46 protein-coding genes are annotated in these 50,446 nt (G+C 63.8%); 27 read left to right on the top strand and 19 right to left on the bottom strand.

What is annotated here, in order from left to right; translation table 11 throughout:
• Window positions 1–168: 168 nt before the first annotated feature.
• Genes V7N12_RS03455 through cysG form a run of 7 tightly spaced genes read left to right on the top strand, consistent with a single transcriptional unit; the run spans window position 169 to window position 10,727 of the window.
• A complete protein-coding gene (locus V7N12_RS03455) occupies window positions 169–1,239 on the top strand; it encodes an ABC transporter permease (protein WP_333712717.1) in 1,071 nt (356 codons plus the stop codon).
• A 10-nt stretch (window positions 1,240–1,249) separates the two neighbouring features.
• Entirely contained in the window at window positions 1,250–2,956 is a 1,707-nt protein-coding gene (locus V7N12_RS03460; RefSeq protein WP_333712719.1) for an ABC transporter ATP-binding protein, read from the top strand.
• Window positions 2,957–2,961: 5 nt separating this feature from the next.
• The gene (gene nirB, locus V7N12_RS03465; RefSeq protein WP_333712721.1) at window positions 2,962–5,403 is read left to right on the top strand and encodes a nitrite reductase large subunit NirB; all 2,442 of its coding nucleotides are present in this window, start codon (window positions 2,962–2,964) and stop codon (window positions 5,401–5,403) included.
• On the top strand, window positions 5,400–5,729 hold the full coding sequence (gene nirD, locus V7N12_RS03470; protein WP_333712723.1) for a nitrite reductase small subunit NirD: 330 nt from the start codon (window positions 5,400–5,402) through the stop codon (window positions 5,727–5,729). Before nirB ends, nirD begins: the two co-directional genes overlap by 4 nt.
• Window positions 5,729–8,356, top strand: a complete 2,628-nt coding sequence (locus V7N12_RS03475; RefSeq protein WP_333712724.1) for a molybdopterin-dependent oxidoreductase — start codon at window positions 5,729–5,731, stop codon at window positions 8,354–8,356. Before nirD ends, V7N12_RS03475 begins: the two co-directional genes overlap by 1 nt.
• The gene (locus V7N12_RS03480; RefSeq protein WP_333712725.1) at window positions 8,353–9,312 is read left to right on the top strand and encodes a glycosyl transferase family protein; all 960 of its coding nucleotides are present in this window, start codon (window positions 8,353–8,355) and stop codon (window positions 9,310–9,312) included. The genes V7N12_RS03475 and V7N12_RS03480 overlap by 4 nt, the downstream gene beginning before the upstream one ends.
• Complete coding sequence (gene cysG, locus V7N12_RS03485) at window positions 9,309–10,727, top strand: siroheme synthase CysG (RefSeq protein ID WP_333712727.1); 1,419 nt, start codon at window positions 9,309–9,311, stop codon at window positions 10,725–10,727. The genes V7N12_RS03480 and cysG overlap by 4 nt, the downstream gene beginning before the upstream one ends.
• 99 nt (window positions 10,728–10,826) lie before the next feature.
• Here cysG and V7N12_RS03490 read toward each other — a convergent pair whose 3' ends face one another.
• From V7N12_RS03490 to V7N12_RS03515, 6 genes are all read right to left on the bottom strand, one after another.
• Window positions 10,827–11,495: a class II aldolase/adducin family protein gene (locus V7N12_RS03490; RefSeq protein ID WP_333712729.1), complete on the bottom strand. Its 669-nt coding sequence runs from the start codon at window positions 11,493–11,495 to the stop codon at window positions 10,827–10,829.
• Complete coding sequence (locus V7N12_RS03495; RefSeq protein ID WP_333712731.1) at window positions 11,492–12,619, bottom strand: Tm-1-like ATP-binding domain-containing protein; 1,128 nt, start codon at window positions 12,617–12,619, stop codon at window positions 11,492–11,494. Before V7N12_RS03495 ends, V7N12_RS03490 begins: the two co-directional genes overlap by 4 nt.
• A 4-nt stretch (window positions 12,620–12,623) precedes the next feature.
• The gene (locus V7N12_RS03500) at window positions 12,624–13,559 is read right to left on the bottom strand and encodes a carbohydrate ABC transporter permease (RefSeq protein ID WP_333712733.1); all 936 of its coding nucleotides are present in this window, start codon (window positions 13,557–13,559) and stop codon (window positions 12,624–12,626) included.
• 3 nt (window positions 13,560–13,562) lie between these two features.
• Entirely contained in the window at window positions 13,563–14,477 is a 915-nt protein-coding gene (locus V7N12_RS03505; protein WP_333712734.1) for a carbohydrate ABC transporter permease, read from the bottom strand.
• A 96-nt stretch (window positions 14,478–14,573) separates the two neighbouring features.
• Window positions 14,574–15,896, bottom strand: coding sequence for an ABC transporter substrate-binding protein (locus V7N12_RS03510; protein ID WP_333712735.1), 1,323 nt, complete (start codon window positions 15,894–15,896; stop codon window positions 14,574–14,576).
• 33 nt (window positions 15,897–15,929) lie between these two features.
• Entirely contained in the window at window positions 15,930–17,018 is a 1,089-nt protein-coding gene (locus V7N12_RS03515; RefSeq protein WP_333712736.1) for an ABC transporter ATP-binding protein, read from the bottom strand.
• A 123-nt stretch (window positions 17,019–17,141) separates the two neighbouring features.
• Here V7N12_RS03515 and V7N12_RS03520 point away from each other — a divergent pair, with 123 nt between their 5' ends.
• The 6 genes from V7N12_RS03520 (at window position 17,142) to V7N12_RS03545 (ending at window position 23,110) form a co-directional block, all read left to right on the top strand.
• Window positions 17,142–17,801, top strand: a complete 660-nt coding sequence (locus tag V7N12_RS03520) for a GntR family transcriptional regulator (protein ID WP_333712737.1) — start codon at window positions 17,142–17,144, stop codon at window positions 17,799–17,801.
• Window positions 17,802–17,883: 82 nt separating this feature from the next.
• A complete protein-coding gene (locus tag V7N12_RS03525) occupies window positions 17,884–18,816 on the top strand; it encodes an N-acyl homoserine lactonase family protein (protein WP_333712738.1) in 933 nt (310 codons plus the stop codon).
• Window positions 18,817–19,686 carry a TIGR01459 family HAD-type hydrolase gene (locus tag V7N12_RS03530; RefSeq protein WP_333712739.1) on the top strand — a complete coding sequence of 290 codons (870 nt, stop codon included), beginning with the start codon at window positions 18,817–18,819 and terminating at the stop codon, window positions 19,684–19,686. It begins immediately after the preceding gene.
• A complete protein-coding gene (locus V7N12_RS03535) occupies window positions 19,670–20,635 on the top strand; it encodes a class II aldolase/adducin family protein (protein ID WP_333712741.1) in 966 nt (321 codons plus the stop codon). Before V7N12_RS03530 ends, V7N12_RS03535 begins: the two co-directional genes overlap by 17 nt.
• Window positions 20,632–21,918, top strand: a complete 1,287-nt coding sequence (locus V7N12_RS03540; RefSeq protein ID WP_333712742.1) for an FGGY-family carbohydrate kinase — start codon at window positions 20,632–20,634, stop codon at window positions 21,916–21,918. The genes V7N12_RS03535 and V7N12_RS03540 overlap by 4 nt, the downstream gene beginning before the upstream one ends.
• A gap of 274 nt (window positions 21,919–22,192) precedes the next feature.
• Window positions 22,193–23,110, top strand: a complete 918-nt coding sequence (locus V7N12_RS03545; protein ID WP_333712772.1) for a hypothetical protein — start codon at window positions 22,193–22,195, stop codon at window positions 23,108–23,110.
• A gap of 143 nt (window positions 23,111–23,253) precedes the next feature.
• Here the strand turns inward: V7N12_RS03545 and V7N12_RS03550 are convergent, their stop codons facing one another.
• The 7 genes from V7N12_RS03550 to V7N12_RS03580 all read right to left on the bottom strand — a co-directional run bounded on the left by V7N12_RS03550 (window position 23,254) and on the right by V7N12_RS03580 (window position 29,434).
• A complete protein-coding gene (locus V7N12_RS03550; RefSeq protein WP_333712744.1) occupies window positions 23,254–23,817 on the bottom strand; it encodes a hypothetical protein in 564 nt (187 codons plus the stop codon).
• A 30-nt stretch (window positions 23,818–23,847) separates the two neighbouring features.
• Entirely contained in the window at window positions 23,848–24,381 is a 534-nt protein-coding gene (locus V7N12_RS03555; RefSeq protein WP_333712745.1) for a hypothetical protein, read from the bottom strand.
• Between the two features lie 12 nt (window positions 24,382–24,393).
• Window positions 24,394–24,864 (bottom strand): hypothetical protein, encoded by a 471-nt coding sequence (locus V7N12_RS03560; protein WP_333712746.1) that lies wholly within the window; start codon window positions 24,862–24,864, stop codon window positions 24,394–24,396.
• Between the two features lie 54 nt (window positions 24,865–24,918).
• Window positions 24,919–25,676, bottom strand: a protein-coding gene (locus tag V7N12_RS03565; RefSeq protein WP_333712747.1) for an IS5 family transposase whose coding sequence is annotated in 2 segments (ribosomal slippage) — window positions 24,919–25,355 and window positions 25,355–25,676 — 759 coding nt in all. Because the reading frame shifts where the segments join, the coding sequence is not laid out codon by codon here.
• Between the two features lie 61 nt (window positions 25,677–25,737).
• Window positions 25,738–27,168, bottom strand: a complete 1,431-nt coding sequence (locus V7N12_RS03570; RefSeq protein WP_333712748.1) for an aldehyde dehydrogenase family protein — start codon at window positions 27,166–27,168, stop codon at window positions 25,738–25,740.
• Window positions 27,165–28,505 carry a nucleotide disphospho-sugar-binding domain-containing protein gene (locus tag V7N12_RS03575; RefSeq protein WP_333712749.1) on the bottom strand — a complete coding sequence of 447 codons (1,341 nt, stop codon included), beginning with the start codon at window positions 28,503–28,505 and terminating at the stop codon, window positions 27,165–27,167. The genes V7N12_RS03570 and V7N12_RS03575 overlap by 4 nt, the downstream gene beginning before the upstream one ends.
• Window positions 28,502–29,434, bottom strand: coding sequence for an FCD domain-containing protein (locus tag V7N12_RS03580; protein WP_333712750.1), 933 nt, complete (start codon window positions 29,432–29,434; stop codon window positions 28,502–28,504). The genes V7N12_RS03575 and V7N12_RS03580 overlap by 4 nt, the downstream gene beginning before the upstream one ends.
• A 338-nt stretch (window positions 29,435–29,772) precedes the next feature.
• On the opposite strand from V7N12_RS03580, the gene V7N12_RS03585 reads away from it, so the two are divergent.
• Genes V7N12_RS03585 through V7N12_RS03610 form a run of 6 tightly spaced genes read left to right on the top strand, consistent with a single transcriptional unit; the run spans window position 29,773 to window position 34,943 of the window.
• Window positions 29,773–30,294, top strand: coding sequence for a hypothetical protein (locus V7N12_RS03585; RefSeq protein ID WP_333712752.1), 522 nt, complete (start codon window positions 29,773–29,775; stop codon window positions 30,292–30,294).
• Complete coding sequence (locus V7N12_RS03590; RefSeq protein WP_333712773.1) at window positions 30,209–30,973, top strand: hypothetical protein; 765 nt, start codon at window positions 30,209–30,211, stop codon at window positions 30,971–30,973. The genes V7N12_RS03585 and V7N12_RS03590 overlap by 86 nt, the downstream gene beginning before the upstream one ends.
• 51 nt (window positions 30,974–31,024) lie before the next feature.
• Window positions 31,025–32,107 (top strand): extracellular solute-binding protein, encoded by a 1,083-nt coding sequence (locus V7N12_RS03595; RefSeq protein WP_333712753.1) that lies wholly within the window; start codon window positions 31,025–31,027, stop codon window positions 32,105–32,107.
• Between the two features lie 53 nt (window positions 32,108–32,160).
• On the top strand, window positions 32,161–33,249 hold the full coding sequence (locus V7N12_RS03600; protein ID WP_333712754.1) for an ABC transporter ATP-binding protein: 1,089 nt from the start codon (window positions 32,161–32,163) through the stop codon (window positions 33,247–33,249).
• The gene (locus V7N12_RS03605) at window positions 33,246–34,142 is read left to right on the top strand and encodes an ABC transporter permease subunit (protein ID WP_443089932.1); all 897 of its coding nucleotides are present in this window, start codon (window positions 33,246–33,248) and stop codon (window positions 34,140–34,142) included. Before V7N12_RS03600 ends, V7N12_RS03605 begins: the two co-directional genes overlap by 4 nt.
• Before the next feature lie 3 nt (window positions 34,143–34,145).
• Window positions 34,146–34,943 carry an ABC transporter permease subunit gene (locus tag V7N12_RS03610; RefSeq protein ID WP_333712755.1) on the top strand — a complete coding sequence of 266 codons (798 nt, stop codon included), beginning with the start codon at window positions 34,146–34,148 and terminating at the stop codon, window positions 34,941–34,943.
• 84 nt (window positions 34,944–35,027) lie between these two features.
• On the opposite strand, the gene V7N12_RS03615 is transcribed toward V7N12_RS03610, so the two are convergent.
• Entirely contained in the window at window positions 35,028–36,110 is a 1,083-nt protein-coding gene (locus V7N12_RS03615) for a Gfo/Idh/MocA family protein (protein WP_333712776.1), read from the bottom strand.
• A gap of 11 nt (window positions 36,111–36,121) precedes the next feature.
• Window positions 36,122–36,829 (bottom strand): GntR family transcriptional regulator, encoded by a 708-nt coding sequence (locus tag V7N12_RS03620; RefSeq protein WP_333712756.1) that lies wholly within the window; start codon window positions 36,827–36,829, stop codon window positions 36,122–36,124.
• Window positions 36,830–36,933: 104 nt separating this feature from the next.
• Here V7N12_RS03620 and V7N12_RS03625 point away from each other — a divergent pair, with 104 nt between their 5' ends.
• The 6 genes from V7N12_RS03625 to dctP all read left to right on the top strand — a co-directional run bounded on the left by V7N12_RS03625 (window position 36,934) and on the right by dctP (window position 42,848).
• A complete protein-coding gene (locus V7N12_RS03625) occupies window positions 36,934–38,091 on the top strand; it encodes an LLM class flavin-dependent oxidoreductase (protein WP_333712757.1) in 1,158 nt (385 codons plus the stop codon).
• Window positions 38,091–38,981 (top strand): aldo/keto reductase, encoded by an 891-nt coding sequence (locus tag V7N12_RS03630; protein ID WP_333712758.1) that lies wholly within the window; start codon window positions 38,091–38,093, stop codon window positions 38,979–38,981. The genes V7N12_RS03625 and V7N12_RS03630 overlap by 1 nt, the downstream gene beginning before the upstream one ends.
• Complete coding sequence (locus V7N12_RS03635) at window positions 38,981–39,484, top strand: flavin reductase family protein (protein ID WP_333712759.1); 504 nt, start codon at window positions 38,981–38,983, stop codon at window positions 39,482–39,484. The genes V7N12_RS03630 and V7N12_RS03635 overlap by 1 nt, the downstream gene beginning before the upstream one ends.
• 116 nt (window positions 39,485–39,600) lie before the next feature.
• Entirely contained in the window at window positions 39,601–40,197 is a 597-nt protein-coding gene (locus V7N12_RS03640) for a TRAP transporter small permease (RefSeq protein ID WP_333712761.1), read from the top strand.
• Complete coding sequence (locus V7N12_RS03645) at window positions 40,197–41,768, top strand: TRAP transporter large permease (RefSeq protein WP_333712762.1); 1,572 nt, start codon at window positions 40,197–40,199, stop codon at window positions 41,766–41,768. Before V7N12_RS03640 ends, V7N12_RS03645 begins: the two co-directional genes overlap by 1 nt.
• Window positions 41,769–41,792: 24 nt before the next feature.
• Window positions 41,793–42,848: a TRAP transporter substrate-binding protein DctP gene (dctP, locus tag V7N12_RS03650; protein ID WP_333712763.1), complete on the top strand. Its 1,056-nt coding sequence runs from the start codon at window positions 41,793–41,795 to the stop codon at window positions 42,846–42,848.
• 49 nt (window positions 42,849–42,897) lie between these two features.
• Here dctP and V7N12_RS03655 read toward each other — a convergent pair whose 3' ends face one another.
• Window positions 42,898–44,127 carry a PqqD family peptide modification chaperone gene (locus tag V7N12_RS03655; protein ID WP_333712764.1) on the bottom strand — a complete coding sequence of 410 codons (1,230 nt, stop codon included), beginning with the start codon at window positions 44,125–44,127 and terminating at the stop codon, window positions 42,898–42,900.
• A 713-nt stretch (window positions 44,128–44,840) separates the two neighbouring features.
• Between V7N12_RS03655 and V7N12_RS03660 the strand changes: the two genes are divergently transcribed.
• Window positions 44,841–45,650 (top strand): c-type cytochrome, encoded by an 810-nt coding sequence (locus V7N12_RS03660; RefSeq protein WP_333712766.1) that lies wholly within the window; start codon window positions 44,841–44,843, stop codon window positions 45,648–45,650.
• A gap of 103 nt (window positions 45,651–45,753) precedes the next feature.
• Here the strand turns inward: V7N12_RS03660 and V7N12_RS03665 are convergent, their stop codons facing one another.
• The 3 genes from V7N12_RS03665 to V7N12_RS03675 all read right to left on the bottom strand — a co-directional run bounded on the left by V7N12_RS03665 (window position 45,754) and on the right by V7N12_RS03675 (window position 49,593).
• Complete coding sequence (locus V7N12_RS03665; protein ID WP_333712767.1) at window positions 45,754–46,947, bottom strand: glycerate kinase type-2 family protein; 1,194 nt, start codon at window positions 46,945–46,947, stop codon at window positions 45,754–45,756.
• 66 nt (window positions 46,948–47,013) lie between these two features.
• Window positions 47,014–48,291: a DUF3422 family protein gene (locus V7N12_RS03670; RefSeq protein ID WP_333712768.1), complete on the bottom strand. Its 1,278-nt coding sequence runs from the start codon at window positions 48,289–48,291 to the stop codon at window positions 47,014–47,016.
• 129 nt (window positions 48,292–48,420) lie between these two features.
• Window positions 48,421–49,593 (bottom strand): type III PLP-dependent enzyme, encoded by a 1,173-nt coding sequence (locus V7N12_RS03675; RefSeq protein WP_333712769.1) that lies wholly within the window; start codon window positions 49,591–49,593, stop codon window positions 48,421–48,423.
• 245 nt (window positions 49,594–49,838) lie between these two features.
• Between V7N12_RS03675 and V7N12_RS03680 the strand changes: the two genes are divergently transcribed.
• Window positions 49,839–50,387 carry a pseudouridine synthase gene (locus V7N12_RS03680; protein ID WP_333712771.1) on the top strand — a complete coding sequence of 183 codons (549 nt, stop codon included), beginning with the start codon at window positions 49,839–49,841 and terminating at the stop codon, window positions 50,385–50,387.
• Window positions 50,388–50,446 lie beyond the last annotated feature (59 nt).

Here is a 50,446-nt window from a genome sequence, read left to right on the forward strand (position 1 = left end):
CTGATCCCCCACAAGACATGCTGCGGGCGCGAATGGCGCGCCGGCAGCACCTGCCAAAAATCAGGCACGGCACAGCGCGTACACAGCCCGTACACAGCCCGTACATACGCCTGTCCGCCTGCCCACCGAAATGCTGCCGATGCAGCGACGCAGAAAGGGATGCCGGAGATGACCGCCATCGATCCGAATTTCGACACCGACCGCGAGGCGCGCCGCGAGCGCCGCTTTGCCGCGATCACCAGGGCCGACACCTGGTTCCGGGTGCTGGGCCTTGCCTGGATCACCCCCCTGTTGCGCATCGGCGCAGGCGACAACCCCAAGGCCCAACTGGTCGAAGTCTGGCGTCTGCTTGGGGTGCCAGTGCTGGCGATCGTGGGCTTTCTTGCGCTCTGGGCTGCGCTGGCGCCGCAGGTGCAGACATCGCTGGGCGCCATCCCCGGCCCCGTGCAGGTCTGGGAGCAGGCCGTGGGCCTGAATGAAGATGCGGCCCGCACCCGGTCACGGGCCGCCGATTTCTACGCCCGCGAGGCCGAACGCAACGCCGAGCGCATCGCCGCAGGCGAAGAACCGCGTTACCGCGCGTTCACCGGCGCGCCGACCTTCTACCAACAGATCTGGACCTCGATCCGCACAGTCTTCTTCGGCTTCCTTCTGGCCACCTTGGTCGCGGTGCCGCTTGGAATCGCCGCGGGGCTTTCTGCCACCGCCAATGCCGCGCTGAACCCGCTGATCCAGATCTTCAAACCGGTCAGCCCGCTGGCCTGGCTTCCGATCGTCTCGATCGTGGTCTCTGCGGTCTATGTCACCGATGACGGCTGGTTCGAGAAAAGCTTCCTCGTCTCCGCGATCACGGTGACGCTCTGTTCGCTTTGGCCCACGCTGATCAATACCGCGCTGGGTGTGGCCAGCATCGACAAGGACCTGGTCAACGTCTCGAAGGTGCTGAAGATGGGCACCTGGACCAAGATCCAGAAGCTTGTCCTGCCCTCGGCCCTGCCGCTGATCTTCACCGGCCTGCGACTGTCCCTTGGGGTGGGCTGGATGGTGCTGATCGCCGCCGAGATGCTGGCGCAGAACCCGGGCCTCGGGAAATTCGTCTGGGACGAGTTCCAGAACGGCAGCGCAGACAGTCTCGGCCGGATCATGGTGGCGGTCTTCACGATCGGTATCATCGGCTTCCTTCTCGACCGGCTGATGTTCACGATCCAGTCGCTCTTCACCTTCACCAACAACCGCTGAGGTCAGGGTCATGGCATTTCTCGAACTGAAGTCCGTATCCAAGTCCTACGGCCAGACGCCGGTCCTGAAGGACATCGACCTTGCCGTCGAAGAGGGCGAGTTCCTCGTGCTCCTCGGCTTTTCGGGGACGGGCAAGACGACGCTGATCAACCTGATGGCGGGGCTGGAGATGCCGACGAAAGGCGAGGTCCTGTTCAAGGGTCAGCCGGTGACCGAGCCCGGCCCCGAGCGCGGCGTGATCTTCCAGAACTATTCGCTGATGCCGTGGCTGACGGTGACCGGCAATGTCGGCCTCGCCGTGGACACGATGTTCCCCCGGCTTTCCAAGGCCGACCGGGCCGCGAAGGTTGCGCATTACGTCGCCATGGTGGGCCTAAGCCACGCCACGGGCCGTCGTCCGGCAGAGTTGTCCGGCGGCATGCGCCAGCGGGTGAACGTGGCGCGCGCGCTGGCGATGGACCCCGAGATGCTGCTTCTGGACGAGCCTTTGTCGGCGCTCGATGCGCTGACGCGTGGCAACCTTGCCGAAGAGATCGAGCGGATCTGGCAGGCCGACAAGAAGACCTGCGTCCTGATCACCAATGACGTGGACGAGGCGATCCTGCTGGCCGACCGGATCATTCCGCTGAACCCCGACGGGACGCTCGCCGATCCGATCGCGGTCTCGCTCCCCCGCCCCCGCGACCGGTCGGCGATGAACCATGACCAGACCTTCAAGCGCCTGCGGGCACAGGTGACCACCTACCTGATGGACGTCGGCATCGAGGCCAAGGTCGAAGAAACGCGGGTCCTGCCCGAGGTGACGCCGATCCACGGGGTGCCCGCAGCGGTTGCCAACGCGGCGCAGTCGGCGCTCGACGCGCGCTACCTCGAGTTTTCCAAGGTCCACAAGATCTACCCCACGCCGAAGGGCCCGCTGACCGTGGTCGAGGATTTCGACCTGAAGCTGAAGAAGGGCGAGTTCATATCGCTGATCGGTCATTCGGGCTGCGGCAAGTCCACCGCGCTGACCATGGTGGCGGGGCTGAACCAGATCTCGAAGGGTGCCATCAAGCTTGACGGGATGGAAGTTGCGGGCGCCGATCCCGAACGCGCCGTCGTGTTCCAGTCGCCCTCGCTGTTCCCGTGGCTGACCGCGCGCGAGAACTGCGCGATCGGGGTGGACAGGGTCTATCCCCAAGCCTCGCGGGCCGAGCGCCAGGACGTGGTGGACTACTACCTCGAACGTGTCGGTCTGGCCGACGCGATGGACAAGGCGGCCGCCGACCTGTCGAACGGCATGAAGCAGCGGGTGGGCATCGCGCGGGCCTTTGCGCTGTCGCCCAAGCTGCTGTTGCTGGACGAACCCTTTGGGATGCTCGACAGCCTGACGCGCTGGGAGTTGCAGGAAGTGCTGATGGAGGTCTGGAGCCGGACCAAGGTCACGGCGATCTGCGTCACCCACGACGTGGACGAGGCGATCCTGCTGGCCGACCGGGTGGTGATGATGACGAACGGGCCGCGCGCCACGATCGGCAAGATCACCGAGGTCGACCTGCCTCGCCCGCGCACGCGCAAGGCGCTGCTGGAGCATCCGGACTACTACAACTACCGCCAGGAAGTGCTCGATTTCCTTGAGGAATACGCGCACGGCAACCAGTCAGGGCACGCCTTGGGCGCGACACAGAAACCGAAGGCCGGGGCGTCCGAAGCGCCCAAGGCCGTGGCTGCGGAGTGAAAGCCATGAGCAAGCAGAAACTTGTCGTGATCGGTGCGGGCATGGCCAGCGGCCGGGTGCTGGAGCACCTGACAGAGACCGCGCCCGAGGCCTATGACATCACGCTGTTCAACGCGGAACCGCGCGGCAACTACAACCGCATCATGTTGTCCCCGGTCCTATCGGGCGAAAAGACCTACGCGGACATCGTCACCCACGACGATGCCTGGTACGCCGCGCGCGGCATCACCTGCCGCTTTGGCGAACATGTCCTGCAAATCGACCGGGGCGCGAAACGGGTCGTGGGCCAGAAGGGCGCCGTGCGCTATGACAAGCTGCTGATCGCCACCGGCTCGGCGCCGTTCATCATCCCGGTCGAGGGGCGCGACCTTCCGGGCGTCATCACCTATCGCGATCTGGATGACACCGAGGCGATGATCGAGGCCGCCGCCAAGGTGGGCAAGGCGGTCGTGATCGGCGGCGGATTGCTGGGGCTGGAAGCGGCGGCGGGCCTGGCCGAGCGGGGGATGGACGTGACCGTCCTGCACCTGACGGGCCACCTGATGGAGCGTCAGCTGGACCAGGCGGCAGGATACCTTCTGCGCAAGGATCTGGAGGCGCGCGGCATCACCATCATGACCCAGGCGAGTACGGCGGCCATTCTGGGCCGCGACCGGGTCGAAGGCGTCTTGCTGGAAGACAACACCGGGCTTGAGGCCGATCTTGTCGTCATGGCGGTCGGCATCCGGCCGGAAACCCGGCTGGCGACATCCGCCGGACTGGAGGTCGCGCGCGGGATCGAGGTAAACGCGCAGATGCAATCCCTGAGCGACCCCGACGTCTATGCCGTCGGCGAATGCGTGGAATTCGACGGGCATCTCTTCGGGCTGGTCGCACCGCTTTACGACCAGGCCAAGGTGGTCGCCGACGCCTTGCTCGGGCGTCCCAACGCCTTCGTCGTCAAGGACGTGGCGACCAAGCTCAAGGTCACCGGGTGCGATCTGTTCAGCGCGGGTGACTTCAAGGACGGGCCGGGGCGCGAGGATATCGTCTACCGCGACCCCGCACGCGGTATCTACAAGCGCCTGGTGATCGAGGGCGACCGGCTGGTCGGCGCGGTCATGTATGGCGACACCGCCGACGGCAACTGGTTCTTCGGCCTGATCAAGGACGAGACCGACATCGAAGAGATGCGTGAGACACTGATCTTCGGTCCCGCCTACCAGGGGGGAACCGCCGCGGACCCTTTGTCGGCCGTTGCAGCCTTGCCGCCTGAGGCGGAAATTTGCGGCTGCAACGGCGTTTGCAAAGGCACCATCGTGCAGGCCATCGAGGGCGGCGCGGGCGATCTGGGCGCGGTGCGGGCCACGACCAAGGCCAGCGCCTCTTGCGGGACCTGCACGGGGCTGGTCGAACAGATCCTTCAGGTCACGCTGGGCGAAGCCTTCCGGATGCCGACGGCGCAGCCCATCTGCGGCTGCACCGATCACACCCACGAGGACGTGCGGCGGCTGATCAAGACCATGCCGCTGAAATCGCAAGAGGCCGTCTGGCAAGAGCTGGGCTGGAAGACCCGAAACGGCTGCCACGTATGCCGGCCGGCGATCAACTTCTACCTGCTGGCCGATTGGCCGCTGGCGTATCAAGACGACCCGCAAAGCCGCTTCATCAACGAGCGCAAGCACGCCAACATTCAGAAGGACGGAACCTTCAGCGTCGTGCCCCGCATGTGGGGCGGGATCACCACCCCCGACGAGCTGCGCGCCATCGCGGATGCCGCCGACAAATACAAGGTGCCGACGGTCAAGGTGACGGGCGGGCAGCGGATCGACCTCTTGGGCGTGAAAGGCGAGGACCTGCCCGCGATCTGGGCCGACCTGAACCGGGCGGGACTTGTCTCGGGGCATGCCTATTCCAAGGGGCTGCGCACGGTGAAGACCTGCGTGGGCACCGATCACTGCCGCTTCGGGACGCAGGATTCCACCGGTCTGGGGATCAAGCTGGAACAGGTGCTCTGGGGGTCATGGACGCCGCACAAGGTGAAACTGGCGGTCTCGGGCTGCCCGCGGAACTGCGCCGAAGCGACATGCAAGGACGTGGGCATCGTCTGTGTCGACAGCGGCTATCAGGTGGGCGTCGCGGGGGCCGCGGGCATGGACGTCAAGGAAACCGAGCGCCTTGCCGATGTGCCAAGCGAGGACGAGGCGATCGCACTGACCGTGGCCTTCATCCAGCTTTACCGCGAGAACGCGAAATACCTCGACCGGCCCTACAAATGGGTGGCGAAAGTGGGGCTCGATTGGGTCAAGGCCCGGGTGGTCGATGACCTTGAGGAACGCGCGCGGCTGGTCGCGGCCTTCGCCTTGAGCCAGAGCATCTATCGCAAGGATCCCTGGGCCGAGCATGCCGCAACGCGGGCAGAAAGCTACGCCCCCCTTGCGGACCTGACATTGGAGGCGGCGGAATGAGCTGGATCGATATCGGAGCACTGGACGATGTCCCCCTGCGCGGCGCCCGGCTAGTCAAGACGCGGGCCGGTTGCGTCGCGGTATTCCGCACCGCCGAGGCCGAGGTTTTCGCCGCATCGAACGCCTGCCCCCACAAGGGCGGGCCCCTGGCCGAAGGGATCGTCCATGGCACGCGTGTCACCTGTCCCTTGCACAACTGGGTCTTCGATCTGGAAACCGGGGCGGCGGTTGGCGAGGATGCGCGCATCATGACCTACCCGGTCAGGGTCGAGGCGGGGCGTATCCTGATCGACGGCACCGCACTTGGCCAGAGGAGTGCTGCCTGATGGATGGCAGCACCCTGCCCGAAGTCCGCTCGACCTGCCCTTATTGCGGGGTTGGCTGCGGCGTGCTGCTGCGCTCGGACGGGGCGGATGGCCTGATTGTGCGGGGGGACCCGGCGCATCCGGCGAACTTTGGGCGGCTCTGCTCCAAGGGTGCGGCGCTGGCCGAGACGGTCGGCCTGGGTCACCGCCTGCATGTGCCGCGGGTGAACGGGGTCGAGACCGGCTGGGACGCGGCCTTGCAGCTGGTGGCCGACCGGTTCCGGGCAAGTATCGCGGACCACGGGCCGGACAGTGTGGCCTTTTACGTATCAGGCCAGTTGCTGACCGAAGATTACTACGTCGCCAACAAGCTGATGAAGGGGTTCATCGGCTCGGCCAATATCGACACGAACTCGCGGCTTTGCATGGCCTCGAGCGTCGCGGGGCACAGGCGGGCCTTCGGCACGGACACGGTGCCGGGCACCTACGAGGACCTCGACGAGGCGGATCTTGTGGTGCTGGTCGGATCCAACCTCGCATGGTGCCATCCGGTGCTGCATCAGCGGGTGATGGCGGCGAAGGCGGCGCGCGGCATGAAGGTGGTGGTGATCGATCCGCGGCGCACGGCCTCTTGCGACGGCGCCGAGATGCACCTGGCCATCGCGCCGGGGGGCGATGTGGCGCTGTTCAACCGGCTTATGCGGGCGATCCACAAGGCGGGTGCGGTCGACCGCGGGTTTCTCGGCAAGACGCAAGGGTTCGAGACCGCGCTGGCGGCGGCCATGGGCGATACCGGCGACACCGGGCTGAGCGAGGCCGAGATCGCCGCCTTCTGCCGCCTCTGGATCAGGACCGAGCGGGTGGTGACGATCTTTTCCCAAGGGGTCAACCAGTCGACCAGCGGCACCGACAAGGTGAACGCGATCCTCAATTGCCACTTGGCGACGGGGCGGATCGGCAAGCCCGGGATGGGCCCCTTCTCGGTCACCGGGCAGCCCAACGCGATGGGCGGCCGCGAGGTGGGGGGGCTGGCGAACATGCTGGCCTGTCACCTCGACCTCGAAAACGCCGAGCACCGCGCCGCCGTGCGCGGCTTCTGGGACGCGCCCGCGATGCCCGAGGCGCAGGGCCTGAAAGCGGTCGACATGTTCCGCGCCGTGGGCGACGGGCGCATCAAGGCGCTCTGGATCATTCACACCAACCCCGCCGTCTCGATGCCCGAGGCCGATGCGGTGCGCGCCGCCATCGCGGGCTGCGATTTCGTCGTGGTCAGCGACGTGACGGGGGCCACCGACACCGCGCGGCTGGCTCATGTGCTCTTGCCCGCGGCGGCCTGGGCCGAGAAGGATGGGACCGTCACGAATTCAGACCGCACCATCAGTCGCCAGCGGGCGGTCTTGCCGGCGCCGGGGTCGGCCCGGCCCGACTGGGCGATGCTGGCCGAGGTGGGGCGGCGCATGGGCTGGACAGCGGCGTTCGACTACGCAGGCCCGGCCGAAATCTTCCGCGAATACGCGGCGCTGTCGGGGATCGCGGGGCGCCTAGGGCGGGATTTCGACATCTCCGGGCTCGGTGGGCTCGACGATGCAGGCTACGACGCCCTGCCACCGACGCGCTGGCCGGTGACGTCGCGGCGCGAGGGCGGCCGGTTCTTCGGCGATGGTGCATTCTTTCATGTCGACGGCAAGGCGCGCCTTCTGCCCGTGACCGCGCGCGCGCCTGCGGCGGCACCCTCGCCCGCCTACCCGTTCCGGCTGAACACGGGGCGGGTGCGGGACCAGTGGCACACGATGACGCGCACCGGGCTGAGTGCGAAGCTCTCGGCGCACCTGGCCGAGCCGTTCCTCGACATCCACCCCGCCGATGCGGCGCGGCTGGGTCTGAAGGCGGCGGACCTGGCCGAGGTGGAAAGCGCCCATGGCCGCGCCATCCTGCGGGTGCAGGTGACGGACGCGGTGCAGCCCGGGCAGCTATTCGCGCCGATGCACTGGACGGGCGAGACCGCACCCTCGGGCCGGATCGACGCGCTGGTCGCAGCAGTGACGGACCCGGTTTCGGGGCAGCCCGAAAGCAAGGCCGCAGTTGTCGCGGTGCGCCGGATGGCGGCGGCCTGGTACGGCTTTGCGGTTTCGGCGCGCCCGATGCGGCCCGATTGCACCTATTGGGCCCTTGCAACGACGCGCAGCGGCTGCCGCGCCGAACTTGCCGGAGACAATGTGCCCAAGGACTGGGAAGCCGAGGCGCGCCGTCTCTTCGGCCTGACGACCGCCAACGCCACGTCGATCCTCGACGCAGCGCGGGGTAGCGCCCGGATCGCGCTGGAGGAAAACGGCCGACTTCTGGCGGCGCTCTTCGTTTCGCCAGAGCCTGTGGCGGTGATGCGCGACCACCTTGCCAGCCTGCCCGGCACGCGCGAACCCGGCGTGCTGATCGGACGCCCCACTGCCGACAGGCCGGACCCGGGACCGGTGCTCTGCGCCTGCTTCGGCGTGGGGATCAACACCATCGTCACGGCAATAGAGGCCCGGAACCTGATCAGCGTCGAGGCCGTGGGTGCTGCGCTTGAGGCCGGAACCAACTGCGGCTCTTGCCGACCCGAGATCGCGGCCCTGCTGTCGCGCGCAACCCAAAAGGAGGCTGCGGAATGAGCCTTGCGCCCCATGTCGCCACGCTTGGGCGCGGCCCCGGCCGGTCGCGATCTCTCACGCGCGAAGAGGCGGCCGAGGCGATGGCGGACATGCTTTCGGGCAAGGCCGCGCCAGAGGCGGTGGGCGCGCTGCTGATGCTCTTGCGGATGAAGGGAGAGACGGCAGAAGAGATCGCGGGCCTTGCCTGCGCGGCACAGGCCGCATGCCCTGCCCTGCCCGATGCGGCGCTCGATTGGCCAAGCTATGCCGCGGGGCGAACGCGGGGGCTGCCCTGGTTCCTGCTGTCGGCGCGGCTGGTGGCGCAGGCGGGCTTCCCGGTTGTGCTGCATGGCTGGAACGGGACGGATGACGCGGTGCGGGCGCATCTTGAGGGTGCGGGCATCGCGCTGTCCCGGCCAAGCGACGCCGAGGCAGCCCTTGCGCGTCACGGCATCGTCTACCTGCCGCTCGAGACACTTCACCCCGCCCTTTTCGCGCTCTTGTCGCTGCGGTCCGTGCTTGGCCTGCGATCCTGCATCAACACGGTCTGCCGGATGCTGAACCCCGCGCGGGCGACGGCAAGCGTGCAGGGCGTGTTTCACCCCTCTTATCGTCTGCTGCAGGCGGATGCGGGGGCGCTGCTCGGCTGGCGGGCATTGACCGTGATCAAGGGTGGCGGCGGCGAATTCGAACGCCACCCCGGCAAGGCAGTCGCAGGCTTCGGCCTGCGCGAGGGCGCGAGGTTCGCGCACGGCTTTCCCCCGGCGCAGGAAAGCGCGGTGCGCCTGTCCGAAGGTCCGGATGCGGGCACGCACCTTGCGGGTCTTTGGGACGGCACGACAGGCGACCCTTTCGCCGAAGACATCGTCATCGGCACGGCGGCGCTGGCGCTTGATACGCTCGGCGTGGCGGCGCCACAGGAAACCGCGCGCCAGCTTTGGGCGCGGCGCCACACCAGGCAGGAGGCCGCGGCATGAAAAGCTTTCCCATGTTCATTCGCACCACGGGGCGGCGCGTTGTCATCGCGGGCGGAGGCGAACAGGCTGCACAGAAGACGCGACTGATCCTCAAGACCGATGCCCGGATCATCCTTGCGGCTTCGAGGCTCGACGACGAACTGGCGGCGCTGGTTGTCTCGGGGCGGGTCGAGCACCATGCCGGGCCCGTGACCGCGCCCCTGTTCGAGGGGGCGGCGATGGCCTTCGTCGCGACGGGATGCCCGGGCTGGGATGCCAGCTTGCACGCGCTGGCACAAGCCGCGCGCTGTCCGGTGAACGTGGTGGACCGGCCCGACCTTTGCGATATCACGACGCCCTCGATCGTCGACCGCGATCCGGTGGTGGTGGCGATCGGAACAGAAGGCACGGCCCCGGTGCTGGGCCGCGAGATCAAGACCCGCATCGAGGCGCTGCTGCCCGCCAACCTGGGCGGATTGGCGGCACTTGCCGGGCGGCTGCGCGCCGGTGTGGCGGCAGGCGTGCCAAGGGCGGCGCGCCGTGCCTTCTGGGCCTGGGTTTTCAAGGGCGACCCGCGCCGGATGTGGACCCGAGGCGCAGAGCGCGAGGCGGCACAGGCCATCAAGGACGCGCTTGCCGCGGGCGGCGCGCCCAAGGTCGCCCCGGGCGGTTCGGTCGCGCTGGTCGGCGCAGGACCCGGGGCGCGCGACCTGCTGACGCTTCGCGCCGTCGAGCGCCTGCAAGAGGCCGATGTAATCTACTACGACCGGCTGGTCGAGGCGGACGTGCTGGAACTGGCGCGGCGCGATGCCGAGCGGGTCTTCGTGGGCAAGCATGTGGGCGCGCACGCATGGCCGCAAGCGCGGATCAACGCGGTGATCGTGGCAGAGGCAAAGAAAGGCCGCCGGGTGGTGCGGCTCAAATCCGGCGATCCGGGGATCTTCGGACGCGCCGGCGAAGAGATCGACGCCGCGCGCGCAGCCGGCCTGCCTGTCGAAATCGTGCCGGGCGTAACCGCAGCCTCGGCGGCGGGGGCGGCCTTGGGACGCAGCCTGACGGAACGGGGCGTTTCGGACACGCTGGTGCTGGCGACCGGCACCGGCCGGGCCGAGGATCCGCTGCCCGACTGCACGCGCCTGGCAGGGCCCGGCACGACCACCGCCATCTACATGGGCGTCCGTCAGGCCAAGCGGATCTGCGCCGCACTCCGCGCCCGTGGCCTGCCCGAGACGTCACCGGTCGCGGTCTGCGTCGACGTCTCGAAACCGTCGCAGCGGTTGCTGGTGACGACCCTATCTGGCTTGACGGCAAGGCTGACAGCCGACGAGATCCAAGGCTGTGCGATCCTGCTGGTCACTTGGCCGATGGACGCCCTAGACCTCTGCTCTGGTCACGTCACGCCGACGCCGGGCGTTGATCGCCTGCGGCTTGCATGACCTGAGGCACGTTCGGGGGATTGGCGCGGGAAGGCGGAGGTGATCACGCGGGAACACAGCCAGCGGCAGAGATGTTCACTGCGGCGCGGGGGCCTGCCTTTACCCTGCGGCCCGCGCGTCGGCGGCGGTTCCATGGCGCGGCAGGTCGGCTGTCACGCGGCCATGGGCGGCCATGAGCGTGTCGCGGACATAAGCGATATGGGCCGTCTCTTCGATGATCTCGGCCAGATATTGCGCCGCCATCAAGGTCTTGCCCACGCCGATGGTTCCGTGATTGGCAAGCACCGCCGCACGGATCTGCGGGTCGCGGAAGACGGGGCTGATCTCGGCCTCGGTCTGCGGGCCGCCGTTCAGCGACAGAGGGATCAGCGGCATCCGCCCGATCTTTTCGATGGTCTGGACCGTCAGGCAGGGAATTTCCAGACCGGCACTGGCAAAGCCCGTGGCCCAGGGGCTGTGGCAATGAACGACGGCGTTGATGTCGGGCCGGATGCGGTAGAGATCGAGGTGGAAATCCAGATCCTTGGATGGCTTGTGCTCTGAGGGCAGGATGGTCCCGTCCAGCAGCACGATCTGCAGATTTTCACGGGTGCATTCAGCGAAACCCACACCTGATGGCTTGATGACGATGGCATCCGCCGTTCCCAGCCGGACCGACAGGTTGCCGCCCGCATTGGTCTGCAGCCGCAGATCGAAACAGCGGCGGGCCGTGGCAATCAGGGCGTCCATCTTCTGGGTCAGGTCGGGGAAGCGGCTGAGATCGGTCATTTGGGCATCCTGTGGAAAAGAGCCTCGACCGCGGCATCTGCGGTCTCGGGGGCATTGATATGATAGGGCAGACGCGTGACGCCATAGGCGCGGGCCGAGGTCTCCAGCACCTCGGCGGCCAGCGCGCGCAGGCGCGGGTTCTCGATCGCACCGCCGGGGCGGTCTTCGTGGCTGAAGCCACCCATCGGGATCAGCACATGGGTTGGTCCGCTGGCGGTGTTGAGTGCGTCGGAAAGGGCCGCGGCCTGATCGGCCATCTCGTCCTCGGTCAGGGCGACATGGGTGAAATTGCCGGTGTGGCGATAGTGCGGCCTTGCGCGGTGATCGGCGCCGAGCGTCTCGGGCGCGCCGAGCCCAAGGAAATTCAGCGCACCCGGCAACACGATGCGCGGCAGGTGTCCCCCGGCGGTGAAGCGGTCCGGCATCGGCGCGCAAAGACCGGCAATCCGCATCCGCCCCAATTCGTGCACGTTCAGGTCGATGATGCCATCCGCCCTGCCCTCGCGCAGAAAACGGGCGAAAGCGGCCCCGCCACATCCATTGGCGTGAAAGACCGTCGCCTCGGCACCGCGGTCCGACAGCGCGGAAATGACGGCGCTTCCTGCGGCACCCGTCGCGCCGAGCGTCGAGACGGCGATTGCCCGACGCCCCGATGGCATCACCGGACGGGCCTGCGCCAGACCGGCCACCATCGCCGCCGTGGCCTCGAAGACGCCCAGCAGCATGGTGTTGACACCTTCGATGTCGCAGGTGGTCGGAACAAGGACGATGCCACAATCGGCGACAGCGAGACGGGGATCGAAGGCCAGGGTCGTCACAAGAACCTTGGGCACATCAGGCGGCAGCGCCTGTAGCACCGACACGGCCAGCTCGCCCCCCGTCCCGCCGCCAAGGGCCACCGCGGCAAGGCATCCATCCGCCTGCGCTGCGGCCTCGGTGGCCGCTTGCTGTCCTTTCTCCTGCATCCTGGAAAGTTTGACCTCGGACTGAAGGACAGCGCCGCCCGCACCAAGCGAGATGTCGATCGGGCAGACCCGCAGCCCGTGACCGGTGAGCGCAGCCGCCAGCGCCGCGAGTTCTGCGCGTTTGGTCTCGATCGTGCCGATCAACAGGACCCGCGACACCCCCCTAGCCCTTCACTGCGCCTGCGGTCATGCCGGTGATGATCTGGCGTGAGGCGAAAAGCGTGAAGAGGATCGGCGGGATCGCCAGCAGCATGCCTGTGGCGAAGATCGTGCCCAGACCATCGAACTCGCTGGCGTTGTTCACGATCAGGATCGGAACAGTCATCGTATCCCGGTCAGCCAGCGCCGAGGCCAGCAGGTATTCGTTCCAGGCGATGCGGAAAGTGAAGATCGACGCAGCCGCAAGCCCCGGCTTGATCAGCGGCAGAACCACGAGAAAGAAGACCTGAAACGGACCGGCCCCGTCGACCCGAGCAGCTTCTTCCAGCGAGGGGGGAACCTGCACGATGAAGCTTTGCAGGATCCAGATGACGAAGGGCAGGTTCATGGCGACATAGATCAGGATGATACCGGAATGGGTGCCTGCAAGGCAAACATTCCCCCGGCCCCCGAATGTCTCGCGGATCCACATGCCGAGCCCGTAGTCGTTGTCGAGGCAGAAGGCGCTGTTCCACAGCCCGAAGACCGGGACCAGCAGGACCGCGGGCGGGATCATGCGGACGGCCAGCGTCGAAAGCGAAAGGCTGTCCCGGCCGAGAAACCTGAACCGCGCCAGCGCATAGGCCGCCATGCATCCGAAGATCAGCGTCAGTGCCGTGGAAACCAGCGCGATGATCAGCGAATTGATGAAGGCCCCGCCAAAGCGGATCTGGCAAAACCGCAGATGCGCGGGTTCGTACCACAGGATATCGCAGAGCGCGGTCTCGTAGTTGCGGATCGTCGGCATGAAGATCAGCCCGCCCACGCCGCTGGTAATGTCCACATCCAGCTTCAGCGAATTGACGAACAGCAAGACGACAGGCCCGACGGACATGAAGATCAGCAGAACGATCAAAGCGTAAAAGGCCGGGTGCTGGCGGTCGTGTGTCTTGGTCGCCATGGCTCAGCTCTCCTCTTCGGCCCGGAATTTCAACCGGCGCGATCGCGCTTCCTGCCAGCGGGTGAAGGCGAACATGCCGAGCGTCAGCAGCATCAGCAGCATCAGCAGGTAATTCGACATTGCCGCGGCCTCGCCCAGTTCGCGGAATTCCCGCGCCGTGCGTGCGATGCGCAGCGCAAGGATTTCCGTCGACAGGCCCGGACCGCCCCCGGTCATGACCAGGATGACCTCGAGCACCTTGAACGCGTCGATCAGGCGCAACAGAAGCGTGACCACAAGAACCGGCATCATCAGGGGCAGCTTGATGAACCACACCTGCTGCCAGGCATTGGCGCCGTCGATCCGTGCGGCTTCCAGCGCCGAGCGCGGCAAAGATTGCAGCGCGGCCAGCGACAGGATGAAAATGAAGGGCGTCCATTGCCAGATATCGGCGATGATGACCGACAGCAGCGGGTTCTGTCCGAGCCAGTCGACGGGTGGCAGCCCGATGGCCTCGAGGAAGCGGTTGAAGGTGCCGTAGGTGGCATGGAACATGTAGCGCCAGACAAGGCCCACCACGACCGGCGCGATCATCATCGGCAGAATGAAAAGCGTGCGCAGGACCGACATGCCGCGGATCTTGCGATCCAGCAGCAGGGCCAGACCGACGCCAATGACCATCTCAGCCGAGACGACGGTGAAGGCGAAGATCAGCGTGACCCAGAAGCTTGCATGAAACGCCGGGTCGGCCAGAAGCCGCGCGTAGTTCGCCAGCCCGACGAATTCCGTCTCCGAGAGGTTCTGGCTGGGATCCCAGTCGCGGAAGCTGCCCCAGATCATGTAGCCGATGGGATAGAACAGGGCGAGGATCATCACCAGCGCCGCCGGTGCGATGAACAGGTAGGGTGTCAACCGGTTGGCGGTGTTGCGGGTGGCCATGGCACGTGCCTGTCTTGCGTTTGAGGGCCCCCGGCGGTGAACGCCGGAGGGCCGGGAGGGGCCCGCCCGATCACGGGGCGGGCCTGTAGCGGCAGCTTACTGCCAGATGTAGTAGCCTTCGGCTTCCATCAGCGCGCGGGTGCGTTCGGCGATCCCGTCAAGCGCCGCCTGGATGTCGAGACCTTCGGTCAGGACCTGGCTCATCGTGGTGCCGATATCGGCATTGATGCGGCCCCACGCCGGGATGATCGGACGCCAGTCCGGATCGGCGTATTGCAGGGCTTCACCGAAGGTCGCCGACCATGGATAGAGCGCGTTCAGACCGGGATCAGCGTAGGTCGAGAAGCGCGACGGGTTCCCGCCGGCCATCGCGACAGCAAGATCACCCTCGCGGCTGGTCAGCCACTGCATCAGCAGGAAGGCTGCCTCGGGGTGCTCGGCGTTGCGGGGGATCGCGAGGCCGAAACCGCCGGTCTGGCTTGCGCGCTGAACGCCCATCGGGTGCATGGCGTAGCCGACATTACCGACCACGGTGGACCGGGACGGGTCCTGAAAATCGGCCGCAAAGGCGATCGAATCGAGGAACATCGCGGCTTGACCCTGCGCAAAGGCATTGGCGGCTTCGGCGGGACCGAATGCGCTGGACCCTGCTGGCCCACATTCCACGATCCTGCGCAGTGCTTCCGCTGCGGCGACACCTTCGGGCGAATTGATCGTGGGCTCCCATCCCTCGCCGAAGACCCTGCCGCCAAGCGGTGCCAGATGCAGAAGAAACGCATGTGCCGCCTGGTGGCCCGAGGCCGCACGACTGGCGACGCCGCCCATCCCGGGCTCAAGCTCGGGTATCTGGCAGGCCAGTGTCAGAAGCTCGTTATAGGTTTCCGGCACGTCGAGCCCGTGCTTTTCGAAAATGTCGGTGCGGTAGTAAAGAACGCTGGTCTCGGACCCGAAGGGCAAACCGAAGAGCGATCCAGTCGGCCCCGGCAGATAGCCCCGCTCGCCGCCGGCAACACCGATGTTCTGGACGTAGCCGTCGATCAGGTCTTCCGCGTCGTAGTTCGGATCCGCAAGGCGCGGGTTCATGAAGAACGGCGCGAGGTTCAGGATCTGATCGGCATAAACGTAGTCCGCCTTGGAAAACACGACATATGCGATAAGGTCATAGGCGCCCTCGTCCAGCGCGAGTTCCAGCGTCTGCCGTTCGCGCATGTCGAGATACGGCAGCATGTCCACCTCGACCTCGATGCCAGTTTGCGCCGTGAATTCGGGCAGCACCTGCATCACCGCATTGTAGTGCGGATGGGCGGGGAAATTCACGACAAGTGTCGTGCCCTCATAGGGTTCATAGGGATTTGCCAGCACAGACGAGGCGCACAAGGCCCCCGCCAGCACGGTCGTTGCGGTTAGTGACTTCAGCATCCGATGTCCTCCCTGGTTGCTGATCGAAGACGCCTAGAGCGCCGCCTCCGTCTTGGGGTCGAAAAGGTGAAGCCCCTCGGGACGCATCGCAAAACGCAGCGTCTCACCCAGGGCTATGGGCGTTTCTGATTTCAGTTCCACGGTGACCTTGTCGCCGCCGCAATCGCAGATCAGAACCGATTGCGCGCCGACATATTCGGACACGATCACGTTCAGATCGAGGCTGCGCTCGGCGGCCGCGTCGGGCTGGAATTCCAGATCGGACGGACGGACCCCGAGGATCACCTTTTGCTGCGCTTTGGCCCGCGCCCGCTGCGCAAGGTCCACGGGCAATGCGACGGAAAAGGCCGGCCCCTTCGCCATGAGCACGCCGCCTTCGTCGGCCAGCGTCGCGTCGAGAAAATTCATCGGCGGAGAGCCCAGAAAGCCCGCCACAAACTTGTTGACCGGTCGCTTGAACAGCTCGGTCGGCGTGCCCTGCTGCTGGATATGCCCGCCATGCATGACAACGATGCGATCCGCGAGGGTCATCGCCTCGATCTGGTCGTGGGTCACGTAGATCATGTTCTTCTTCACTGACTGACGCATCACGGCCAGTTCCGCCCGCATCTGCCCGCGCAGTTTCGCGTCGAGGTTGGACAGCGGCTCGTCAAAGAGGAAAGTGCCCGCATCCTTGCAAAGCGCGCGGCCCATGGCGACACGCTGACGCTGCCCGCCCGACAACTCGCCCGGCTTGCGATCGAGAAACTGCGCAAGACCCAGCATCTCGGCCGTTTCCTTCACGCGCCTGTCGATCTCTGCCTGCGGCGTCTTTTGCAGGCGCAGGGAAAACGACATGTTCCGCGCCACATTCATGTGCGGGTAGAGCGCGTAATCCTGGAACACCATCGCAATGTCGCGATCCTTGGGGTCAAGGCCGGACACAGCCCGGTCGCCCATGTAGATCTCGCCCTCGGACACGCTTTCCAGCCCAGCAAGCATCCGCAGCGTCGTCGACTTGCCACACCCCGAAGGCCCGACCAGGACGGTGAATTCATTCTCCGCCATCGTCAGGTCGATACCATGGAGAACCTCCACGGCACCGTAGCGCTTTACCAGTCTCTCGAGCCGAACCTCTGGCATCGAATCTCCCTCTCCTCGCCGAAGTAGCTTTATGTATACAAACTTTATTGTAAATATCCATTCTTGCAAGGCGGGCGTTTTCTTGTAGCCTGCCACAAGGATGAAAAGAAAAGGCCCAAGTCAATGGCACAGGATGAAGTAGGCAAACCGACACGCGGAGGCGCCGCACGTCTGATCGAGGCCGCCCTGATGGACGACATCGCCGCAGGAGCGCTTGAGCCGGGCGAACGCCTGGACGAGGTGAAACTGACCGAGCGTTTCGGCGTCTCGCGCACGCCGGTGCGCGAGGCACTGTCGCGTCTGGTCGCGCAGGGAATCCTTGCGCCCGGCGAAAAGCGTGGCGTCCGGGTGGCGCAATACACCCGGGCTGAGCTTGCCCAAATCTTTGAAACAATGCACGAAATAGAGGCCGCATGTGCCCGGATCGCGGCGCAACGCCTGACGCTTTTGTCGCGCATGGAGATCGAATCGGCACAGTCCGCCTGCATCGAAGCCGCCAAAGCCGGCGACCGCCTTGCCTACCTGCGCGCGAACGAGGCGCTTCACGCCGCTATCTACCGCGCCACCGGCAACCCCTATATGGAAGAACTCGCCTCGGAATTCCGCCGCCGCACCGGCCCGTTCCGGGCCAAGAAGTTCGCCTCGAAGTCAGACCTCATCGCCTCTGCCAAGAGCCACGAGGCCTTGATCGCCTCGATCTTCTCGGAGGATTCGAACGAGGCTTCGGACGGCATGCGCGCCCATATGACCACCAGCTTCATGCAGACCCTGGCCGCAAACTGACACCTTGATCGCGATTTTGGCTTGAGTTTGCATGCAATCTATTATTTCTGTATGCACAACGAGTCAAAGAGAGGCGATGCGCATGGGCGTTCAGGACACCAGAATCTATCCGATCAACACCGGCTGGCTAGAGGCCGATCTGGGCACCTACATCTTCTGGAAGGGCCCCGCCGGCAAGAAGTACTGGAACCCGGTCTATTGCCACTATGTCGATACGGGCGAGCACAAGATCCTGATCGATACCGGCCTGCCCGATGAAGAACGCGCAAGCAAGTATCACCACAAGTGCGAAAAGCGCGGCTGCCTGCAGGTGCATGAACATCTGGAACAGAAGCTGGGCGTGCACCCTGACGAGATCGACGCGATCGTCTTTACCCATCTGCACTGGGACCACGTGCAGAACATGAAACGGTTCAAGAACGCCCGCTACATCGCGCCCAAGGCCGAGATCGAAATGGCCTACAACCCGTTGCCGCTCTATTACCGCACCTACGAGGCGAATATCGGTGTCGAACAGGCCTATGCGGGATGTGTCTTCGAGGCTGTAGAGGACGAATGCGAGGTCCTGCCCGGCATCACGATGTTCCATACGCCCGGCCATTCTGTCGGCCATATGGCGGTTTCGGTTGCGACTTCGGCAGGCGACATCTGCGTGGCCGGCGATGCGATCTTCCTGGAACGCAACCTCGAGCCCAATCCTTCGGAAGCCTGGCGTTTCTGGGTGCCTGCGAGGTTCGTGAATTCCTACGAGGGTTGGAAATCCGTCGAAGAGATCGACAAGCGCGCCGACTATGTCCTGCCCTGTCATGACGAAGCGGCGAACGCGCGGTCCGATGTGTTCCCCTATGAAGGCATGCCGATCCGCAAGCGCCGCCAGGTCATCCCGGGCTACAAGTTCTACTTCGGGGACATGCCTGCGGGCAGCGTCCACAACGCCGCCCCCGCGATGACGCGGGAAGAGGCAGAGGTCTATATTGCAGGGCTGAAAGACCCCATGGATATGGCCGAATACTGAATGGTGGTCGAGATCGACAACCTTGGTGACATCGCTGACCGGTTCGACGTCATCGTCTTGGATCAATGGGGCGTGCTGCATGATGGCAGCGCCCCCTATCCCGGCGCGGTCGACGCGCTGGCGCGGTTGAAATCACGGGGCAAGCAGCTGGCCGTCCTGTCGAATTCCGGAAAGCGCGCCGCTTCCAATCTGGGGCGGATCGCCGATCTGGGGTTCGACCCCGCACACTTCGATCACGTGATGACCTCGGGCGAAGCGCTGTGGCAGGACATCGCCGCCGGTCGGGTGACCGCAAGACGCGCCTACGCGCTGGAACGCGCGCCCGGGGATGCCACCGCTTGGGCCGAGGGTCTCGATTTCTCTATCCTGCCCGGCCTCGACGACGCCGACGCCGTTCTGCTGATGGGTTTGCCCGACGGCGCAGTGGCAGCGGGCTTCGATCTCCTGCTTGGGGAAATCATCGCGCGGGATCTGCCGATCCTGTGCACCAATCCCGACCGGGCCTCGCCCCGGGCGGGCGGTGTCACCGTCATCTCGCCCGGCGCGCTGGCCCATGCGGCGGCGGCGGCGGGCGCGACGGTCATCTTCTACGGCAAACCCCATGCCCCCATCTTTCGCGCGCTTGAAGCCAGTCTTGGCATCACGTCCGAGCGGCTCTTGATGGTCGGGGACAGCCTGGAACACGACATCGCCGGGGCTTGTGCTGCGGGCTGGTCGACCGCCTTCGTGCGCGGCGGGCTGCATGCCGCCGCATTCGCCGGGGATGTTCCGATGCAAGAGGCCCTGGCGCAGCTTGCGACAACCGACAACGCGCCCCTTCCCGATTTCACCCTCGCGACACTCGGAGGACGCGATGACCCACCCCGATGAGTTTCCCGCCTTTCGCAAGCTGTCAGCCGCACTCGGGCGTGACCCCCTGCGCGTGCAGGGCCCGGGCGGGAATACCTCGTTCAAGGATGGTGGCACGCTGTGGATCAAGGCCTCGGGGACCGAGCTTGCCGAGGCCGAGGCCCGCGACATCTTCGTCGCGGTGGACCTGAAGGCGGCCCGTGCCGAGGCCAGTGGTGCCGGTGACGGCAGTTGCAAGGACACCGTGATCGACAAGACGAAAGGGCTGCGCCCCTCGATCGAGACGACGTTCCATGCCGCCCTGCCCTGGCGCGTGATCGCGCATACCCACTCGATCGCGACGCTTGCCCATGCGGTCAGCCCCGAAGGCCGGCAGGTGGCCGACGAAAAGCTGGCCGGGCTGCCCGCAGCGAGGGTGCCCTATGCCAAGCCCGGCCTGCCGCTGACCCGCAATATCCTTGCCCGTGCGACCGACGAGACGCAGGTGTTCGTGCTGGAGAACCACGGGCTGATCGTTTGTGGCCGGGATGTGGCGGAAACCGCTGCCCTGATGGAAGAGGTAGAGGCCCGGCTGGCCCTGCCCTGTCAAGGCATCGCTTCCGCCATGCCGGACACGCCCCCGCCTGCCGGTTTCACATGGGCCGCGGAAAGCTGGATCGCGCGGGATGCGCGGGCCGCGCGGCTGGCGCTGGCCGGGTCCTACTACCCTGACCACGTCGTCTTTCTTGGCCCCGCGCTTCCGGCGGCGGACCATGACGGCACCCCGCCGGCAGTGCTGATCGCGGGCACGGGCATCGCCCTGCGCGAGGGGGCCACAGCGTCGCAACGCGCCATGCTGCGCTGCCTGTCGGACCTGCTGATGCGGCTGCCCGAGACATGGACACCCCAGGCCATCGGGCCCGACGCAGAGGCAGAGCTGCTGGACTGGGACGCCGAGAAATACCGCCAGGCGCTGGCAGCCCGATCATGAACCTGCCCCTCGCCCTCGGGATCGACCTTGGCACATCCGGCGTCCGGACCGCTGTGCTGGACGCGCAGGGCACCATTCTGGCCGTGGCACGCAGCAGCTATGGCGCGAACCCCGATGACCACCGCAACCCGGAACTCTGGTGGCGCGCGGTCACCACCTGCATGGACGCGCAGATGCAGGCTCTGCGCGAGGCAGGCAGAGACCCCGAGGACATTTCGGGACTTGCCGTCGACGGCACCTCGGGCAGTCTTGTCCTGACTGATGCGGCACTGGTGCCGGTCACGCGGGCGCTGATGTATCACGACGGCGGCCTGACGACCGAGGCCGAGATGATCGCGTCCGTCGCACCCGACCCCCATGTGGCGCGCGGCCCGGGATCGGCACTGGCGCGCGCCTTGCGGCTGGCTGCCGAGGACACCGAAGGCCGCGCCGCCCATCTTCTGCATCAGGCCGATTTCATCGCGGCACGTCTAATGGGTCGGGGCGGCTACACGGATCACAACAACGCGCTGAAAACCGGGCTTGATCCGGGCACAGGTCTCTGGCCCGACTGGATGGACGCGCTGCCGTTGCAGGCCAAAATCCTCCCGCAGGCGGCCACACCCGGCACGCCGCTGGACCGCGTGGCGCCCGATGTGGCTGCGCGCTTCGGTCTGTCCAGAACCGCGCTTGTCCATGCAGGAACGACGGACAGCATCGCGGCATTCCTGGCTGCCGCAACACCCGTTGCAGGGGCTGCGGTGACCTCACTCGGCACCACTTTGGCGATCAAGATCTGTTCGGACCGACGCATCGACGCGCCTGAGCTTGGGCTTTATTCGCATCGGATCGGCAATTGCTGGCTGGTCGGCGGGGCGTCCAATACCGGCGGCGGCGTCCTGCGCAGCCTGTTTGACGACGCCGAACTGGTCAGCCTTTCGGCCCGGATCGACCCATCGGTGGAAAGCCCGCTTGACTACTACCCGCTGTTGCGACCCGGCGAGCGGTTTCCCGTCAACGACCCATCTCTTTCACCACGGATGTCGCCAAGGCCGTCCGACGACGTAGCGTTCCTGCATGGCCTGCTGGAAAGCATCGCCCGGATCGAAAAGCGCGCCTATCAGATCATTGCAGGTCTCGGAGGACCGGAGCCGGAGCGCATTATCACCGCTGGCGGTGGGGGGGCCTCGAGCACGGCATGGTCGGCAATCCGTGCCCGTGTGCTGGGCGTTCCGGTAGTGACGGCGCAGACGCCCGAGGCGTCCGTCGGCACTGCGAAACTGGTCGATCTTTCGAAGACGTAGACGACGACGAAGGATTTTTGACGCGATGCGCCTTTGATGCAAGTCCAACCCTGCAAGGCAGCGCGGGCAAGCTGAACTTTGCGCGTCAGAACCATGACTGATGCGGATGTGTTGCTTATCTTCGCCAACCCCGCCAAACAAAGGGGGCGGGTTCTTGGTTTTCCATGCCACACTGTGCACGCAAAGCTGACAACAGAAACATACATGAGGACAGAGTATGTGGGATTTTTCTTTTCGCCGAAGTTTGGGCTTGATGGTGCAGACATTGCCCTTCGTGATCTTGCGTATGGCGGTCTACTTCGGTGCGGCGCTGGCCTATGTTCTGATCACCGGAACCGGTGCAGGTCTGGGTTGGGGCATTGGCGCACTTGGCGATGACGGATTTCGGGCCTCGGCGACATTTTTTGGAGGCTTGACCGGCTTCGCGATCGTCTCGGTCGTGATGTACTGGTTGCGGGAATACATTCTTTATCTGGTCAAGGCGGGCCATATCGCCGTCATGGTCGAGCTGATCGACAACCGACCGATGCCCGAAGGCCGCAGCCAGATCGGGCATGCGCAAGCAATGGTGCGCGAAAGGTTCAGCGAGGCGAGCGTTCTCTTTGCCATCGACCAACTGGTGAAGGGCGTGCTGCGCGCGATCACCGGCCTGATCCGCGGTGTCTTCACCCTTCTGCCGATCCCCGGAGTAAGGCAACTCGTCACGATCCTGCGCGCGTTCCTGAATGTCGCGGTCGGCTTCATCGACGAAGTCATCCTCGCCCACGGAATGCGCACCCGCGCGACCGATCCTTGGGGGTCGGCACGCACTGCCCTTGTCCTTTATGCACAGAACTACCGTCCGATGCTGAAGAACGCGGCATGGATCACCTTGTTTGTTTACGGGCTGACGGCCCTTGTCTTCTTCTTGATGTTGGCCCCTGCGGCACTGATCAGCAATCTCTATCCCGGCAGCCTGTCGGGCATCGGCATTGTGATTGCCTTCGTTCTGGCATGGTCCGTAAAACAGGCGCTTCTTGAACCGCTTGCCGTGGCATGCCTGCTGCAGGCCTACTTCCGCACGGTCGAAGGTCAAAGCCCTGATCCGCAATGGGATGCCAAGCTGGATCAACTTTCGCAGAAATTCCGCGAGTTGAAGGCAAAAGCCATGCCTGAAACCAACACCGCACCCAAGAGCGAAGGGGCGGCGTGACAAGCCGGACAGGGTCGTCGCCGGAACAAGTGGCGACGACTTGCCCGTTCGGTCGCATCCCCAAGGCCCCTGTCCATGACCCGACTATCGGGTCCCCCGATGACGTCAATGGCTTCGCAACCTTCGGACAGTCGCGCGCGCCATCATCCGGTCTTGCGCATCCACACGGTGCGGCGTGCCTCGATCGGCGTGCCCTGAACGACGGAATCGATCTGCATGATCCCGTAGAGGGTCGCCCAGTCGACTGCCATCATCCGGTAGGTGAACTCCATCGTCACGCCATCGATCACGGCGGTCGACGTGCCGATCAGCCGTGGCAATTCCAGCTGGGAACACCCGGCGACCAAGGCCACATCTTCGGGTGAAAGCAGCGGCTCGGGGATGTCGGGGTTGTCGATCTCGACGACCCATCGCGGTTCGTCCGCAAGGCGCAGGACAAGCGGCTCTTGCGCCTCGGGGTGGGTGGCCTGCAAGGTGTCGCCGAGCTGGAAGATCGTGATCGTGTCGACCTCGTCGGCACCCGGGAACGGCAAGACCATGCCGCCAATCAGGGCATAGCCCGCCTGATGCTCGATCAGCCACTCACCGGTGAAGACCTCTTGTATCTGCGCCCAGTCACCTGCACCCGACGCGCCACAAAGCGGGGTCTCTTGCGCGAAGGCGGGCGCCGCCATCACCATGCTGAAAACCAAAAGCCTATTCTTCATGTCGTCCTCCTGTTGGGGATTTCGCCTTTGTCATTCCTCGACGAAGAAGGGCGTATCGAACGCGCCTTCGATGGGGCGGCAGTTGTCCGGGTCGGCCTCTGCGCCGAAGTCGTCAGCCAGGCACAAAAGTCCCCGGAAGCTGCCGGTGGCACGACCTTCATCGCCCTCGACCGACAAGGTCGTGAAAGTCACTTCCAGCGGTTCAGGCGCGCCGTCCGAGACCCAGAACTGCATGGCTCCATCGGGAACAAAGGTCACGCTGGTCGAAATTGGTGCGGTCTCGGGTCCGGGCGCATGCGACATGAACGTGGCGTCAAAGACGAAATTGCCGTCTTCCGTCAGCAGGCTCAGTGCGGAACTGTTGTTGAGGGTCAGAAACAGATTGGCCGTCGGCGACACCAGATCACCATCGGTCACGATGACCGTTGAACGCTCGAAGGTTTCATCGGCGAAGGTGGCCGTGATCGTGCCGATTTCCTCGACCTCCCAGGCATGGGCCGGAAGGGCGAGTAGCGGCATGGCGCACACGACAAGCGAAAGGGTGCGTGACGGGAAAGATGTCATGGTAGGTCCTCCTTAATTGCAGTTCGGTGTTGTCAGTTGGAATGCGCCGGCATCAGAGACCTGCGCCCGACCTTCCGCGATCAGGGCCTCGCCAATCACGCGAAACTCGTCGTCGGCCAGCCCCAGACCGTCGAGGATCTCGTTGATGTTCGAACGGTCGACGATACATCCGGCAGCCTCGATCGCCGCGATTGCACGCGCTGTCTGCACTTCGCCAGTCGCCGTGCAAGCGGGTGTGGTCAGGCGGAATGTTCCCGTTTGGGACACATCGGCGCGGCCTTCGGCGACAAGCTCTTGACCGATTGCGCGGAAGGCCGCGTCGCTGAGCCCGAGACCGTCGAGCACCTCGTTCACGTTGGTGTCGTCGATACTGCATCCGGCAGCCTCGATTGCTGCGACAGTCCGCTCTTTCGGGGTTTCGGCATGGCCTGCGGTGGCGATGGCGGCGATGCAGGCCAAGAAACGAAGGGGTTTTCTGGTCATGGCCGCAGGCTCCTTTCTGTTGGGTTGGTGTCTAGGCTCCAGACTCATTGATATTCAAAGCCAGAACAGGACGGTTGCTGCGAGCGCGACGGCGGACAGGAACACCTTCGGGCATCTGTCGTAACGCGTGGCGATCCTGCGCCAATCCTTCAGTCGCCCGAACATGATCTCGATCCGGTTGCGCCGCTTATAGCGTCGTTTGTCGTATTTCACGGTCGCCTTGCGCGCCTTGCGGCCGGGAATACAGGGCGTTATCTCCTTGTCTTTCAACGCATCTCTGAACCAGTCAGCATCATACCCGCGATCAGCGATCAGCCAGTCGGCATTGGGTAACTCCCCCAACAAGGCCGCCGCGCCAGTGTAATCGCTGTCCTGACCCGCCGACATGAAGAAGGTGATCGGTCGCCCGATTGCATCAGTGATGGCGTGTAGTTTGGTGTTCATGCCACCCTTGGTCCGTCCAATCAGGCGACCACGCCCCCCTTTTTCAACCGCAAGCTCGAAGCCGTGCGATGTGCCTTCAGATAGGTGGCGTCGATCATGATCGTCTTGGTCTCGGTCCCCTCTGCCGCTAGACCCGCCATAATCTGGGCGAACACACCCTTGTCGCTCCACCGTTTCCAGCGGTTATACAAGGTCTTGTGCGGGCCGTATTCCCTAGGCGCGTCACACCACCGCAACCCATTGCGATTGATGAAGATTATCCCGCTCAACACCCGCCGGTCATCTACCCGCGGCTTGCCGTGGCTCTTGGGAAAGAAGGGCTTCAGCCGCGCCATCTGCGCGTCGCTCAGCCAGAAAAGGTTGCTCATGATCCAGTCTCCTTTCGGAGCTTGAATCAGGCCAAGCCTACAAAATCAATGGGTCCTGACCCTAGAACGCGGTGATGACCTTGGTTTCGAGAAACTCTGCGATCCCCAGTTCGCCGCCTTCGCGCCCATTGCCCGATTGCTTGTAGCCCCCAAACGGACTGCCCGCCGCAAGGAAACCGCCGTTCACATTGACCATCCCGGCCTCCAACCGGCGGGCCACGCGGGCGATCCTCTCGGAGGAGCCGGACGAGATATATGACGACAGCCCGTAGGTCGTGTCATTGGCCATGGCGATGGCCTCTTCTTCGGTTTCGAAGGGCAGCATGACCAGCACGGGGCCGAAGATCTCTTCGCGGACGATGCGCATGTCAGGGGTGACATCTGCAAAGATGGTGGGTTTGACGTAGTATCCCTTGTCCAGCCCGTCAGGCCGGCCCAGCCCGCCGGCGACGAGGCGCGCACCTTCGTCGAGACCGGCCTTGATCATCGCCTGAACCCTGTCGAATTGCAGCTTGTGGGCCAGGGGCCCGATATGCTCGCCCTCTTCCGAGGCAGGTCCCACCGCGATGTCTTCGGCGGTGCGGCGGGCAATCTCGACGGCCTGGTCAAAGGCCGAGGCTTCGACCAGCATCCGCGAGGGGGCGTCACAGCTTTGGCCGGTATTGGCCGCGACGGCATATACCCCGTTCGACACCGCCTCTTCGAGGTCGGCATCCGCGAAAATCAGGTTGGGCGATTTCCCCCCCAGTTCCAGCGCCACGCGTTTCACGGTCGGGGCGCTGTCGATGCTGACGGCCGTGCCGCCACGGTGCGAGCCGGTAAAGGACATCATCGCCACATCGGGATGCCTGGAAAGGGCAGCACCCACCACAGGGCCTTCGCCATGGACCAGATTGAAGACACCGGCCGGCAGGCCCGCCTCGTGCAGGATCTCGGCATAGAGGATCGCGGAAAGGGGCGTCAGCTCGGACGGCTTCAGAACCATGGTGCACCCTGCGATCAACGCAGGCACGACCTTCAGCACGATCTGGTTGATCGGCCAGTTCCACGGTGTGATCATGCCGACGACACCGATGGGCGCGTGCACCACATGGTCACCATTGGGCAGGGTCCGTTCAAATTCGAAGGTCTTTGCGGCGGCCACGGCACCTTCCACGATACTCAGCCCGACAGCGGCCTGTTCATCGCGCGAAAACGCGATCGGCGCCCCCATCTCGGCCGAGATGGTCTGCGCCATGTCTTCGTAGCGACGTTCATAGATCTTCTGGATACGGGCAATGATGGCCAGCCTCTCGTCAAGCGAGGTGGCCGACCATGCCGGAAAGGCAGCCTTGGCAGCAGCGACGGCTGCGTCCACATCTGCGGGTCCGCCCATGGCGAGGGTGGCGATGGTCTCTTCGGTCGAGGGATCGACCACCGGAAAGCTTTCCTTGGCCAGCGGCGGCACCCAGGCACCGCCGATGTAGAAACTGTCTGTGTGGGTATATTTCATGAGAAACTCCTCGTCTGATCATGGGTCGCGGTGGCGACGGGTGTGGGGACAGTCTTGGGCAGGGCCAACAATGCTAGGATGCGGGCGGTCGCCTCGGTCGTGGCGGGGCCCTGCCTGAGGCGGGCGGCTGTGGCCGACAGCCGGACTTTCAGGTCTGTATCCGCCAGCAGGCTTTCGATTGCGGGGCCGAGATGTTCGATCTGAAGTCCGCAACGGGACAGGGCGCGCCCCAGACCTGCCTCTTCGATGCGCCGGGCGGTGTCATGGCCATCCCAGAAGTAGGGAAGAACAAGCGAGGGTGCGCCATTCAACAGGGCCTCGCAGGTCGAACTCAACCCGCCGTGGTGGATGAACAGATCGCAATGGGCCACGACGGACGGCTGGGGAAACCAGTATTGCAAATGCACGTTGTCGGGCACCTTCGAATAGGCATCCAGCCGCGCGCCCACGTTCACCAGAAAGCGCGCCGGCACATCGGCAAACACACTGATCAGGCGCCGCATGAACCCTGTGTCCAGCGCGCCAAGGCTGCCGAAACTGACGTAGACCAGCGGTCCCGCGTTGCGCGGCAGGTCCGGCACGGCAAAGGGCGGTTCGGTTCTGACGTTGTGCTCCATCATCAGGAAGCGGTCGGCGGGCAGCGCGGTGTCACGATCGATCCGCAGCGGGGACGGCGCGATGACGAGGTTCAGATACGGGCTTTCGTCCATGAAGACAGTCGGAGGCAGCGCCGGAACACCGGCATCCGCGCGGAACGTCATATAGTCGTCGTGCACCGGGCCAAGGATCCGTCTGGCCGCCTCCGTGAAGGGCCCGAAGTTGTCCCCCTGGCCCAGACCGGACATTGGCGGCGGCACCCCTGGACCCGGTATCTCGTTCTCGGCGGTGGACATGACCCGCACCCAGGGCGCGCCATGGGTCATGATTGCGGGATACATGATCACATCGTCGATCACGATAAGGTCCGGCTGCAACAGATCCAGCGCCGCTTTCAGAGAGGCCTCGGTCGCGATGACCTCGGACAGCGCGGCGCGATAGGTCGGCGCGACGAGGTGTTCCAGCTGCGCCATGGGCGGCGCGTCGAAGATGGGCACCTTGCGCTCGAGAAACTCTGCCCAGTATCCGCTGTCGCTGGCGACGGTGGGCGGCAGCACGTGTTCCTCGAACCCGTAGTCCCTGAAGACGCCGGCAAAACCCTCGCGCGTGATGAACCGGCAGAGCACCCCCTGCCCCCGCAAGGCCTGGGCCAGCGTGATGCAATTCAGCGCCGCACCAAAGCTTGCTTCGGGGAAGAAAACCACATTGCGGCGATGACCAAGGCCGGTTTCGAACTTCAACGGGTTCCCTCCGTCGGCAAGACAGGTCTGGCATGGGCCCAGTCCTGCGGGCCATGTGCCGTCGCAAGATGCAACCGCAGCCTGTCGCGGGCGATACCCAAACGACCGGCCTCGATATCGAGCAGAATCTGCAGATGGTCACCGATCGCAACCCGCGCCATATGATCGTTGAAGCCCAGCCGCGGCGCAAGTAGGTCCAGAAGGGTCAGATGCGACGTGATCGCACCCTCGATGAAGTGGTTGCCAGAGGCACGCGCGATGAAACCGTGGAACTCTTGCTCGGCGGCGGCGAAGGCATGGGGCGCAATGCCGTTGGGCGGCCGTGCGAGGATGTCTTCCGATGCTTGCAGAACCGCCTTCAACGCCTCTGCGTCTGCATGGAAGCCGGGCGCTTCAAGCGCCGCAGTTTCAAGGGCCATGCGAAAGTCGAGGCTCTGCCGATTGGACCGCGCCGTCACGATGTCGGAATGAAAGACCCAGGATTGCCCCTCGGACTTGGTGATGACGCTGAGCAGCGCCAGCTCTTCCAGCGCTGACTGGATCCGGCCGCGCGGCAGCGCATAGCGTCGGGCAAGCTCCGAGATGGTCACCGTCGGCCCGATCCGGCGCTGGCCCAGATCACGCAGGATCAGCGCCGTTGTATCGGTTTCCTGCGGCTGCCCGTCCTTGAGCGCGCGCAGATGATCCGACCCCGGTGTGACGGCAAGGCAATAGCCGCCCCCCTCGCCCTTTTGGACCAATCCCTGTTCTTCCAGATGCGCCAGCGCGCGCCGCACCGGTGTCCGCGAAACCCCGCAGACGCGGGCCAGCGCAAGCTCGGGCAGGCGCGCACCCTGTGCAAGCCCCTGCTGGCGCGCCTCCGCAAGGATAAGCTGACCAAGCACTGCGGCGCGGGCATCGGCTGTCTGCGGCATGTCGAGAGTGTCCACGAAATACACGATTTGCCCACAATATGACCGATTTGCCTGGGTCTGACCAGCACGATAAGGATTCTTTGTGTATTTTTGATTCAAAAAATTCTACAGTTCGACTGGACAGAGAAAAAGAGTGAGTCGGCCTTCAGGCGAAAGCCCTGCGGACAGAGGTGATGGAAATGGACGACAGGCCGCCCGTTCTAGACGGCAAGACGCCAGATTTGGCGGCATGGCTGGCCGTTCATCCCGAGATCGCGACGGTTCTCATCGCGACGCCTGATATAAACGGGGTCTTGCGCGCCAAAGGGTAACCGCGGGATCAGGCCGGAAAGATCGATGCAGGCAGGGCCGCCGTGCCGCTGTCGATGCCAACTGTTGATTTTATTGGCGAAGAAATACTAAACTGTCGCGAGGTCAGCGAAACCGGTGACTGCGATATCTTCGTGCGCCGCGCTGACCGCCCCCCGGCGCTCTCTGCGGCGCGCCATGATACGGCGACGGTCCTTGTCGATATGGTCTGGCCTGACGGTCGCGCGGTCGAAACCTCGTGCCGTCATGTATTGCGAAAAGTTATCGCGGCCTATGCCGAAGCCGGCCTGACACCCGTCGCGGCGCTGGAAGTGGGATTCTACCTCTTCGATCCCGGCCAGCCCGGTCTGGTGCTGCCGCGGCATCCGGTGTCAGGCAAAGCGATGTTCGGGCGCGATCCCTGCCATCTGGATGAGTTCGAGATCTTCGGTTCGTTCTTCCGCGATGTCCGCCAAAGCCTGCGCGGCCGCCGATATCGAGGTGGTCGGTCTGGGGTCGGAAAACGGCACCGCGATGTTCGAGATCAACACCGCGCATACCTCGGACATCATGAAGGCGGCCGATGATCTGACCCTGCTGCGGCTCATCGTGCGGGCGGTGGCGCGGCGCCATGGATTTGGCGCGACCTTCATGCCCAAACCCTTTGCCGATCTCGACGGCGCAGGGCTGCATCTGCATTTCAGCGTGCTGGACGCAGGTGGCCGCAACATCTTCGACGATGGCAGCGATCAGGGAACCCCGGCGCTGCGGTCGGCGGCGGCGGGGCTGCTGTCGCGGGCTGTCGAGATGCACCTTGTTCAGGCGCCGCATGTCAGTTCCTATCGGCACTTCATGGCGAACGCCTATGCGCCCAACCTGCTGGGCTGGGGATATGACAACCGCTTTCTGCCGGTGCGCATCCCCGGCGGTCCCGGCACCGACCGCCGGATCGAGCACCGGATCGCGGGCGCCGATGCCAACCCCTACTTGCTGACAGCGCTTCTGCTTCAGGCGGCACTTGACGGCATTCTGTCCCAGATGGAGGCGCCGGACCCGATCCGCGGTGATCCCCATCATCTGGGCCTGCCATCGGTCCCCCGTGACATCCACACAGCCCTGGCGGCCTTCGAGGCCAGCGACTGGATCCGCCAGACCCTGCCGCCCCTGTTTTTCGAAGCCTTCATCAACGCAAAGCGACAGGAAGTGGACCGCCTCATGTCCCATGTCAGCCAGTTCGAAATCGACATTTTCCGCGACCGGGTGTGAAGCCTGCCCACCAATTCCGATCAAACCGACGAAACCAACAGGAGAGACAAGATGATGACCAGACCTATTGCCGGTGCTGCCGCATGTGCCCTCATCGCGGGGGCCGCCAACGCCGAAGAACTGCACATATTCACCTGGGCTGATTATTTCGCCGCCGACACGGTGTCGAATTTCGAGGCAGAGACGGGAATCGACGTGGTTCTGACCTATTTCGACAGCGTGCCCGTGATGGAGACCCGCCTGCTGACCGGCGGCTCCGGTTTCGACGTGGTCCTGTCGGCGGCCTCCTCGGTCGAGCGGTTCGTCACCTCGGACCTGCTTTTGGACCTGAACGAGCTGGATCTGGCAAACACGGGCAACCTTGATCCCGTCATCCTTGCGCGCGCGGCGGAATATGACGCAGGCGGCTTTTATTCCATGCCCTACATGTGGGGTGCGACGGGTTTCGCCTTCAACCCGGCGATCCTGGAAGAGCGTCTGCCCGGCGTCGATATGTCCGATCTGGCGAACTTCTATGACCCCGAGGTCATGGCCGCGCTTGCCGATTGCGGTGTGGCGATCATCGACAGCCCGAACGAGGTGATCGGCATGACGCTGAACTACCTTGGCCATTTCCACGGCACCGATGACAGCGCGCAGGTCAATGAGGCCCTCGATCTGCTGACCGGCATCCGGCCCCACATCCGCTACATCAACAGCGTCAAGAACATCGACGACCTCTCATCGGGGGAAATCTGCGCGGCCTTTACCTATTCCGGTGATGCCGCGGTGGCGAACTGGACGGCCCTCGAAGCCGATAATGGCATCGAGATCGAATTCGTGATCCCCCAACAGGGCACGGGTCTCTGGATCGACGTTTGGAACGTGATGGCGGATGCGCCCAATCCCGACGGCGCGGCGGCCTTCCTTGACTACCTGATGCGGCCCGAGGTGATCGCCGATATCACCAATACCGTTTATTATGCCAACGCCAACGCGGCCTCGAAGGAATTCGTCAGCGAAGACATCCTGAACGATCCGGCGCTTTACCCCACAGACGAGGTGGTGGCGAACCTCTATCCGTCGATGACCCTGCCGAATGCGGCCCAGCGCCTGCGAACCCGCGCCTGGACCACCTTCACGACCTCTCAGTAATCGCCCTGTCGCCGAAGCGGCGTTTTCCGCTTCGGCGATCGAAGGAAACCGCGATGCCCAATCCTGCCTTCATTCAGATCGACCGCGTGCAAAAGGCCTTTGGCGCTGTGCAGGCCGTGCGCGATGTCAGCCTGCACATCGCTGAGGGCGAGATCATTTGTCTGCTCGGCGGCTCTGGCTCGGGCAAGTCGACCCTCTTGCGGATGCTGGCGGGTTTCGAAAGCCCGACCGGCGGTCGCATCCTGATCGACGGCGCCGATACGGCAGGCACGCCGCCAGAGCAATTGCCCGTCAACATGATGTTTCAGTCCTATGCGCTGTTTCCGCATATGACCGTTTACAACAACATCGCCTACGGTCTGCGCCGCGAAGGCGTGCCCAAGTCCGAAATCGGCCCGCGGGTTCAAGAGGGTCTGCAACTGGTCAAGATGAGCGACTATGCCAGCCGCAAGCCCGCGCAGCTTTCAGGCGGCCAGCGGCAACGGGTGGCGCTTGCGCGGGCGTTGGTAAAGCGGCCGAAGGTGCTCTTGCTCGATGAACCTCTGGCCGCGCTTGACAAGAAACTGCGCGAGGAAACCCAGCAAGAGCTTTTGACGATCCAGCGCGCCTTGGGCCTGACCTTCATCGTGGTCACGCATGATCAGGAAGAAGCCATGCATCTGGCGAACCGTGTGGGCGTGATGGATGAGGGGCGACTGATCCAGGTCGGCACGCCTGACGAGATCTACGAACATCCCAGCAACCTCTTCGTCGCCAATTTCGTCGGGCGCTTGAATACGTTCGACGCTTTGGTCCTGCCGCCCGAAGGCGGTATTGCGAGGGTGCAGATGGCGGGCGACATCGTGATCGCGGCGGCGGATGCCTCCCAGTTCGGCGCCCGGACGCCTGTCACCGCCGCCATCCGCCCCGAGTCTGTGCAGATCAAGGCCGCCGGAAGTGACGACAGCCTGCCGGGCAGGATCGAATTCGTCGGCTTTCTGGGGCGCCAGATCACCTATACGATCGCTTTGCCCGGTGGGCTGGAGGTTCAGGTCGACACCCAGAACACCCGCGAAAGCGGCCCCCGCCCCAAGGTCGGGGACACCGTCGGCGTCCATCTGCCACCCCGGGACATGAAACTCTTCGCAAGGACGTCCGCATGAAAGTCCAGGGACCGGTCGGCACCCTTGGACGGGCGCTTGTCATCGTGCCGGTCTACGGCTGGATGGCGCTGTTCTTTCTGACGCCCTTTCTTTTCGTCTTCGCCATAAGTTTCTCTGAAGCCATCATTGCCAGCCCACCCATTGCCCCACTCACCCGGCATGACCCTGCCGGCGGCACATTCGAGATCCGGCTGAGGCTCTTCAACTATCAACTTTTATGGGAGGATAACCTCTATCTGCGCGCCTATCTCAATGCGATATGGGTGGCGCTGAAATCGACACTGGCCACGCTGCTGATCGGCTATCCCATCGCGCTGGCCATCGCGCGGTCCACCAAACGGATGCAGGGAGTGCTGATCCTCGCGATCATGCTGCCTTTCTGGACCAGCCTTCTGGTGCGCGTCTACGCCTGGATCGGGATCCTGCGGCAGGATGGGGTGCTGAACATGGTGCTGCTTTGGACGGGCTTGATCGATCAGCCATTGGTCCTGCTGCAAACCGAAATGGCGACCTATATCGGCATCGTCTATACCTACCTGCCGTTCATGGTGCTGCCCATCTACGCAGTTCTGGAGGCGCAGGACCATGACACCCGCGATGCCGCCCGCGACCTTGGCGCAACCCCACTGGTCACGTTTCTGACGATCACCCTGCCGCTGTCATTGGGTGGTGTCGTGGCGGGCTGCCTGCTGGTCTTCATCCCGTCGGTGGGGCAATTCGTGATCCCCTCGCTTTTGTCGGGGGATTCGTCGCTGATGATCGGTCGGGTGCTCTGGAACGAGTTCTTCTCGAACCGCGATTGGCCGGTGGCGAGCGCCGTGGCGATCATCATGCTGGCGGTGCTGGTGATCCCCATCATGGCCTTCCAACGCGCCCTCAACCGGGAGATCTGAGCGATGCCCCGGTTTCTGACCTTGTCACTCTGGGCGGGGCTCGCCTTTCTTTACATGCCGATCCTGATGCTGATCGCCTTCAGCTTCAACACATCGCGGCGCAGTTCGGTCTGGTCGGGGTTCACCTTGGATTGGTATGCACAGTTGTTTCGCGACCCCGCGATCCTGCAAGCGGCTTGGCTGTCGGTTCAGATCGGCGTCTACAGCGCGACGATCGCGACCATCCTCGGGGTGCTCGCCAGCGGGCTTTTGGTCAAATTCGGCCAGTTTCGCGGACGCAGCCTCTTTGCGGGCCTGATGTCCGCGCCGCTGGTGATGCCCGAGGTGATCATCGGTATCTCGCTGCTTTTGCTGTTCATCTCGTCGGCCGAGCTGTTCGGCTGGCCTGCCCAGCGCGGGATCATGACCGTCACGATCGCCCATGCCACCTTCGGGGCGGCCTTCGTGCTGGTCGTCGTCCAGCCGCGGATGCGCGCGATGGACAAAAGCCTTGAAGAAGCCTCGCGCGATCTTGGTGCCAAGCCGCTTGCGACATTCGTCTACATCACCCTGCCGCTGATCGCGCCTGCGGTGATCGCCGGTTGGTTGCTGGCCTTTGTCGTGTCATTCGACGATCTGGTGATCGCCTCTTTCACATCGGGACCGGGGTCGTCGACCCTGCCGATGCTGATCTATTCCAAGGTGCGGATCGGGGTGTCGCCGGATGTGAATGCGCTGGCCACGCTGCTGATCGGCGTCGTGGTGATCGGTCTTGTGGTCGCCGCACTCTTGCTGCGCCGCAGATCGTCGGACCTGGGCTAAGGGACCTTTGCGCGGCAAAGGCCCCTTCGATCGCCATTTTCGCAACAGGTCGCGGACCCGCGTGTGCAGCGCAACCAGCCCCCGCTACAGTATCACCGCCTGCCCGGTCCGCGCGCTTTCCTGCGCGGCCAGACCGATCTGCACGGCGCGTTTGCCATCTTCCAGCGTCACCTCGACCGCGCCCTCGCCGCGCAGAACGGCATTGAAGCGCTGGTGCTGATAGAAGGTCGAGCCGTTGTGATCCCCCGCGTCCAGCAGCGTCGGATCGACGGGGATCTCGGACACGAAGGGCCCCTTGGGCGCGCGTGGTGAAATGATCATCTGCGGCACAGGCGGATCACCCAGCAGCTTGGGCCAGAACCGCCCCGGTCCCGGCACCAGCGCCTCGATCTTGCCTTTGGGGCCGACCGCGCTGATCTCTTCCTGATATTTGCTGCCTTCGGCGAACATGCAAAGTTCCAGCATGGCGCGTGCCCCCTTCGCGAAGTCGAGGATCACATAGCCGTTGTCCCAGATATCCGGCACCTCTTCGTTGTAGCGCTCTTCCAGATGGTTCATGGCCTGACCGGCGCTGGCCATGACGCGCACAGGCTCGTCATCGAGGATCAACCGCATCAAGTCGAAGAAATGGCAGCATTTCTCGACCAGCGTCCCGCCGGTCTTGGCGTTGAAGCGGTTCCAGTCACCGATCTTGGGCAGGAACGGGAAACGGTGCTCGCGGATGGTCAGCATCTTGATGCCGCCGGTGGCCTGTTCGGCCTGTGCGATCAGCGCGGCAACGGGCGGCATATAGCGGTATTCCATCGCGACCCAGACCGGATGCGGGTAGTCCTTGAAAAGCGCATCCAGCAGCGCCACATCCTCGGGTCGCGTATAGAGCGGCTTTTCGCAGAGGATCGGCATGGGCCGTGTGGCGACGATCTGTTGCAGTTGCGGCACATGCAGGTAGTTCGGGCTGACGATCACCACAGCGTCGAGGTCGGGATGGGCCAGCAGGTCATCCAGCGACGTGGCCACATGCGCATCCTGCGCCAGTAACGCGGCGGACTCGGCCAGTTCCGGCACAGGATCATAGACGACCGAGACTTTGCCCGCAGGCAGCAGATTGATGTTCTGAATGTGCTCGCGGCCCATCATGCCGCAACCGATCAGACCGTAATGAACCATGTCCAAGATGATTACCCTTTTCCCATTCGTGAGATGTAAGTGGCGCGACCGGCGTCGAACCATGTGCGCGAAAACTCGGCCGCCTCTTTGGCGGCACTGCGGCTGACCCGCGTGATATGTCCGACGGTTTCACCCGCAGGCAGATGGAATGCGGACGGTGTCCAATCCGGCAGCACGTCGATCCCGATACGGTCCTCGACCGCGACGATCACCAAATCCAATTCGTGGCGGTAGAAGTAGTAAAGCGAATCCGTGAGGTCCGCGACACCCACCTCGTCGCGCCATCCGGCATCCAGCCAGATCTCCTCGAGTGCGACCAGAACCTCGCCGAGAAAGCGCAGTCGCCTGATGCGATGTCCGTCGGCATGACCACCCAGCGCGGCAAAGGCAGCCGGTTTGGGCAGGCGATCGACCGACAGCACCTTGGCTTTGGGCAAGCCCCCGCCCTGCAACAATTCCAGCCGGAAGAAGGCATAGACACTGTCCACCGCGGGCCTGTGGCGGACATAGTTGCCCGAACCCTGCACACGATCGAGCAGACCCTTCGCCTCGACATCCGCCAGCGCCTTGCGCAGCGTGCCCACGGCGACGCCCAGTTCGTCCGCCATCTCGCGTTCGGGCGGCAGTCGCACGCCATCGGCAAGGCGTCCCGCAGCGATTTCACGGATCAGCATTTCGCTTAACTGGATGAATTTCGGTAGCTCAGAAGTCTGCGCCAATGCGTTCTCTCCCAAACCGCACGACTCAAATTGATACACTATTGATACAGATCAATGCAAATGCTACGCAAGTGGAAAGAGGGAAACCCCGGGGGAGGGAATCAATGACAGTCGTACCGGTCACAAGCGCCGATCTGGACGCCGCCGAAGTCTCGTGGTTTTCGGCGCTTTGCTCTGACGATTATCAATTCCTCGGGGTGCCCGACGGCGATCTGCGGTCCTCGTGGGAGCATTGCCGCGATATCGCGCTGACCGCCGAAAAGCAGGGCTTTCGCAACATCCTTGCCCCCTCGTCCTATCAGGTCGGGCAGGACACTTTGTCTTTCGTGGCAGGGATGGCGCCGCTGACGGACCGGATCAACTTTCTTGCCGCCATCCGCTGCGGCGAGGTGCAGCCGATCATGCTGGCCCGCACCATCGCCACGCTCGACCATATGCTGAAGGGTCGTCTGACGCTGAACGTGATTAGCAGCGATTTTCCCGGTGAAGTGGCCGAAAGCGCCTTCCGCTACAAGCGCAGCCATGAAGTGGTCGAGATCCTGCGCAAATGCTGGACACAGGACGAGGTCAGCTATGACGGCGAGATCTACCAGATTTCCAAGCTGACGACCGACCCCGCCAGACCCTATCAGCAGAACGGCGGCCCCCTTCTTTATTTCGGCGGCTACTCGCCCGACGCGCTGGAGTTGTGCGGCGCGCAATGTGATGTCTACCTGATGTGGCCCGAGACGACGGATATGCTTGAACAGCGTATGAAGGACGTGAACGAACGCGCCGCCGCACATGGCCGGACGCTGGATTACGGCCTGCGCGTGCATATGATCGTCCGCGACACCGAGGCCGAGGCGAAGGAATACGCCGACTACATCGCCAGCAAGCTGGACGACGAATACGGCAAACTGATCCGCGACCGCGCCCATGACAGCATCAGCCTTGGCGTGTCGCATCAGGCGCGCGCGCGGGAACTTGCCGACAAATTCGGATACACCGAACCCGGCCTTTGGACGGGTGTCGGCCGGGCGCGCTCGGGCTGTGGTGCGGCCCTTGTGGGATCGACGGATCAGGTGCTTTCCAAGATCGAGAATTACCGGAAAATGGGTATCCGTGCCTTCATCTTCTCGGGCTACCCGCATATCGACGAGGCCGAGCATTTCGGCAAGCGCGTCATGCCGCACCTGAAGACCTGCTCGCTGCCGCATGCCTACGGGCGCGTGCCCGCTGATACCCCCGCAACACCCCTCGGAAACGGAGTCCGCCGCTAATGGATCGCATCAGGATCACCGACGACCTCTCTTTCAGCCGCATCGTCTATGGCATGTGGCGTCTGGGCGATGATGCCGACACCTCGCCGGCCCATGTGCAGGCCAAGATCGAGGCCTGTCTGGCGCAGGGCATCACGACGATGGATCAGGCCGATATCTACGGCGGCTATGCGGCGGAAGAGGTGCTGGGCAATGCCCTGCGCGCCGCCCCTGACCTGAAGGACCAGATCGAGATCGTCACGAAATGCGATATCGTGGCCCCTGCGGGACGCTATGCGGACGCGCGCGTGAAATACTACGACACCAGCCGCGCGCATATCCTGGCCTCTGTCGATCATTCGCTGCGGCTGATGGGCGTGGACAAGATCGACACGCTGCTCATCCACCGCCCCGATCCGATGATGGACCACCACGAGACAGGTGCCGCGCTGGACGAGGTTGTGGCCGCGGGCAAGGTCCGGACGGTCGGCGTGTCGAACTTCAAACTGCACGACTGGACGCTTTTGCAATCGGCGATGAAAACGCCGCTGATCACCAACCAGATCGAGCTTTCGCTCTCGGCGCATCAGGGGTTAACCAATGGCGACGTGGCCTATCTGCAAGAGCGCGACGTGCCGATCATGGCGTGGTCGCCCTTGGGTGGTGGCAGCCTGATGACCGGGGCGGGTGCCGTGCAGGACGCCATGGCCGCCATCGCTTCGGCACATGGTGTCGATGCCGCCGCCGTCGCCGTGGCATGGCTTCTGGCGCATCCGGCCAAAATCATTCCGGTGATGGGCACGAATAACCTTGACCGGATCAAGACACTCTCCGACGCTGCGAAGGTAAAGCTGGACCGACAGACATGGTTCGCGCTTTATACCGCAGCACTCGGGCATGAGGTTCCGTGATGGACGGAAGGTCAATCGCCAGTTTCGATCCCAGCACGGACAGCGACAGCTTTCGCGGGGCCTTGGGCAGCTTTGCCACCGGCGTGACGATCGTCACAACCGACGGCCCCGAGGGTGCGGTGGCGATTGTGGCCAACAGCTTCGCCAGTGTCTCGCTCGACCCGCCGCTGGTGCTGTGGTCGCCCGCCAAATCCTCGCGCCGGTTCGCGCATTTTGCGGGCGCGCGCCGCTTTGCGATCAATGTGCTCTGCGCCGAGCAGCATGACATCTGTGCAGCCGTCGCCAAGTCCAAGACAGCGATCAACCACGTCCCGACGCATCTGTCCCATTGCGGGATGCCGTTGATCGACGGGGCGCTTGCCACATTCGAATGCAGTCTGCACGCGACCCATGACGCGGGCGATCACGTCATCATCGTGGGACTGGTCACCAAGGCACATCACGGAACGGGAGATCCGCTGGTGTTCCACGGGGGGAAATACGGAGTCTTCGCGGCGCGCTGATCATCAGCTTGCCAAGATACTCTGGGGGGAGGTCCGGGCGCATGTCCGGAAACGGGGGCTTTGCCCCCACAGACAACAACGGGCCGATGCCCGGGGCAAAGACAGGGGAGGTGTCGATGTCGGTTCTTTTTGGCCTTTTGTGGCCGCTGGAACGGTTCAACACGGTGGTGCTTGCCATTGGCAAGGCCATCGCGATTGCCGCACTGGCCATCATGGTTGTCCTGATCCTTGGTCAGGTCTTCTTTCGCTACGTGATGAACGACGCCCCGAACTGGACCGAGGAAGGGGCGCGGTTCGGGATGCTCTGGATGACCGGCTTGATGGCGCCGCTGGCCTATCGGATGGGCGGTTTCGTCTCGATCGACATGGTGGAACGCGCCCTGCCCCGCATGGCCTCGACCCTGCTCAGCCTCTTGCTCTTGGGTATCGCGCTTTGGGTCCTGATCATCGCATGGGACCGTGGCCTGAACAACCACGTCGATACGATCTCGGGGCGGGGGTGTTCCTCATCCTTGCGCTGGCCATTCGGCTTCGAGATCGGCAAATGCGGCAACCGCTTTCAGAACAACTATCAATATGCCTCGCTCTGGGTCGGGGTGAACCTGCTGATCCTCGTCAATATCGAGCTGATCATCCGGCAGGTGATCAAGCTTCTGGGTCACGGCGACCGCCTGACCAATCTGCAAACCGAAGACGTCGGGGGGGCTGACTGATGCTTTTGTGGTTCCTTCCTCTCTTTCTTGTCCTGATCATGATCGGCCTGCCGGTGGTCTTTGCCCTGCTGGCCTCGCCCATCGCGCTGCTTATGTACGAAGGCGATACCCGCAACGTGGTCGCGGGTCTTTATCGTAACCTTTATAACGGGATGGACAGCTTCCCGCTGATGGCGCTGCCCTTCTTCATGCTGGCAGGCGAGATCATGAACCGTGGCGGCATCACGATGCGGCTGGTGGAGTTTTCACAGGCCTTCATGGGACACCTGCGCGGCGGGCTGGCCCATGTGAACATCCTGTCCTCGATCCTCTTTGCGGGCCTGTCGGGATCGGCCGTGGCCGATACATCGGCGCTGGGGTCAACGCTGATCCCCGCGATGGAAAAGAACGGCTACTCGCGCCGTTTCGCCGCTGCGATCACGGCCGCGTCTTCGGTGATCGGCCCGATCATCCCACCTTCGGGGATCATGATCATCTATGCCTACGTGATGGGCGAAAGCGTCGCGGCGCTGTTCTTGGCGGGCATCGTGCCCGGTGTGCTGGTGGGGATCGGCCTGATGGTCATGGTCCGGCTGATGGCCGACCGCTACAACCTGCCCAAGGCGGAACGGATCGTGTCCAAGGGGCAGGATATCTCGACCGTCGAATATTGGGTCAGCTTTGTCCTGATCCGGATCAACGTCGCCGGTCTGTTGCTTGCGGCCTATGCGGGGCTGTCCGGTCTTGTCGGTCTGTCATTCGAGAACGAGGCGGGCGATACCGTGCACCGGCTGAACCTCTGGATCGTTTTCGCGATCCTTTTGGCGATTTCGCACATCCTGCTGATGGGCTACCGCAAGCGGGTCAGCCACGACTTCCGCATGGTCTGCAAGAAGGCCGTAGCACCACTACAGACACCGATCATCATCCTTGGCGGTATTCTTGTCGGCGTCTTCACCCCGACCGAGGCTTCGGCGGTCGCGGTTTTCTACGCGCTGATCGTCAGCTTCTTCGTGCTGCGGTCGATGAAGTTGCGGGACCTGAACGCGGTGCTGACCCGTTCGGCGCTTGCCACCGCAGCGGTTCTCTTGCTGGTCGGCGCTGCCGTTGCCTTCAAGACTGTCGTATCGCTGTCATATGCGCCGCAGATCCTCAGCGACTATATCCTGTCGCTGTCCGAGAACCCGCTGATGCTGCTGTTCCTGATCAACATCCTGCTTTTCATCGTGGGGATGTTCCTTGATGCGGGTCCGGCGATCATCATCCTCGGGCCGATCTTGGGTCCGATCTTCCTCGACCTTGGCGTGCATCCCGTGCATTTCGCCATCATCATGTCGGTCAACCTGACCGTGGGGCTGGCGACGCCGCCGATGGGGCTTGTCCTGTTCGTGGCCTCATCCGTCTCGGGCGAGCGGGTCGAGGCCATCGCAAGGGCGATCCTGCCCTTCCTTGCCGTGCAGGTCGCGGTGATCTTTCTGATCACCTATGTCCCTGCCATTTCCATGACAGTGCCGTATCTGGCCGGTTTTCTGGGCTGTGGCCCAGAGGTCGGGTTCAGCGCTTGCATCAGCCCGACTCCGGGCGCCAACTGACAGCATAACAATAGGGAGACAGATATGCTGAAACAATTTACCAAAGTCGCGGCCACCGCTGCGCTGCTGGCGACACCGCTGGCGGCATGGGCACAGGATTTCACCATCCGCGCGACCGCCAATTCGAACGAAGACGACGAGGACTATGACGGTCTGGTCGTCTTCAAGAACTACGTCGAGGCAGCATCCAACGGCCGCATTGCGGTCGAGATGTTCATCGGCACCCAGCTTTGCGCCACCGGTGCGGAATGTCTGGAAGGCGTGGCCGAAGGCTCGATCGACGTCTATATCTCGACCTCTGGCGGCGCTGCGGGGATCTTTCCGTATATTCAGGTGCTCGACCTGCCCTACCTGATGTCGGATGACCGCGTGGCCGAGGCCGTGCTTTCCGGTGATTTCGTCCGGACACTGCGTGACCGCGCGCTGGCCGATAGCGACAACACCATCCGTCTGATGACCATCGGCAACACCGGTGGCTGGCGCAACTTCGCCAATACCGAGCGCCGCGTCCAAACCCCATCGGATCTTGAAGGCCTGAAGTTGCGCACCGTTGTCGCCGACCTGCCCGTGCAGCTGGTCGAGGCCATGGGGGCATCCGCGACGCCCATTCCATGGCCCGAGCTGTTCACATCGCTGCAAACCGGTGTCGTCGAAGGCACCGCCAACGGTATCACCGACATCATGGGCATGAAGTTCCCAGATGCGGGCCTGCAGTATCTGACGCTTGACGGGCACTCTTACATGGGTGCGCTTTGGTGGATGAGCAACGAGAACTTCATGGCAATGCCCGAAGACCTGCGCCGCGTCGTCGTCGATGGTTTCTACCAGCTGCAGCAGGCGACCTTCGCCTCGCCCAAGCGCAAGTCGATCCAAGCCTATGAGGACTTTGTCGCAGGCGGCGGCGATATCTACGTGCCGACGATGGAAGAAAAGGCAGCTTTCGCCGAAGCCGCAGCACCCGTCTATGACTGGTTCCGCGAAAACGTCGATGGCGGTTCCGAGATGCTGGATGCGCTGATCGCTGCCGTGGCCGAAGTCGAGGCCGATCTGGCAGCGGACTACAGCTCTGACCTCAACTGATCCGTAGACCACAGACCGACAGAGGGCCGCCGATCTGGCGGCCCTTTTGCTATCCGGCCTGACGGATCAGACCGTCGCGGAACATGAATGTCAGCGCTGCCGCCACATCACCGGCAAGCTGATCGCGCGGGACATCGGTGAACAGATCACCCAGAACCGCAATCACGGTCTCTGCTTCCAGCGGGTCTTCCAGCAGCTTCCAGATCATCGCGGACACCGGGTTCAGGCGATGAATGGCCAGCCCTGTCGCACTGGCCAGATAGATCGCTTCTGCCGTCTCGACCTCGGTAAATCCGGCAATCCGCGCAAAGGTGGCCTTTATGTCGGCGACGTCCTGCGGGCGGTCGTGCAGGCGTTCAAGCGGCGCGGGCCGTGTCGGGGGGTGTTCCGCGTCAGCCGGGACCGTGGCTGCGGGCAGGCCAGCCAGCAGGGGCGAGCCTTCAAGAAGCGCGGTCGCCTCTTCGACGTCGCGATATGTCAGGCGCAAGACCGGCACAGTCGTCGCCATGGCCCCCGTGATCGCCAAGATCGCACCCGCATGCACCTGTCGCCCGAAGTTCTGCGTGACGATCGCTGCAAGTGCCGCATCCGCGCTGACGGGCGTCAGTTCGGCAGGGCCCGTCATCTCCATGTCGCGGTCCAGCATCACGATGGCACCGACCGGCATTTCGGTGCCCGAGGTCGGCAAGTCGATCCCCGCAAGATAGCCGTATTGCCGGTTGCGGACGGCAATGCGCGTCTCGATCCATGCCGCGAAATCGGACGAGACGGTCTCGGGCAGCGGCAGGCGCAGCCGCGGGGCAATCCCGTTGGCCACGCCCGAGATCACGCCGGTGGCAGGATCGACCGCAAGCGGGATGAAGTCATCGGTAAAGATCGCATGTCCATGCCGCGCGAGGCTTGCCGACAACAGGCTTTTGCCTGCGCGGCGCTGGTTGGGAAAGATCACCAGACGATCGCCAAAGGCAACCGCCGCTGCGTGCAGACACAAGAGATCCGGACGGCTGCGCAACCTTTCCCACGACATCTCGACAATCAGATCACAGATCGCATTGACCGGATTGTGCTCAACCTCGGGCCGCACCGCACGCGGGGCGCTCAGCCGCCATGACCTGCCATCGCCGGTCGGTCCGACCGTCGCAAAGGGGGCGTCCGCCTTGCCGGATTGCACGATGGGCCAGGCCGCGACGACGGGGGCCAGGATCGGTATCACCTCATCCGGAGAGACGATCCTGACCGGATGCGCGAGGCCGGAAAACTGAATATCGCGGGTCTGCATCTATCCCCACAAAAAAGCGGCGGCCCCACTTCGGGGCCGCCAGTTATCGTCATACCGGCCCCGTGACCCTGTCAAGGATCACGGCGCCAAGGGATGACCGTCAGCGGCTGACACGGCATACGTTCGCTGCGGAATCAAAGACGCCGCCGATCGCTTCGCAAGAGCTGGGACCGGACACGCGGCTCGGCAGACTGGGCCGGCTTGGACGGCTTGCGGAACTTACGCCGCTGGCGTCGCTTGGGCTGCTTGGGCTGCTCGGCCGGCTTGGTCTGCTCGGTCTGCTGGGTGCACTTGGATCGCTTGCATCGCTCGGGTCACTTGCCGCCGAGGCATCGCTTGCCCCCGAAGCATGCGCCATCGACATCGTTGTAAAGGCGGGCACAGCATAGGCTGCCGCGGCAAGGCCGCCGATACGTGCAAGCATCTTGCGGCGAGTGAGTGTGTTTTCCTGGTCTGACATTTTGTGTCCCTTTTCAAATGATGGTTCAGTTTGTTTGGTGGCCACAGAAACCTTCGGCCTCTGACAACACAATCGACCTTTAGACGGCATTCGGGCTGCACATCCATTCAGCATCGGTTTATCTTGACCCTATAAACCAAAGGTATACTTGCCTGTTGGGCCTTGTATAATACTAGGGCAGCCATGACCAGAAGTGACGCAACACATTGAAAATAGTCACTTTTGTTCTTTGCCAATGACGCGGGGGATACTGATGTCGGCCGATTTGACCACGTTTTCGAACCATTCCGATTTTCCGCGTGCTGCAGGCAGAAAGCTTGCTGTTCTGCTCTTGATCCTGCTTTGCGGCATCGGAATCGCCGGGACGGTCAAGGCGCAAACGGCTGAAATGCCAGGTGATGACCTGCCGATCAACGATCCCGATGACATCCTCGCGGTCTGTGGCGGGGACCCGGCGGCGGGCGAACCGAACTTCGCCCAAACCTGTGCCGCCTGCCATACACTTGGCGAAGGCGCGGCGCATGGCGTGGGACCTAACCTCTACGCGCTCTATGGCCGGACTGCGGGCAGCATCGATGGTTTCCAGTTTTCAGCCGCCATGCAGGCCGCAGGTGCAGAGGGCCTCGTCTGGGGGCGCAGCACCCTCGCGCCATTCCTCGAGGACCCGCAAAGCCTTGTCCCCGGCACGACCAAACAGCCGATGCCCGGCATGGACAATGTCATCTATCGCACGGACCTGATGACCTATGTGCGGCTGAACACGACACCACCACCCCCCGCGCCGGAGGACGTGACTATCCCCGCCGAGCTTGCCGCCATGCAGGGCGATCCGGCCTATGGGGAGTTCCTTTCCTCGGAATGTGCGTCCTGTCACGTCTCGGGGCGGGCCGCGTCTTCGGGCGTGCCACAAATCGACAATCTGACATCTGACGAAATGATGCTGGCACTGGTGCAATACCGGCTGGGTGCGCGTGACAACTCGACCATGGTCAGTATCGCGCAGACACTCGGCGATCTCGAAATCGCATCACTGGTGGCCTACTTCGCGCAACAACAGGACTGATCCCCTCTGACTTGGCCGTCTGTTCGCCCAAGCCCCCGTCATTATTGGCCCGAAAATATCCCCGCCGGAGGCTCCGGCCCTTGCGGTCATGAAACCCCGCCGCTCAGGCGCGCGGACGGATCAGAACCCCCAGATCGGCCACATTTGTTCCGGTCGCACCGGTGATCAGCAAATCACCTGCTTCGGCCAAGGCCGCATAGCTGTCGTTATCGGCAAGCAAGGCGTCCAGATCGGAAATCCGGTCCAATGTGCCCTGATCCACAAGTCCCCCTGCTGCATCCGTCGGCCCGTCGCGCCCGTCGCTGCCCGCTTGCAAACAGACAAAATCGCCCCATCCGCGTGCGCGCGCCGCAAGGGCGATCCGCAGGGCCAGTTCCTGATTGCGCCCGCCGCGCCCAGTGCCGCGCAGAACGACCGTGGTCTCCCCACCCCAAAGCGTGATGCCCGGACCGGCCCTGTCGCAGATCCTGCGGGCGGCCTCTGCCACGTCCCCTTCGATCGGGTCAGACAGAACGGTCGCCCCGGGCGCGGCCGCCTGCATCGCGGCAAGGCTCAGCGCGTTCGAACCGACAAGTCTGTTTCTGGCGGACGGCAGGGCAACTGCCGGCTTGCCTTTCAGCAGATGTGTACGGACAGGCTCCGGCGCTTTCTCCCAGATGTCTGCGCCCTTCATGAGGGCAATCGCATCGCTGGCAGTCCCGATCGGCGCGACCGTGGGGCCGCTGGCAATCACTGCCAGATCGTCGCCCACGACATCCGACAGGATCAGCGCCGTCACAGGATGTGGTGCCGCGTGGCGCAGGAACCCGCCGCCCTTGAGGTCCGAAAGCTGCTGACGCACCAGATTGATCGCCCTGATGTCCATCCCCGCCCCAAGCAAAAGCGTGTTGACCGCCGCCTTGTCGGCCAGCGTCAGATCGCCCGCAGGCGCCGGCAGCAGTGCCGACCCGCCGCCTGAAATCAGGGCCAGCACCGGTCCTTGCGCGGCCTGCAACGCCGCCCGCACAGCGCGCGCGGCGGCTGCGCCATTCTCGTCCGGCACCGGATGGCCCGCCGCGAAGACCTCTGCCCCGTCAAGGGCGCCCGCATTTTCGTAATTGGTCACGACAAGACAGCGCACCCCGGCAAACCGCCCCAGCGCCGCGTCGGCCATGCGCATCGCAGCCTTGCCGATCGCGATGATCAAAGCCGGTTCTTCGACATCGCCCAGATGGCCCACCACCGCGCGATAGGGATCTGCCGCTTTCAGGCCTGCCGCAAAGATGCGCTTGGCCTCGGCGCGTCCGTGATCAGTCATTTGCACTCCGGCGTCAGAACAGGCGCGTCGGACGGACGACAGTCGCCGCAGCGACAGCGCCAATCACTAAATATGTTTGCGGATACGGTTCACCATCGCCCAGACGAGAAAGACAACAACCGGCGTGACGAGGGCTGTCAGGACCGTCTTGCTGATACCAAGGCTTTGTTCGGCAGGTCCCAGCACGTTGAGCACAAGGTTGACCGCATAATAGCTGATCGCCACCACCGACAGCCCCTCGACCGTGCGCTGCAGGCGCAGTTGCAGGTCGGCGCGCCGGTCCATGCTTTGCAAGAGTTCCTGATTCTGGGCCGAGCGGTCCACATCGACACGGGTCCGCAACAGGTCGCCCGCGCGCAAGGCGCGTTCCGACATTGCGTGCAACCGGCCTTCGGTCGATTTCACCGTGCGCATCGCCGGATCGAAACGACGCATCATGAATTCGCCGAAGGTCTGGCGTCCGGAAAAGCGCTCTTCGCGCAAGACCGCGATCCGCTGGTTGACGATCGTCTCGTAGGCGCCGGTCGCGCCGAAGCGGAAAGAGGACTGCGCGATGGTATTCTCGATCTCGGCAGAGACTTCGAGCAGCGATTGCAGCACGACAGCCGGATCGCAGGCATCCGAGCGCATGTCTTCCAGCAAGGCAGTCAGACGCTTGTCGAACTCACCCATCTTCGGGCCCAGATCGCGTGCGCGGTTCAGACCGAGCATCGACATGGCCTTGTAGGTTTCGATCTCGCACATCCGTTGCACGACGCGCCCGATGCGGCGCTCGCCGACATGCGGGCGGGCAAACACCGCAAATCTCATGTGCCCCGCAGGATCGATGCGGAAATCACCTGCGATGACAAGATCGTTCTCGATCACGCGGCTGATCGCGAGGCTTTCGGGCACGAACCACTCATGCGCCTTTTCGGCCAGCCCCTCGTCCCCTTCCGCGACCTCGACCCGAATCAAGGCCGAGGTCACACGCGTCCCGGGTGCCTTGGCCAGCCAGTCGTCGGGGAAAACGGCAAAGGTGGCTGCGTCGAAGGGGCGTTCGGCGATGCCTTCGCCGAAAATCGTGTAGGTCACGAACTCGGTATGGCTTTCCCATTTCAGTTCGTGCTTTCCGATGGTGCCGAAATAATGCGTCGCGTTCGGCTGCGGATGCTTGGCGCCGAAACGGTCCAACAAATCAATCAGATGCGCACGATCCGCATCACGATCCCGTCCCGCCGCGTTCGAGGCCGGCTTGATCGCAAGATAGGCCGCGCGGCTGGGCGCTGCCACTGCCGGAAACGGTCGCGCGTGAAGTTCGTTGGCCATCGCATAGCGCAACGGATGGTCAGCAATTGACGACATCTGGATACCTCTTGCGCGCCTGTCTTGGGACAAACTAACGCCCTGCGCGCAGGAGTAAAGCCAAATTCTCTTTATTTATAATGTGTTACTGGCACACCACTGTATACGGGGTGTGCCAGCGGCGCGCTTTCAGATCACCACAACAGCAAGCGGAGGAAAGCCGTTGAACCAGACCGAGGAATAGGTCGATGTATAGGCGCCGGTATTGCGGATCAGCACGCGGTCGCCCGCCGTCAACGACAGCGGCAGCGAGACGGGGCGCTTTTCGTAAAGCACATCGGCGCTATCGCAGCTTGGCCCCGCCATGATGCAGGGACCGTGCTGGTCGGCATCGCGGGTGGTTTCGAACTGATAGCGGATCGCTTCGCCTTCGGTTTCGGCCAGACCCGAGAAGCGGCCGATATCGAGATAGACCCAGCGGTGCAGGTCACGCTCGGACTTGCGGCTGACCAGCAGCACCTCGGACACGATCACGCCGGCTTCGGCCACCATGCCGCGACCGGGTTCGGCCATGATCGTGCGGGCTTCGGGGAAGCGCGCCTCGACCATGTCCATCACCGCTGCGGCATATTCGGTCGGGGCCTGAATCTCCTCGCCATAGAAGGCAGGAAAACCGCCACCGATGTTCAGCACCGAAAGATCGTGACCGGCGGCGCGGGCTTCGGCCCAGATGCCTGCGAAAACGTCCAGCGTCGGTGCCCACATCGCAGCCTGCCGGGTCTGCGAGCCGACATGGAACGAAAAACCAACGGGGTTCAGGCCAAGCGATTTCGCCACGTCCAGCAGCTTGATCGCCATGTCACGGTCGCATCCGAATTTGCGCGACAGCGGCCAGTCGGCCTGACTGACTTCGACGATCAGACGGATGTAGACAGATGCGCCGGGGGCGTTTTCGGCGATCTTGACCAGCTCTTCCTCGGCGTCGGCGGCGAACAGCCGGATGCCTTCGGCATAGGCCCATGCGATGTCGCTGGCGCGTTTGATCGTGTTGCCGAACGAAATCTCGGCGGGTGCCGCCCCTTCCGCAAGGCAAAGCGCGATTTCACCACGCGAGGCGGCGTCGAAATGCGCGCCGAGATCGACCAGCCGCGCGATGATCTCGCGGGCCGGGTTCGCCTTGACGGCGTAATGAATGTCGGCGCGGCCCAGACCTGTTTTCAAGGCGCGATACTGCGCGCTGACGCGGTCGAGGTCGATCACCAGCGTCGGCTTGTCGAAGGTCCGCGATGCGACATAGGCATCCAGACGGGTGGCGGAGTCGGCGGAAGGTTGGCCCAGTTCGGGCGCATAGTGCATTGTCATTGGTCATCTCCAAAAGACCCGGCCATAATGGGTATTCCCACCGAAGACCGCTCAGTTCCAAGGGAGACGTTACCGTCGCTACGTAAACACGAGTGCGTTGACAATCACTGGCCAGAGGCGCGTGCGTTGGCGTCTATGCGGCGCCAAATGCGCCTCTTTCGGATTCGTTTCAAGTGGGAAAATCGCGGCAGCCGAAAATTCATGTCGGGATAGACGTTTGTGCATATCTTGGGCTAGGAGGCCCTATGTCCCGCATGATCCTTTTCAACAAACCTTACGGCGTTCTGTCCCAGTTCACGGACGCCAAAAGCCCGACGCCGCGCCCCACGTTGTCTGCGTTCATCAGCGACCCCGGGTTCTATCCGGCAGGGCGGCTTGACCGTGACAGCGAGGGGCTCTTGGTGCTGACCGATGACGGGCGGCTGCAAGCGCGGATCGCCGATCCGAAAAACAAGATGAGCAAATCCTATCTGGTGCAGGTCGAGGGCGCACCGACCGAGGCCGACCTGCAACCGCTGCGGGATGGGGTCACGCTGAACGATGGGCCGACGCATCCCGCCAGGGTGCGTCTGATCGATCCGCCGGCCCTCTGGCACCGCGACCCGCCGGTGCGGTTCCGCAAATCCGTGCCGGATCGCTGGATCGAGGTGACCATCAGCGAGGGCCGGAACCGGCAGGTCAGGCGGATGACCGCGCATATCGGGTTTCCGACGCTGCGGCTGGTCAGATGGCGGGTAGGCAGCTGGACATTGGACAACATCCCCAGCGGGAGATTCGTCGTTGCCGATGTCTGAATGTTGGTGCGGTCGAGAAGACTCGAACTTCCACGGGAGTTACCCCACAGCGACCTCAA

The organism is Yoonia sp., from assembly GCF_036770585.1.
Taxonomy (GTDB): Bacteria; Pseudomonadota; Alphaproteobacteria; order Rhodobacterales; family Rhodobacteraceae; genus Yoonia.

Coding starts and splice junctions, on each gene's coding strand:
- V7N12_RS03595 (WP_333712753.1), top strand. CDS start 31,025: ATGATGACCAGACCTATTGCCGGTGCTGCCGCATGTGCCCTCATCGCG.
- V7N12_RS03665 (WP_333712767.1), bottom strand. CDS start 46,947: ATGACTGATCACGGACGCGCCGAGGCCAAGCGCATCTTTGCGGCAGGC.
- V7N12_RS03460 (WP_333712719.1), top strand. CDS start 1,250: ATGGCATTTCTCGAACTGAAGTCCGTATCCAAGTCCTACGGCCAGACG.
- V7N12_RS03600 (WP_333712754.1), top strand. CDS start 32,161: ATGCCCAATCCTGCCTTCATTCAGATCGACCGCGTGCAAAAGGCCTTT.
- V7N12_RS03455 (WP_333712717.1), top strand. CDS start 169: ATGACCGCCATCGATCCGAATTTCGACACCGACCGCGAGGCGCGCCGC.
- V7N12_RS03675 (WP_333712769.1), bottom strand. CDS start 49,593: ATGACAATGCACTATGCGCCCGAACTGGGCCAACCTTCCGCCGACTCC.
- V7N12_RS03500 (WP_333712733.1), bottom strand. CDS start 13,559: ATGGCGACCAAGACACACGACCGCCAGCACCCGGCCTTTTACGCTTTG.
- V7N12_RS03505 (WP_333712734.1), bottom strand. CDS start 14,477: ATGGCCACCCGCAACACCGCCAACCGGTTGACACCCTACCTGTTCATC.
- V7N12_RS03660 (WP_333712766.1), top strand. CDS start 44,841: ATGTCGGCCGATTTGACCACGTTTTCGAACCATTCCGATTTTCCGCGT.
- V7N12_RS03655 (WP_333712764.1), bottom strand. CDS start 44,127: ATGCAGACCCGCGATATTCAGTTTTCCGGCCTCGCGCATCCGGTCAGG.
- V7N12_RS03610 (WP_333712755.1), top strand. CDS start 34,146: ATGCCCCGGTTTCTGACCTTGTCACTCTGGGCGGGGCTCGCCTTTCTT.
- V7N12_RS03480 (WP_333712725.1), top strand. CDS start 8,353: ATGAGCCTTGCGCCCCATGTCGCCACGCTTGGGCGCGGCCCCGGCCGG.
- V7N12_RS03670 (WP_333712768.1), bottom strand. CDS start 48,291: ATGTCGTCAATTGCTGACCATCCGTTGCGCTATGCGATGGCCAACGAA.
- V7N12_RS03535 (WP_333712741.1), top strand. CDS start 19,670: ATGACCCACCCCGATGAGTTTCCCGCCTTTCGCAAGCTGTCAGCCGCA.
- V7N12_RS03605 (WP_443089932.1), top strand. CDS start 33,246: ATGAAAGTCCAGGGACCGGTCGGCACCCTTGGACGGGCGCTTGTCATC.
- V7N12_RS03630 (WP_333712758.1), top strand. CDS start 38,091: ATGGATCGCATCAGGATCACCGACGACCTCTCTTTCAGCCGCATCGTC.
- V7N12_RS03540 (WP_333712742.1), top strand. CDS start 20,632: ATGAACCTGCCCCTCGCCCTCGGGATCGACCTTGGCACATCCGGCGTC.
- nirD (WP_333712723.1), top strand. CDS start 5,400: ATGAGCTGGATCGATATCGGAGCACTGGACGATGTCCCCCTGCGCGGC.
- V7N12_RS03560 (WP_333712746.1), bottom strand. CDS start 24,864: ATGACCAGAAAACCCCTTCGTTTCTTGGCCTGCATCGCCGCCATCGCC.
- cysG (WP_333712727.1), top strand. CDS start 9,309: ATGAAAAGCTTTCCCATGTTCATTCGCACCACGGGGCGGCGCGTTGTC.
- V7N12_RS03530 (WP_333712739.1), top strand. CDS start 18,817: ATGGTGGTCGAGATCGACAACCTTGGTGACATCGCTGACCGGTTCGAC.
- V7N12_RS03525 (WP_333712738.1), top strand. CDS start 17,884: ATGGGCGTTCAGGACACCAGAATCTATCCGATCAACACCGGCTGGCTA.
- V7N12_RS03520 (WP_333712737.1), top strand. CDS start 17,142: ATGGCACAGGATGAAGTAGGCAAACCGACACGCGGAGGCGCCGCACGT.
- V7N12_RS03645 (WP_333712762.1), top strand. CDS start 40,197: ATGCTTTTGTGGTTCCTTCCTCTCTTTCTTGTCCTGATCATGATCGGC.
- V7N12_RS03490 (WP_333712729.1), bottom strand. CDS start 11,495: ATGACCGATCTCAGCCGCTTCCCCGACCTGACCCAGAAGATGGACGCC.
- V7N12_RS03570 (WP_333712748.1), bottom strand. CDS start 27,168: ATGAAATATACCCACACAGACAGTTTCTACATCGGCGGTGCCTGGGTG.
- V7N12_RS03640 (WP_333712761.1), top strand. CDS start 39,601: ATGTCGGTTCTTTTTGGCCTTTTGTGGCCGCTGGAACGGTTCAACACG.
- V7N12_RS03555 (WP_333712745.1), bottom strand. CDS start 24,381: ATGACATCTTTCCCGTCACGCACCCTTTCGCTTGTCGTGTGCGCCATG.
- V7N12_RS03680 (WP_333712771.1), top strand. CDS start 49,839: ATGTCCCGCATGATCCTTTTCAACAAACCTTACGGCGTTCTGTCCCAG.
- nirB (WP_333712721.1), top strand. CDS start 2,962: ATGAGCAAGCAGAAACTTGTCGTGATCGGTGCGGGCATGGCCAGCGGC.
- V7N12_RS03515 (WP_333712736.1), bottom strand. CDS start 17,018: ATGCCAGAGGTTCGGCTCGAGAGACTGGTAAAGCGCTACGGTGCCGTG.
- V7N12_RS03510 (WP_333712735.1), bottom strand. CDS start 15,896: ATGCTGAAGTCACTAACCGCAACGACCGTGCTGGCGGGGGCCTTGTGC.
- V7N12_RS03625 (WP_333712757.1), top strand. CDS start 36,934: ATGACAGTCGTACCGGTCACAAGCGCCGATCTGGACGCCGCCGAAGTC.
- V7N12_RS03635 (WP_333712759.1), top strand. CDS start 38,981: ATGGACGGAAGGTCAATCGCCAGTTTCGATCCCAGCACGGACAGCGAC.
- dctP (WP_333712763.1), top strand. CDS start 41,793: ATGCTGAAACAATTTACCAAAGTCGCGGCCACCGCTGCGCTGCTGGCG.
- V7N12_RS03475 (WP_333712724.1), top strand. CDS start 5,729: ATGGATGGCAGCACCCTGCCCGAAGTCCGCTCGACCTGCCCTTATTGC.
- V7N12_RS03550 (WP_333712744.1), bottom strand. CDS start 23,817: ATGAAGAATAGGCTTTTGGTTTTCAGCATGGTGATGGCGGCGCCCGCC.
- V7N12_RS03615 (WP_333712776.1), bottom strand. CDS start 36,110: ATGGTTCATTACGGTCTGATCGGTTGCGGCATGATGGGCCGCGAGCAC.